Raw genomic sequence first — 57,671 nt, forward strand, 5'->3', positions numbered from 1 at the left:
AATGGGGACTGAAGGCTATTGGACTGGAAAATGCTCAGTATACGGGAAAAGGGATTGATATCTGTATCCTGGATACAGGACTTGAAACCTCCCACCCTGATTTTTCATCCGAAGAAATTGAAGGTAAATCTTTCATTGACGGAGAAGACTGGAACAGAGATCCTAACGGACATGGTACTCATTGTGCAGGTATTGCTGCAGGAAACATCAGAAGTGATACGGGAAAACGATATGGAATTGCGGGCGGCTGCAATCTGAAGATTGCAAAAGTGCTCTCGGATAACGGGAGAGGTACCACGGGCAGTGTTATTGATGCGATAGACTGGGCCATTACGAAACAATTCAGAATATTATCCCTTTCTCTGGCAGCTCCGGTGAAGCTTAATGATCAGCCTTCGGTTCTTTTTGAAACAATAGGAGAAAGAGCATTGGAAAACAACTGTCTCATTATAGCGGCAGCAGGAAATGACAGCAGCAGGCCGCAGATCCCACAGCCTGTCTCAATGCCAGCCAATTCAAAATCCATAATGGCTGTTGCTGCTGTTGACGGACAAATGAGAGTAGCAAAATTTTCGAATGCCGGTCTGAATCCTTCAACGGGAGGGAGTATCAATGTCTGTGCTCCCGGGGTGGACATTATAAGTGCCTATCCTAAAAACTCAAAGAACAAAAGTTACTTTTACTATGCCATGAGCGGCACCAGCATGGCGGCACCACATGTTTCAGGATTGGCAGCTTTGTATATGGAACAGTTTCCTGATCAATCGGCTAAAGAGATCTGGGAGCTCATTGAAAATAAAGCCAGGCCGATTGAAGGAATAAAATACAGAGACATAGGAAACGGATTAATACAAGTATATCTATGATTGTTTATCTGGCTGTTTTAAGGAAAGATATAAATTTAAAAAAGCTTGAAGTCCTTCTCAATAGTAAGCATATCAGATTGGCTGCTTATTATAAGACCATAGGTGTTGTAAAGCTTGAAAGTGAGGAACCGGTTTCAGAGACTGAATTTCATGACTATTTTATATCTATAGAAGAAGATAAAGATAATTTAACAATATAATGAAAGGCTGTTGAAGCCTCTCTGGCGGAGAATTCTTATGTTTGTTGTTTAAATGTAAATATACCGTTATGAATTTCAGATGGACAATCTTAGCCCTGATGTTTTTTACATTGGGGCTCTCACAGGATTTTACTGTAATGAGTTTCAACATCAGACTCAATGTAGAGTCGGATAAAGAAAACTCATGGCCGCAGAGGAAACAGGATGTTGCAGATTTATTAACCTATTACCATCCTGATTATTTCGGAGTGCAGGAAGCGCTTCCGGAACAGATGAAAGATCTTAAAAACGGACTGAAGAATTACGACTATATAGGCGTAGGAAGAGATGACGGGAAAGAAAAAGGTGAATTTTCCGCTATTTTTTACGATACCAACAGGCTTGAAGTCATAAGATCAGGGACGTTCTGGCTATCCGAAACACCAGAGAAACCTTCAAAAGGTTGGGACGCTGCTCTGAACAGGATCTGCAGCTATGCCTTTTTTAAAGATAAAAAATCAAAAAAAGAGTTTCTCGCAATGAATCTTCACTTTGATCACATAGGAAATATAGCAAGAGTAAAATCCTCAGAACTAATCCTGAAAAAGATCAAAGAGCTGAACCCAAAGAATCTTCCTGTAACGCTGAGCGGAGATTTTAACCTGACCGATGATACTGAACCGATTAAGATACTTTCCCAACATATGAAAGATACTTTTTACCATTCAGAAACCAAACACTATGGCCCTGTAGGAACTTTTACCGCCTTTAATGTGAACGAGGTCCCTAAAGACAGGATCGATTATATCTTCACAACAGGCTTTAAGATCAAATCTCACAGGCATATCAATGATAGAAGGGAAAATCTTCTTTATCCGTCAGATCACTTTCCGGTTATTGTGAATCTTTCTCTATAAAGAATTTCCGGTTGGAAAATCAACCTCAAATCCAATTCCTCTGAGGGATTGGATTTTTACTTCAGGATCATTGCTGAAATATTTCCGGAGCCTGCTGATAAATACATCAAGACTTCTGCCTGTGAAGTAATCATTGGTTTCCCAGATATGATCCAGGATGTTATCTCTGGTGATCATAGAGTGATTATGCTTCAAAAGATATAAAAGAAGTTCCTGCTCCCGGACGGTCAGCCGTACGGTTCCATCCGGATGAGAAAGCTGAAGCTTCTTTGTGTCCAAATGATATTTCCCGATTTGTATATAGGGTTCCGTGACGACCGGTAAAGTTCTTTTCAATATATTTTTAATCCTTAAAACCAGCTCTTCGGGATCACAGGGTTTGGGAATATAATCGTCAGCACCTATTTTCAGGCCGGTGAGCCTGTCAATTTTCTGATTTTTGGCTGTTAAAAACAATAATGGAAAACTGTTTCTTTCCTTTAAGATCATTTTAGCCAGGGAAAAGCCGTCAATATTGGGCATCATTACATCCAGGATACCAATATGAAAAGGAAAATCTGAAGTAATAAGCTTTACCACCTCTTCAGGATCCTGGAACCAGCTGACTTCAAAATCTTCCAGTTCCAGATATTGTTTCAGGATCATTCCGAAATCCGGGTCGTCCTCTGTCAGAAGGATTTTAGTTTTCATATGGGATTGCTATTTTAAAAGTACTTCCTGTACCAGGGTGGCTGGATACACTTATTTTACCGTTATAGGCTGTAATGATCTTTTTGACAAAATAAAGCCCGAGCCCAAGCCCTTTACTGTTATGGATATTATTGGCCTGTATTCTGTAGAACTTTTCAAAAATGTTCTTTAATTCATTGTTTTCCATACCCTGGCCATTATCAGAAACTTCAATTTCCAGATGTTGGGAGGCTGTTTCTATATGTATGCTGATCGCAGAAGCACCATATTTTACACTATTTTCACATAAGTTTTTGATGACCGTTTCCATGAGGTTTTTGTCAAAAGGAAAAGGATGTGAAACCTTGCTGTCATATTTAAACTCAGTCTGGGGATAGGTAAATGCCAGATCCTTGATGAAAAAATCCCAGTCTTCAGGCTGTATAGCAATGATCTCGTCAGGGATTTCATCCTTATGAAGCTGAAGCATCAGGCTTTCGAGCCTTGAAATTTGGCGGTCTATCAGTGGAAGAGTGTCCGGATTCCATCCTTTTTTTAAGGTTTTGGATGCTATTTTTAATGTAGCGATAGGGGTTTTAAACTCATGAGAGATATTATCAACCACAGTATGGAGTACTTCTACCTGCTTTTGCTGTTTGATCAGATTCTTAATGGTAAAAATATACAGCAGAAGAACACTTGCCAGCAATATGATACAGCAGATGATCAATAAGGTAAGCTCTTTGAAAACAATACTTTTGATGTTTTCAATTTCAAAATCAGTCTGACTTTTGATAAAGAAAGTGTCTCTTTCGTTTGTTGTTTCAATTCCTTTAGTTTCCCTGGTGGAAGAGGTTCGCCAGGTTCCTGTACTTGAGATTTTAGGTTTTTTTACTTTATCTTTTGTTTCATAAATCGTGATCGGCCGGTCAATAACCTTGGTGCTGTCCGGAAGATGTATGATGGAAGTATATTGAATCCTTGCCGCGATTTTGTATCCGTCTTTCCGGAGGCGGCTCTCTATATAACGGTTGAGTCTCTCACTGTTTGCTTTTCTGTCCTCAACAAAATGCTTAAAAAAATCCTTTTGGCTGATCTCTTTATTGTAATACCGGATGATGATTCTCTGCAGGGTATCGCTTTTCATTTCCTTGGCATCATGGATGTTTTCCAGCTTGTCAGAATAATTGGTAAGTTCGTCATTGACGGATCTGTAGATATCCCTTTCCTTCACCTGGTAGGTTTTATACATAAAGTAAACCTGGATTCCCAGCAGAAGAAGGAACAAAGTGGCAAAGAGGAAGAGGAGATTTTTGCTTTTGGACATCATTAAAACAAAGATAAAGCTTTAGCCATTTTCATGAAAAATTATTGAGGTATTAACCTTTTATTAACCATAGAATTTTATCAATAGATCATTGCGTCCGGACTGGCAGCGGAGAGTTCTTTTTTTCATGTTACAACGGGAAAGGACATTAACCCATCATTAACCTTCCATTAACTGGAAATGTCCCTCCCAATATGGAATTTTGTATCGCAGAACAAAGCAAACACTGCTTTATCTCTTTAAAAAACATATGTAATCATGAATAAAATTATTTTTTTCCTGTGCTTTCCGGTATTGATTCTCGCTCAGAATCAGAAACAAAAAATTGCAGGAACCGTTGAAAATGCGGAAAATGAAAAACTTTCGGCAGTGAAGATTGAGCTGTATGATGCACAGGGTACGTTGATCAAAGAACTGGAAACAGATAATAATGGAAACTTTACATGGGAAGGTGTTTCAGAGCAGGGTATAAAATTGACTGTTAAAGGTAAAGGATATTCATTGTATGAAAAGAAACTGGATCTGGAAAAGCCTGAAACATTGCAGATTATCCTTAAAAAAGAATCACAGGAAATAGAAGAAGTCGTTATGACCAAACGGAAACCATTGGTAAAGCGAAAAGTAGACCGCCTTGAATTCAATGTGGAAAACAGCAATATTTCTTCGCTTAATGCATGGGAGATTTTAAAAAATACCCCGGGTGTAACCGTCAACAATAATGTACTTGCCGTGAAGGGAGGCACAGGTATTCTGGTAACAATTAACGATAAAAAAGTAATGCTTACAGGAGATGAGCTCAAAAACCTTTTGGAAAATACCCAGGGGGATGAGATAAAGTCTGTAGAGGTGATTACCAATCCGCCAGCAAAATATGAAGCTTCAGGAAGCGCAGTACTGAATATTGTCATGAAAAAGAACAAAATTGAAGGCTACCGGGGAATTCTCTCATCCAAATATGTGCAGACACAATATGCGAAAGGTGTATTTGGCCTTTCCCAATATTATAAAAAAGATAAGCTTTCCGTTATGGGAAGCTATTACAGGGGCTTAGGAACGTACTACAGAGAAGGGACAGACTATGTCAATTATCCGGAGAGCCAGACCAGATGGGTCAGTACGATGAACAGGAAGGATAAAAACACTAACCAGAATACCCTGAACTTTAATGTAGAATATGAATTGGACAGTCTTACCAATCTAAGCCTTAATTATTCAGGGTATTTTTCTCCAAAATCCCATGGGATTTATAATGTTCCTACACTGATCTATAACAGCCAGAATACTGCAGAATCTGATTATACAACGATCAATGATCATTACTCACGTACGATCAATAATTCTTTAAGTTTCCAGGTAGACAGGAAGCTGAATAAAGAGAGCAGTCTGTCATGGATCAATTATTTCACTGGAAATAATGCCAGCAAGTACCAAAATGTGATTACCCATCTTAATTTTGCAGGCCAGCCTCCAAGGGAAGACAATTTTCTGACCCAAAATAAAGCAGATGTTCAGCTGTATTCTACCCAGTTGGATTATCAGTGGAAAGCAGATAAGCTGGAGCTGGAATCCGGGATAAAATACAGTTTTGTAAAGACCAATAGTAAGCTTGATTTTTCGGATAATGAAAGTGGAACACTGCAGTACCGGCCTGAAAAAAGCAGTATTTTTGATTATAAGGAACATAATTTTAGCCTGTATTCATCGCTTGCCTACAATATTGGAAAATGGAACTTCAAAGGGGGGCTCCGTGCAGAGATGACGGATCTTGAAGGAGTTGTTTCTGAACCCTATGAGCTTAATAAAAGCAATTACTGGAAGTTTTTTCCGACTTTTTATGTGCAATATACTACAGAAAGTAAGCATGAATTCGGGTTTTCTTACGGAAAACGGATCAGCAGGCCTTCTTATTCATGGCTGAATCCTGCAAAATCATATTATAACCTGTTTTCATATTATCAGGGAGATCCTAAACTGAAAGCAACGATCACTCATAATCTGAATCTTACCTATTCATGGAAAGACTGGAACCTGGATTTCTATTACCGTAAAGAGCTGTACCCGTCTATGGAGATCTCATTTCAGGAACCGGGTACGAACAGTCTGATTTATCATTTTACAAATATTGAAAAAGGAGAAGCATTTGGAGTAAGCTTATATAAAAATTTCCAGGTCAGGCCGTGGTGGAATATCATCCTGTCTGAAAACCTTGAACATAATGAGAATTACTTCACCGGAATTGACGGAATATTGTATAAAAATAAAGTCCTGAACTGGGTTTCCAATATCTCTACAAGCTTTACCCTGGATAAAAGCAGCGACTGGAAAATGGAGATGGGACACCGTTATTATTCTCCGGGGATACAAGGGACGTTCCGGATTTCTGCTACCTGGACTGCCTATTTCGCGATGAACAGAAAGTTTTGTAATAAAAAGCTTGAAGCAGCTTTGGTAGTCAGTGATATCTTCAGGACTACAGGGCAAAAGGTAAGTACCCAATATGCCAACCAGGATAATTATTTTCTGGATTATATGGATGTACAGGGTATTACCCTTTCATTAAAATTTAATTTTGGAAATCAGTCTGTGAAAAATGTAAGAACAATCAGGAAAACAGCAGAGCAGGATAGGCTGTAAAATAGTTTAAATGAAAAAGTAATCATCATAAAACATTATTGTAAAAGAAATTGCCATCTGGTGTCACATTTTCATTATTTTTGACACTTATCTTTAAAAAGATCATTATGAAGAAATTTTTTTCCGGAATGCTGGTGGTGGTTTCGTTAATGCAGTTGTCTGCGCAGGAGTTGTATATGCCAAGAAATATTAAAAAGGCTTATGAAAAAGGGACACGTGATATTTCTGGAGCTCCGGGTAAAAACTATTGGCAGAATAAAGGAATTTACAATGTAGAGGTGAAAGTGGATGCCAGTACCAAAATGGTTTCCGGAAAAGAAACGATCGTTTATACGAACAACAGTCCGGATCGGCTGAATGAGCTGGCTATAAGATTTGTGAATAATCTTCACAAGCCGCAGTCTCCGAGATCAGGATTTGTGTCTAAAGACTTTCTCTCTACAGGACTTAAGATTAAATCTTTCATCGTGAATGGTGAAAAATATGATATCAACAGTGATGATTGGGGGACAGTTGAAAAAGTACAATTAAAATCAGGTTTAAAATCAAAATCCAAAGCTGAGGTTAAGATAGAGTGGGAATACCCTCTTTCTGTACAGAGCGGAAGAGAAGGTCAGATAAATCCTGAAACATTCTATGTTGCCTATTCCTTCCCGAGAATTTCCGTATACGATGATTATAACGGATGGGATATGCTTCCGCATTCGGACAGACAGGAGTTTTATAATGACTTCAACGATTACAGTTTTGCGATTACAGCCCCGAAGAATTATGTAGTCTGGGCTACCGGAGATTTTCTTAACCCGGAAGCGGTGCTTCAGCCGGAATATCTGAAAAGGTACAGAGCGTCCCTGAAGAGCGATAAGGTAATGCACATCGCTACAGAACAGGAAATGAGGTCAGGCAAAGTAACCCGGCAGAACAAATGGAATGTCTGGAAATTCAGAGCTAATCATATTACAGACTTTTGTTTTGCAATGAGCAACCATTATGTCTGGGATGCGGCCAGTGTTCAGCTGAAAACAAAAAGAGCCAGTGTGCAGGCCGGATATAAGAACGGAGCAAAAGATTTTGAACAGTATGTAGGCTGGATGCGCTACAATCTGGATTGGTTCTCCAAAAACTGGCCGGGAATAGAATATCCTTATAATGTAATGACTGCCATACAGGGATATGCCGATATGGAGTACCCAATGATGATCAATGATACCAGTATTCCTGATGATCTGAAGGATGCAAGGCTTACGGCGGATCACGAGATCGCGCATACCTATTTCCCTTTTTATATGGGAATCAATGAAACGAGATATGCTTTTATGGACGAAGGCTGGGCGACCACTCTGGAATACCTGATCGGAATTGATGAAAATGGAGAAGCAGCAGCCAAAGAGTTTTATAAAAACTTCCGGGTTAAAAGATGGATCAATGATCCGTCTGCAGAGCAGGATCAGCCGGTGATTACCATGAGTACTCAGGTAAGCGGTTCGGGATATGGAAACAATTCTTATGTGAAAGCGTCTCTTTCTTATCTGGCTCTGAAAGATTATTTAGGAGATGAGCTGTTCAAAAAAGCATTGCATCACTATATGGATAACTGGAATGGGAAGCACCCGGTTCCGTGGGATTATTTCAATTCGATGAATACCGGTTCCGGGAAAAATCTGAACTGGTTCTTTCACAACTGGTTTTATACCAATAATTATATTGACCTGAGGGTGGGAAGAGCATCCCAGATGAATGATCTGCTTACTGTAAACGTTTCCAATGTTGGCGGATTTGCGATTCCGTTCGATGCTGTCCTTACCTACGAAGATGGAACAACGGAAAAACTGCATTTCTCACCATCGATCTGGGAAAAAGATCAGAAATTTACTGATCTGGCGATTCCTATTAAGAAAAAAGTAAAATCTGTAAAACTGGACGGGGATCTGTTCATGGATTATACACCGGAAGATAACAGTGTAACTCTATAAAGACAAAGCCATTTCATTTTGAGATGGCTTTTTGTTATATAAAAAGAGAATGAAATAGCTGCTCTTATTTAAAAATAAGCGGTTAATCTTAAACCTAACGAGAAATAATTGATCTTTTCCTTGGCAATCAGATGATTAAATTCGCTGTTCAGATCTTCATTTTCTTCTATGGCATCACTAAAATCGTAGTGGATGGATGATTTGATCTGATTATAGTCCGCATATAAGGTGAGTCCCAATCCCGGATTAAATTTATAGGTCACAGCAGTTCCTGCATTCCAGCGGAAAGCTGGTTTGGGCTTGTACCGGGCTATCTGAAGCTCATGGTTCGGAAGATCTATGCTGTCACTTTTTATAAATACCTTTCCACTTGCTGTTGCTGAATATCCTGCAGTGGCTTTTAGAGTAAGCTGCCATTTATCTGAAAATTCATGAGAAAAATAAGGTCCTGCACCAGCACCCAGGAATCCCAGAGACTGTGTGATAATATCGTAATCCCCAAAATTATCTCCGTCCTCCAATGGAAGTCTTAAAGGTTTGATAGGGAAGCTGCTGAAGCTGATATCCCCTCCGATGCCCCATTTTTTTGAGAAGAAGTAAGCTCCTTCCAGTCCTCCTTCAAAGCCGATTTGTTTTTTATCATCAAGATCAGATTCTTTCAGGAAATTGGTGGTTCCTAATGCTGTTCCCAATTTTAGAGCAAGAAAAGAAGGGTTCTCATTCCCCTCTACCCTGGATAAAATACTTAAGTTGTCTCCTTTATTCTTATAGATCTTATCAATAAAAAAATACCCTAATTCTGTTGAGAGAATTCCGATGCCTGCACCGGCGAGAACATCAGGAATCCAGTGCCTGTTGTTTAAATTTCTTCCTAATCCGGTAAGAGCTGCGGCACCAAAACCGCCAATGCTATATCCGGGATTTACCATCCCGTATTCTTTGTGTAGGAAACTGGCATTTGTAAAAGCCATTGCAGTATGGCCGGAAGGGAATGAGTTATTGTTAGAGCCGTCAGGGCGTTCAACCTTCGCTGTATATTTAATAGAGTTGACCAAAATTCCCATGATGGCTAAGCTTGTTCCGTAAGAAAGTGTTGCTCTTCCAAGATTATTTCTTCCTTTTACGCCGGAAAGTTTTAGTCCATACACCGTAGCGGCAGGAGCATATTGAAGGTAATCATCATATTTTGCCTTGAAGGTGGGAAGATACCGGTTCCGTACTTCACGGATATTTTCTTTTTCTCCCCAGGTAGCAGCGGCAGCCGTAAAAAGTAAGGCAGGAGCCATAGATTTTTTTACCCATTCTTTTTTTAAGAAAGATGCTTTTTCCTGACTTATGTGATTAAAACGGAGTGATGCAAGGTCCTCCTGTAGATTTCTGGATTGAATGGTGTCCTGAGCTTTATAGCAATCCAGGTGTAATAGTATTCCTGATACTAAGGCTAATTTTTTCATCGTTGCGATCCTGAAATTTAAGTGGCGTAAAAATATTAAAAAAAATCTATCCCATAAATTGGGATAGATCTTAATATTTAAAAAGAATTTAATCTTAATACACTCTTAATCCGGATCTTGCTCCGGAAGAAGCTACTACAGATTGCATTCTTGCTTTTTGGCCTGCTGAGAACATAAACATTGCAGCATCATCTACATAATCCATATAGTTCATAAACATTACAGATCTGCTTACGCCACCACAGGTATTATAAAGAGGATAGGTCGGTTTTCCGGCATTATCTCTTGTTTGTGTAGGAGTATCAGCTACAAGATCGTTTCCACATAATGCATCTCCCCAAATATGTCTTAGGTTCAGATAATGTCCTACTTCATGGGTAGCAGTTCTTCCTAGGTTGAATGGTGCGCTTGCTCCGGTTTTCCCGAAGAAAGGAGCCGCAATTACTACACCGTCATTCCATAAACCTGCAGATTCAGGGAAAGTAGCATATCCTAAAGTCTGTCCCTGGCTTGTTGGCATTTTACTTACAACCCAGATATTTAAGTAATTGGTTGGATTGGTAGCGTTAATCCCTCCTGTTGAAGCTTTTTTCATGGCATCATTGGAACTCCATTGGGTATTGGTAGTCGTTTTTCTTACTGTATTGACCAGTCTGAAGCGAACTTTTACATCGCCGGCTTTTACAGATTGAAATTCTGAAGGTATTTTGGATACATCTGTGTTGGTTCCTCCATAATCAGCGTTCAATACAGCGATCTGTTCTGCAATTCTCGCATCTGAAACGTTTTCTGCAGCTGTTCTATACAATACATTGACAACAACCGGGATTTCAACGGTTCCGTCTGAAAGGACTTTGCCTAATTTAATATCTTTGGCAAATTTTTCTGTATTGGCTTCCAGTTCTGCATATCTTTGCCTTAATTCCAGACTGTTTTCCAATGCCTGTTTTCTGATTTCCTCTGAAGCACATGATCTGCTTAGAAACGCATCTGTAGATGGAGTGGCGGGATCTGCAGGTGTTTCGTTCTGATTGTTAAGATTGTCGCTGTTACATGCCGACATTAAGCCCAGGACAAGGGCTCCAAATAAGAATTTTTTCATATCGCTATCTTTTAATTTGAGGATGTGAAATTATATTATTTAAAATTTATATACAAATTATTTTGCATTTTATTTAAATTATTCTTATTTAATCGGTGTTTTAGTTGTGTATATGTTAAGTTATATTGGGTTATATTGAATTTTAATCAATTTTGTTTTTGTGTAATATATTTCACAGTTAAGTGTATTTTTAAATGTAAATAATTATGTTTTTTTAATAAATTATAGAATATTTTTATCTTTAGAATTAATTAGCGAAACCATTTTTAATGGCAAAGACAGCGAGTCCCACACGGGTCTTTAAATCCAGCTTGTCACAAAGCTGATCCCGGTAGGTCTCTACTGTTCTTGGGCTGCAGCACATTCTGTCTGCAATTTCCTTATAACTGAGCTCAGTTACAGTATATCTCAGAAATTCTTTTTCACGTTCTGAGATTTTTACGGCAACTTCTGGTTCCTGATCCTTATTGAGATTGGAGAATATGATTTTTGAAGCCCAGTCAGGATAGAAGAAGCCATCGGTATTTAATCTGGAAAGTGCTGTTTCCAGGTCTTTCGGGTGGGTGTTCTTTAGGAGATAGCCTTTTGCACCGTTTTTGATCATTTTAATCACACTGTTATCATCCCCCTGCATGCTAAGGGCCATAATCCTGATATCAGGATGGTTTTTCGTAAGCCATAGAGCTGTTTCAAACCCGTCCATAATCGGCATGCTGATATCTAAAAGAATAATATCAGGGATTCTGTTACCCTCTTTAAATTGATCGATCAGGTCTTTCCCGTTTTCACAGACATAGATGACCTCAAACTCACTGAAATTACTGATAATTCCTTCCAGGGCTTTGGCGATAAGTATATGATCGTCAACGATTACAATTGATTTTTTCATGACTGTTTTTTTAAGATAATAGTAAGTGTGGTCCCTGCATTTTCCATGCTTTCAAGACTGAATTGGGCACCAATGATTTCAGCCCTGTTCTTCATATTGGTAAGACCGATACCGTTGGAAGTTATTTTGCTCGTATCAAATCCCTTTCCGTCATCCCGGATTTGAAGTTCCCAAAGTATATCCTCAGAAGTGTTCAGGCTGATAAAGATATTCTTGCATTGAGCATGCTTTATACTGTTCTGGATAAACTCCTGGGTGATTCTGAGGAGTACATTTTTATGAACAAATCCCAGATCCAGCTGGTTAAAGTTATGCTCAAAACTTATAGTACATTTTTTAAAGGAATTGGTATTGTCAACCTCTTCCTGGATCAAAGTTACGATTTCCTTTTTGTTGATGTTATCATCAGTAAGGGTTTTTGAAAGACTCCGGAGATCCTGGAGGGATTGATTGATGATTTGTGAAACCTGATCAATTCTTTCACTGGCTTCCGGAACCTTATTCTCGTACAGCATCTGTTGTACGTACAAACTCACAAGAGTCAGCTTCTGACCAATATTATCATGAAGTTCCCGCCCGATCTGCTGCATGGTTGCCTGCTGAATTTCCAGCTGGGTAGACAAAAGCTCCCGCTGATGAATTTCGTTTTTCATCTCAATTTCATTCAGGTATTCTTTCTTGCGTTGCCTGTAGTTTCTGATGTATACCATCACTGCAACGACAAACAGTATAAAGAATATGTTGAATAAAATAATAGTAATTAAGAGCTCTGCTTTCCCCATATGAATGAACTTGCAAATAAAATATACATTATAGCTCCGGAAACCTGGAAATAAGCAAAATATAGATCCCAGATATCTCGATATTGCCAAAGGAGAGACATGAATGTCATAAACGGTAGGGTACCGATATAAAAAAGAGTAACTCCCAGATTGATATAAAACATCTTGTTGGTACTGAATTTTAAAATTTCAGTTGAGTTTACCTGCTTATAATACTCCATAATAACAAGAACCATTAAAAATAAGCAACCCAAAGTATAATTGAAAGAATAAACAATTTTATTATCCGGAAAGAATAAGATGCTGGGCACATATGAAAGAAGGTATATGGCAGAAAAAGCATAAAACATACTTGTTTTTTTTAATGATTTTTTTGCATACAGCCAGTAAAAGAAGACGAACTGTAATGGCATTACAAAATAATTGTAAAATATAACTCTATCAATATTGAGTGGTTTCTCTCCCCATTTTACAGCTGATTCACTTAGGAAGATGGTAATCAGATATAATGCCAGATACTTCCAATATTGTTTTTTTACACGGTTGAAATAAATGAGGGATGTTAAGGCTGCAATTCCTTCTCCAGTATACATGATTTGTAAAAAAAACTTTTGGAATTCAGTCATTGTTTATTAATGATATATATACTTTTAAATTGTGATTAATAATTTTCCGAAATAGGATTTCCAGGAGGAATCAATGTTCCAAGGTTTTCTCCTGCTGTTCCACCATCATCATCAGAAGGCCCGCTTTTTCTGGCAGAACTTAATCCTAAAGATATTTTCTCGCCATCATTCGACTGTAGAGGATTGAAATCATAATGCAGAGATTCTCCTTCTTCATTTGTTCTTTTTAAGGTAGGAATCAAAACCAATGTATGTTTTTCAGCATATTCTTCGGGAACAGGATGTGATTCCATAATGTCCCAGTTTTCAGCTTTTGGATAGGAAGCATAATAAAATCTGATTCCCAGATCTTCCTCGGTTGTGTCTGGATTTACTTTCTTCGCTTCTTCTTCCACCATTGCGATGAATCTTTTCAATTTAGGAAGATCAAACCAGATAGAATGGGCATCCTCTATTCCTAAACTGTCTTTGATGGCACTCAGGTGATTCTGACGATAATTGTCTACTAAAGCTTTGATTAAATTGTTAGACATGGTTCCGGATCGTAAAGAGTTACGGTCATTATTAGGTTCTGTTTTCATAGCTGTTGTTTATAAGGGATATCTACGTTAATATGCAAATTTCGTAAAAATTATGCTAGAAAACCTATTTATAAATTGGGAATTATACTGTTAATTTTACCGGGATTTTACGGATTGTGTATGAAAAAAATAATTGAGTGATACAAAAAAACGGAGGAATGATCTCCGTTTTACAAGTATAGCTTTTTACAATTTTTTATGTTAGCTATAAGCTCGCGAAAGCTTTATTTTAAAATCTTAGAGTCTGTTTAAATTGAATTGCTAATATTTTGTCTAATTAATTTAACGCTTTAATTTTTTTATTTTCCCGCTGATTTTGCCGATTCAGCAGATCATTATTCGTAAATCAAATCAGCGAGATTTGCAAAATCAGCGAGAAATAATATTTAATACAAATTTAAACAAGCTCTTAGATACAAGGGTATCTTCTCCAGTCTCTGCAGATATATCCTGTTGTACAGCAAAGATTAGGCGGGCAATTCATGTTTTCATCACACATGATGATCGGTGCAGCAATTCCGCCTCCGATTTTCTTTAATTCATTTCTTTTTAACTTTTTCATACTGATTTTGTTTTAGTTAGTAATTTGTTTGTATGATAAAGATAATGATATTTCACTTAATTTGGATAAAAATAATACGGAATCATCAATTGTGATTTCCAGAATGAAAAGAATAATCAGTTTGGTATGCATAATAAAAAATAAGTGCCGCAGATTCCTCTACAGCACTTATCCACAAAAATTAATGTATATGAAAAAAAACTATTTTATTGTTCAGTAGGTCTGAAAACAAGACCTGTTTCTGCAAAATAATCCAAAGTGATTCTGTCTCCGTCATTTACATTACCTGCAAGGATCTCCTTAGATAATTTATTCAATACTTCCTGCTGGATCACTCTTTTTAAAGGCCTTGCCCCGAATACCGGATCATATCCTTTTTCCATCAGGTAATCCACTGCATCCTGAGTGAAGGTCATAATGATGTTTCGTTTAGATAACATATCATTGAATCCTCTCAACTGATACTGAACGATTTTTCCGATCTCTTTTTTTCTTAAAGGCTGGAACAATACGATCTCATCAATTCTGTTCAGGAATTCAGGACGTAGAGTCTGTTTCAATAAATCGAAAACATCTTCTTTCGTTTTCTCCACAATCTCATCCTGATTTTCCTCTGTGATATTTTCAAAATTCTCCTGGATCAGATGTGAACCTAAGTTGGAGGTCATAATGATAATCGAGTTTTTGAAATTCACCACACGACCCTTATTGTCGGTCAGACGGCCATCATCCAGAACCTGAAGCAAGGTATTGAAAACATCTGGATGCGCTTTTTCAATCTCATCTAAAAGCACAACAGAGTATGGTCTCCTTCTTACAGCCTCCGTTAATTGTCCTCCTTCATCATATCCTACATATCCCGGAGGAGCTCCCACTAATCTGGAAACGCTGTGACGTTCCTGATATTCACTCATATCAATTCTGGTCATATTGTTTTCATCATCAAACAGGAATTCAGCCAATGCTTTTGCAAGCTCTGTTTTACCTACCCCTGTTGTTCCCAGGAACAAGAATGATCCTATGGGCTTTTTATCATCGCTCAATCCGGCTCTGTTTCTTCTGATCGCATCAGCCACTGCCTGGATCGCTTCATCCTGTCCTACAACTCTGTGGTGTAGTTCAGATTCAAGATTCAGCAGCTTATCTCTTTCAGACTGTAGCAATTTGGTTACAGGAATACCCGTCCATTTAGCAATCACTTCAGAGATGTTTTCTGAAGTAACTTCTTCTTTGATCAGCTCATTCTGATGGTTCTGCATTTCAAGCTCAACTTTGGCGAGCTCTTCCTCTTTCTCACGGAGCTTTCCATACTGGATTTCCGCTACTTTTGCATAATCTCCTGCTCTGGATGCTCTTTCTGCTTCCAGTTTCAGAGATTCAATATCTTTTTTGATCTGGGTAAGATCTTCACTTTTTTGTTTTTCTTTCAGCCATTTTGCATTGATCTCATTCCTTTGTTCAGAAATTTTAGCAATATCTTCCTTCAGATGATCGATCTTGGTCTGGTTACCTTCTCTTGAGATAGCCGCCAATTCAATTTCCAGCTGCATCAGCCTTCTGTCTAAGACATCCAGCTCTTCCGGCTTCGAGTTGATCTCCATTCTCAGCTTTGCAGAAGCTTCGTCAATAAGGTCGATCGCCTTATCCGGTAAAAAACGGTCTGAAATATATCTTTGAGACATTTCCACTGCGGCAATGATCGCTTCATCTTTGATCCTTACCTTGTGGTGCGCCTCATACTTGTCTTTGATTCCACGAAGAATGGAAATAGCGGATTCAGTATCCGGTTCTTCCACCATTACTTTCTGGAAACGTCTTTCCAATGCCTTATCCTTTTCAAAGTATTTTTGATACTCATTCAAGGTAGTAGCACCAATCGCTCTTAATTCTCCTCTGGCTAAAGCGGGCTTTAAAATGTTTGCAGCATCCATTGCTCCTTCGCCACCACCGGCACCTACCAGGGTATGGATCTCATCGATGAAGAGAATGATCTGTCCGTCGGATTTGATCACCTCATTCACCACAGACTTCAGTCGCTCTTCAAATTCTCCTTTGTATTTTGCACCGGCGATCAAAGCACCCATATCCAATGAGTATAAGGTTTTGTCCATCAGGTTTTCCGGAACGTCACCGCTGATAATCCTGTGGGCAATTCCCTCTGCAATTGCGGTTTTACCTACGCCGGGTTCTCCGATAAGGATCGGGTTATTTTTGGTTCTTCTCGAAAGGATCTGCAGAACCCTTCTGATTTCTTCATCACGTCCGATCACGGGATCCAGCTTTCCTTCCGCTGCTAATTCATTGAAGTTTTTAGCGTATTTGTTCAAGGATTGATAAGTTTCTTCTGAGCTGGCAGAAGTTGCTTTGCTTCCTTTTCTTAATTCTTTAATTCCTCCTTCCAGCAAGCTTTTGGTAACTCCCATATCTTTCAGCATTTTGGAAACTTCAGAGTTCGTTTCAAGAAGCGATAACCATAAATGTTCAATCGTTACATATTCGTCACCCATCTTTTTGGCGATATTGGGTGCATCCAGCAAAACTTTGTTGGCGGATTGTGAAAGGTAAATATTACCCCCCTGTACTTTGGGAAGCTTTTCTAAATTTTCACGGTTGCGCTCTCTTACTAAATTGGCATCTGCTTCAGATTTCTTTAATAGGAAAGGCGATATATTTTCATCTACCTGAAAGATTCCTTCAAGTATATGTTGCGGTTCAATACTTTGATTGCCAAATTCCATAGCAACCTGCTGTGCTGCCTGGATGGCTTCCTGTGATTTTACAGTATATTGGTTTAAGTTCATATTTTATATATTTTTGGTAATGATTCGTTCAAAGTTTAGTTTTAAAAAAACATCAAGAAACTAAATTTTAAGGCTCAGTTTCTTAATGCCATCAATTATTTAATCATTTATTCGATGACTGTATCACAAAAACTGTTCAATTATTAAATTTACAAAAAAATAGGACGAAATTTCCGGATTTTGTATTTTTAACGCAAAATTAACTTGACAAAATTTCCGATTTCGTAATAATCTCTTGAGATTAATGAACAATACGTCATATTGGACCCAAAATCCCCAAAGGATAAATCGCAAATTGGGTTTGCCGGGAATTCTTAAACGGTGCTTTTCAAAGTCATTCTTTTTAGAATCAAAAGACTAGCAGTTTAAATCAGAATAGTTACTTTTGCATTTTTACAGATGGAACTTAAAGAAAAACAACGAAAAATATTAGACGTAGCGGTAGAACTTTTCAAAGAGAAGGGCTATATGGGAAGTTCGGTAAGAGATCTTGCTACGAAGCTTAATATAAAGGCAGCGTCCCTGTATGCACACATTCGCTCAAAGGAAGAGATTCTGGAGTGGATCTGTTTTGGTATTGCCCAGGAATTTTTCGATGAGCTTCAGGAAGTAAAAAGTACAGATATAGCACCCAAGGAAAAACTGAATTTGTTTCTGGATAAGCATTTGTCGGTTGTTCTTAAAAACCGTGACGTCACCCATATTTATTCCAATGAATGGAAGCATCTTGAAGAGAGGCTTCCTGAATTTGTAGAGCTGAGGAAAAATTACCAGCAGGAGGTAGAAGGGTTGATCTCCGGGATTTTCCAGGCTGAAAACTGGGAACTTAAATCCCCATCATTTACAACAAGATTTATTCTTCATACTTTAAATAACTCTTATTTCTGGTTTAAGAGAAACAGCGATTCTACGGATGAAATTATTGATGAGATCAGGGATAAAATCCTTTATGGTTTGCTGGGAAATGAAAAGCAGTAGCTGTGCTTTAAAAGCATATACCCCATATATCCTATAAACTTCACTGAAATTAAATGCTTAAGACTTTTGTCAGTTTGGGGCTAAAAATTAACCGGTGGTTATTTAGAATCATTCAAAATATGACAAAAATCATAAAAATTTTGCCACCTTCCAAAATCTTTTTAAATTTACACCTAACAAATGTTAGTTAGTTTTATGGATTTTTCAGTTGAATATCTGGAGCTGGATCAGCTGAGACAGCTTCAATCCGACCGGTTGATCAGTTTGATCGGCTATTTGGGAGAGAAGTCGGAATTTTATAAAAAGAAATTTGATGAATTGCAAATCTCTCCACAGCATATAAGGTCGATTGAAGATATCACGAAACTTCCGATTACTTACAAGCAGAATTTAAGAGATAACTATCCTTTCGGGTTATTTGCCGTTCCCAAAAGTGAGCTTCAGAGAATTCACTGTTCAAGCGGAACGACAGGGAAACCGACCGTGGTGGGATATACTAAAGAAGATGTGGATCTTTTCAGTGAAGTGGTGGCCAGATCACTGAATGCCGCGGGGGCCAAACCGGGAATGCAGCTGCATAATGCTTATGGTTACGGAATCTTTACCGGTGGACTGGGGCTTCACTACGGAGCTGAAAAGTTGGGAATGAGCGTTCTTCCTATTTCAGGAGGAATGACGGCAAGACAGGTCGATCTTATTCTGGATTTTAAACCTGAAGTGATTTGCTGTTCGCCGTCATATGCTTTGACGATCGCAGATGAGTTTGCCAGAAGAGGAATTGATGCAGGTGAGATCAGCCTTAAGTACGCTGTACTTGGATCAGAACCGTGGACAGAGATCATAAGAGGACATATTGAAGAAAGATTAGGAGTTCATGCAACGAATATTTATGGGTTGAGTGAAATTATCGGGCCGGGAGTTTCAATGGAGGATTTCGAAGAAAAAGGAGGCTCTTACATCTGGGAAGATCACTTTTATCCTGAAATTCTTGATCCGGTTACCAAACAGCCGGTGCCTTTCGGAGAAGAAGGCGTATTGGTCATTACTACATTAACCAAGAAAGCCATGCCGCTTTTGCGTTACTGGACGAATGATATCACAAGTCTTTACTACGATGAAAACTCAAAAAGGACCATGGTAAAAATGAAACCGATCGTTGGGAGGGCAGATGATATGCTGATCGTAAGAGGAGTCAATGTTTACCCGAGCCAGATCGAAGATGCTTTTTCCCATGTAAAAGGAGTGGTTCCCAATTATTACTTAACGCCGATTGAAAAAGAACATATGTGTGTAGCCCTGGATATTGATGTTGAAATTGATGACGAATGGGTAAAGGCTCAAAAAGTAGAAGCGGATACCGATGATTATTTTAATTTTGTCGGAAACTTTGGAAAAAATATAGAAAACGAAATAAAAAAACGGGTAGGGATCACCACGAAAGTGAAGGTTCATGCTCAGGATAGCTTGCCGAAATGTGAAGGTGGGAAAATTAACAGGATTCTGAAAAAATAAAAATGCAGGATAGCCGGAAAGTGATCCTGTAAAAATATTGACCATTATGAAAAATAAAATTATAGAAATTTTACAGTATACTTTAAAACAAGGTACAGGAGAAGAATTTCATCAGATTATGAAGGAGATTAGTGTCCCTTTGCATATTCATAATGGGATTGATGTAGTCTCTTATGGAAATTCTCTTCATGATTCAGATTGTTATTATCTGATTCGTTCTTTTGATGATGAGGAAGAAATGGCGACCGCTTTAGAGAATTTCTACTCCGGCAGTGATTGGAAAAACGGACCGAGGGAAGATATTATCAGCAGAATTGGGGAGAGTATGAAGTCGGTATTGGCAGTTCCACAGGATGCAATAGAGAAACTAAGAAAAGGAATCTAAAAATAGATATATCGGCTATTTCAATGAAAATAGCCCAATTTGAAAAAAGAATACTTAAAAAAATAATGAATTCATTTTATAAACTTAAAACGGTTAGGGTTCAGAAAGATACTCCGGATGCAGTAAATGTGGCGGTGGAAATTCCTGAAGAACTGAAAGATAAGTTCAGGTTTAAACAGGGGCAGTACCTTAATTTCCGAATGATGATCAACGGAAATGAAGAAAGACGTTCTTACTCCATCTGCAATGCTCCGAGTGAAAAAAGCAATACCCTGGAAGTATTGGTAAAGCTGCTGGAAGGCGGAAAGGTATCAGGATATTTCAATGAACATCTTCATATGGATGAAATGCTGGAAGTAATGCCCCCAATGGGCGGGTTTAATACTTCTTATCACCCGACAAACGTAAAAACGTATGTAGGTCTGGCAGCAGGAAGCGGAATTACTCCTGTTCTATCCAATATTAAAGAGAGTCTTTATCAGGAACCTAACAGTAATGCTTATCTGTTCTACAGCAACAGAAGTATGAATCATGTTTTAAGAAAGGCTGAAATCGATAAATTGGTTGAGCAGTTCAGAGGAAGGCTTAAGGTGGTATACCTGGTAAGCCGTGAAAAGCATGAAGATCCGGTTTTTGAGGGAAGGATCTCTGCTGAAAAGCTTGAACAGCTGTTTGAAAGATACACGGATATTGATGTAAAAGAATCTACCTATTTTATCTGCGGGCCGTCAGAAATGATCAAAGGAATTGCTGACTATCTGAAAAAAGATAAAAAGGTACCGGCTATTCAGGTATTGTTTGAATACTTTACAGCTCCGGATGAAGAAAATACGGAGGAAATGAGTGAGGAATTCAAGGCGATTGCCAATATTGAAAGTATGGTAACGGTCATTATCGATGACGATGAATATTCGTTCCACCTGAATTCTAAAAAAGAGAGTATCTTAGATAAAGCATTGAAAGACCAGCTTCCCGTTCCTTTCGCATGTAAGGGAGGAGTTTGCTGTACGTGTAAAGCACAGGTTCTGGAAGGAGAAGTTTTCATGGAGAAAAACTTTGCGCTTACCGAAGATGAAGTAGCCAAAGGCTATGTACTGACGTGTCAATGTCACCCGACAACGAATGTGGTGATGCTTAATTATGACGTTTAAAAATTAATGTAACAATGTAACAATTTACCAGTGTAATAATCATTGGTACATTGTTAGACTGATACATTGCTAAATTAAAAATTATGGACTTAGAAAAATTCGTTCAATACGTTCACGAAGAAAATAAAGTAGAGCCCAAAGATATTATGCCTGATGATTACAGGAAGCTTTTGGTTCGTCAGATTTCACAGCATGCTCACTCTGAAATCGTAGGAATGCTGCCTGAAGCGAACTGGATTTCCAGAGCGCCTTCACTGAGAAGAAAAATGGCTCTTTTGGCGAAAGTTCAGGATGAGGCAGGGCATGGCTTGTACCTGTACGCTGCTACCGAAACTTTAGGCAACGGAACGATCAGAGCAGACAGAGATGCTACCTATGATGATATGCTGTCAGGAAAAGCAAAATACTCCAGTATCTTCAATTATCCGACCCTTAGCTGGGCAGATATAGGAGCTATCGGCTGGCTGGTAGACGGGGCGGCGATCATGAACCAGGTAATGCTGATGGGGAATTCTTACGGTCCCTATTCAAGAGCGATGGTAAGGATCTGTAAAGAAGAATCCTTCCACCAAAGACAGGGCTATGAAATCCTGATGGCACTTTGCCGTGGTACCAAGCAGCAGAAAGAGATGGCTCAGGCGGCTTTAAACCGTTTCTGGTGGCCGGCTCTGATGATGTTCGGACCGAATGATGACAGCTCACCCAACTCTAAAATCTCTATGAACTACAGAGTAAAGCGTGAAAGTAATGACAGTCTCCGTCAGAGATTTATAGACGTAACGGTTGCTCAGGCTGAATATTTAGGCTTAACGATCCCGGACAAAGACCTGAAGTGGAACGAGGAAAGACAGCACTACGATTTCGGAGAGCTCCCGTGGGATGAATTCATGGAAATCTTAAAAGGAAACGGACCCTGCAACAAGAAAAGGCTAAAAACCAAAGTAAAAGCTCAGGAAGAGAATCTCTGGGTGAAAGAAGCTGCGGCAGCTTTTGCTAAAAAACAGGAAAAAGAAGTAATATAATGAGGCAATTTGAAAATGTGCTAATTTGAAAATTAATTAACGCATTCTCAAATTTTCAAATTTTCAAATTTATAATTGACTATGGCAAATTTAGATATGTGGGAAGTGTTTATTCAGACTAAACCGGGATTATCCCACAAACACGCCGGAACAGTTCAGGCACCAACAGCAGAAATGGCATTACAGAATGCGAGAGATGTGTATACCAGAAGAAAAGAAGGAACCTGCGTTTGGGTAGTTCCAAGCAAATATATTGTGAGTTCAGAAGGAATGGAACAGGATGCGTTCTTCGATCCTGCCGATGACAAGCTATACCGTCATCCCACATTCTATGAGATTCCAAACGACGTGAAAAATATGTAATAAAATAAGACTTGAAGATGATAGACGAATAGATAAAAGACTTTAAGATTTACTTGTCTATTTTCTATCCATCTATTATCTATCTGTCTTTAAATTAAAAAACAATGAGCCCATTATATAATTATTTATTAAAACTCGCCGATGACAGCTTCATCATGGGGCAAAGACTATCCGAGTGGTGTGGAAAAGGTCCGTACCTGGAGGAAGATATTGCGCTGACCAATATTGCTTTGGATGAACTTGGCCAGGCAAACAACTTTTATCAGTATGCTTCAAGAGTAGCTGATAATGGTAAGAATGAAGATGATATAGCATTCTTAAGATACGAGCATGAATACATAAATGCACACTGGACAGAACTTCCCAATGAAGATTATGCGCAAACCATTCTGAAGGTATATGTTTTCTCCGTATATCAGAAACTGATGTATGAAGCCTTGTCGAATTCTGCAGATGAGGAGCTTTCAGCGATTGCCCAAAAATCTTTAAAAGAAGTAAAATATCATTACACACATACTTCTTCATGGATGAAGATCTTTGCTCAGGGGACAGAAGAAAGCCGTGAACGTTTGATAAATGCCATCGAAAATATCTGGGAATATACAAAAGGTCTGTTTGCCAAATCAGAAGGTGAAGATGATCTTCTTGCTCTGAATATTGTTCCCAATGTCGATGAACTGTACAAAGAGTTTGTTGCCATTACGGAAAAAGATTTCCAGAGTTTCGGATTAGAATATCCGGCGAATCCGTTCATGCAGCCAAAATCAAGAACAGGATATCATACGGAATACTTCGGATATATTCTTTGCGAGCTTCAGTATATGCAGAGAGCGTATCCGGGATGTACCTGGTAGAAAGCAATGAGACAATTTGAAAATAGGTTGATTGGGAAGTGAACTGATGTAGAACATTCATTTTCAAATGACCTAAGTTAATAATGAACAATTTATTACAATTATTAAAAACGATCCCTGATCCGGAAATCCCGGTCATCGATATCGTGGAATTGGGAATCGTAAGAGATGCGCAAATCACGGGTGAAAATACTTGTGAAGTGACGATTACGCCTACTTATTCCGCTTGTCCTGCTATGTTTACCATTGAAGAGGATATTATCAAAATGATGAAGGAAAACGGTTGGGAAGCGAAAGTAGTCACCAAGATGTTTCCGATATGGACAACAGACTGGCTGACAGATGAAGCGAGGGAAAAACTTCGTGCTTACGGAATCACTCCTCCTGAAAAAGGGGCAGATGAGCATCACATCGGGAAACCGAAGAAATGCCCGCGCTGCGGTTCTGAGCATACCAAACAGATCAGCAGGTTCGGGTCTACATTGTGTAAGGCTTCTTATCAATGTCTGGACTGTCTGGAGCCGTTTGATTATTTTAAATGCCATTAATTATTTTAATATAACAACGTATCAATGTACCAGTTTACCAATAAAATCTAAGGACTATGCCAAACATAATAATGGTATTGCCAGATTGTTAAATTGTTAAGCTGTTACATTAATTTATATTATTAAATTAGTGCATTGTTAAATAAACTAAATTAAAGAACTATGTATACACAACTCGATATTGAAACGCACTTTGACGGGAAGCTCAAAATCGCATATCTTAATCAACCGGAAACAATGAATGCCCTTACCAAGCCGGGTTTGGCAGATCTGAGAGATTTTGTAAAAGAATGCAGTGAGGATGAAACCGTAAGATGTGTTGCGATTTCCGGAAGAGGAAGAGCTTTTTGCTCAGGACAGAATCTGGAAGAGGCTTTCGTGGTGGGAAAAGAGCACCATGATCAGGATATCATCAGAAAAATTGTGGTAGATTACTACAATCCTTTAGTGATGGAAGTTACCCGTTGTAAAAAACCGGTGATTGCTTTGGTAAATGGTCCTGCAGTAGGAGCGGGCGCAATGTTGGCGCTGATCTGTGATTTCGTATTGGCGAATAACAAAGCTTATTTTGCTCAGGCATTTTCAAATATCGGTTTGATTCCTGATACGGGAGGAACCTATTTCCTACCGAAGCTTTTAGGAAGACAGCTGGCCAGCTATCTGGCTTTTACAGGTAAAAAATTATCTGCTGAAGAATCTAAATCTTATGGTCTTGTCGCAGAAGTTTTCAGTGAAGAAGAATTTGCACCGAAATCGATGGAGATCCTTGAAAAAATGGCAAACATGCCGACAGCAGCCCTTAAACTGACGAAAAAAGCTTTCGCCCAATCTTATACGAATACACTGAAAGAGCAGCTTGAGCTGGAAGGAGACTTACAACAGGAAGCGGCAGAAACAGAAGACTTCTTAGAAGGAGTAAATGCCTTTTTACAGAAAAGAAAACCTGATTATAAAGGAAAATAAATCAATTTGAAAATGAGTTAATTTGAAAATTTGAAAATGAGAAATGACAAAGAAAATATTATTGTAAACAAGACATTTGATTTTGCATTGAACATTATAGAATTTTCAGAAGAGCTGTATAAGATTAATAAATTTACACTTGCAAATCAGATATTTAAATCAGGGACTTCAATTGGAGCCAACGTAAGAGAAGCTCAAAATGCTGAAAGCAAAGCAGACTTTATTCATAAAATAAAAATTGCTGCTAAAGAGGCAGATGAAACTGAATACTGGCTTCTACTATGTTTAAAGTCTTCTCATTTGAATTCTCCTGATAAGAAATTACTTTCAGATTTAAAAGAAATTTTATTGATTCTTTCTAAAATTATTTCAACGTCAAAATTTAAATAATTTTCAAATTATCTCATTTTCAAATTTTCAAATTAAAACTATGAATATTGGAATTATTGGTGCAGGAACCATGGGCGTAGGAATTGCTCAGGTCGCTGCAACAGCAGGATGCAAGGTCGTTTTATTCGATGCTAATGCTCCACAAATTGATAAGGCGCTTTCAGGTTTAGAGAAGACCCTTCAGAAACTGGCTGAAAAAGGTAAAATTTCCCAGGAAAAAGCTGCCGAAGTCAGAAACAATATCGTGAAAGGTGAAGCATTACAGGATTTAAAAGATTCTGAACTGGTTATCGAGGCGATCATTGAGAACAAAGAGATTAAAACCAAAGTTTTTACAGAGCTTGAGTCCTATGTTTCTGAAAATTGTATTATTGGTTCCAATACATCATCCATTTCCATCACCTCCCTGGGTGCAGAGCTAAAGAAACCGGAGCGTTTCATCGGAATTCATTTCTTCAATCCGGCTCCGTTGATGCCTTTAGTGGAAGTTATTCCCTCCTTACTGACAGAAAAAACTTTAGCAGAGAAAATATATAACCTCATGAAAGAATGGGGGAAAACACCTGTGATTGCCAAAGATATTCCGGGATTCATTGTCAACAGAATTGCAAGACCTTATTATGGAGAGGCGCTGAGAATTGTTGAAGAGAACATTGCGGCTCCTGAACAGGTGGATGAAGCGATGAAAACACTCGGAAACTTCAAAATGGGACCTTTCGAATTGATGGATCTTATTGGGATTGATGTAAACTTTGCTGTAACAACAACGGTTTACAAAGATTATTTCTACGATCCGAAATACAAGCCATCTTTATTGCAGCAAAGAATGTCTGAAGCGAAACTTCACGGAAGAAAAACAGGAAAAGGATTCTATGATTACAGTGAAGGAGCAGAAAGAGCGATTGCTAAGAAAGATGATGCATTGTATCAGCAGGTCTTTTTAAGAATTATTTCAATGTTGATCAATGAAGCTGTAGAAGCAAAAAGATTAGGCGTTGCTAATGATGAAGACATTGAGCTGGCAATGCAGAAAGGAGTAAACTATCCGAAAGGACTATTAAGTTGGGGGAAAGAGATCGGGTATGCGAAAATCTCCGAAACCTTGCGGAACCTTTACGAAGATTATCAGGAAGAAAGGTACAGACAGAGCCCTTTATTAAGAAAATTATAAAATGTATCAATCTACCGGTTTACCAATATTTATGCATTGATTGTTATATTGTTAAACTGGTAAACTGTTACATTATTACATTAAAATAATGAATATAGATGAATTCAGGGCTGAACTGGAAGTAAGGCTTTCAATTGAGAAACAATATTTGACTCAGGAGGCTTCTTCCATGGAAGATAGTCAGGAAAGGCTTGAGTTGTTGGGGATGTTTAATGAGAAATACAGAACATTGATCAAAAGATTGGCCAATGAAAGCGGTATTGATTTAAATGCTCCCTATGAAAATAATACTGAAAGCTCAGATGCATCTCTTTCATATGAACAGGTAATCCTTGGTAAAACAATGAGTGTTTACGATAGATTAGTTGATGAACTATATGAAGAAATAACAAACGTATAACAGAAATGAATCCAAGACAGGTTGCAGACTATATGTTCAATCAGGATTATTTTTCCCAGTGGATGAATATCAGAATGATTGAAGTGAAAGAAAATTATTGTTTAATAGAAATGCCCATCAAGAAAGATATGCTGAACGGGCTTAAAACAGTTCACGGAGGTGTTACGTTTGCCTTTGCAGATTCTGCGCTGGCATTTTCTTCCAATAACTCAGGAAATGCGGCAGTAGCATTGAACTGTATCATCAATTTTACCAAAGCCGGAAAAGAAGGAGATATCTTCAGGGCTGAAAGTATCCTGGTCAATGATACCAGAAAAACAGCGGTTTACGACATTAAAATAACCAATCAGAATAATGAGCTGATCGCAAAATTTGTCGGAACTGTTTATAAAATAGGAAAAAAAGTAACTGAACTATAAAGAAAGAATTTGAGAATTTGAAAATGAGTAATTAAATAAAGCTTTAAAAATAATTTTTACCTCATTTTCAAATTCTCAAAATTAAACACATTTTCAAATTAACATTATGAACAACGTATACATCATAGACTATGTCAGAACTCCTATATCAAAATTACAGGGAGGATTATCCGAAGTAAGGGCAGATGACTTAGCTGCGATTGTGATTAAAGAAATCGTAGCCAGAAATCCTGACATGCCTGTTGAGGAAATTGAAGATGTTATTTTCGGATGTGCCAATCAGGCTGGAGAAGATAACAGAAACGTTGCAAGAATGGGACTTTTGCTGGCAGGTCTTCCTTATAAGATCGGAGGAGAAACGGTAAACAGACTTTGTGCTTCAGGAATGTCAGCGGTTGCCAATGCGTTCCGTTCCATTGCAGCAGGAGAAGGGGAAATCTATATTGCTGGCGGAGTAGAACATATGACACGCTCTCCTTATGTCATGTCAAAACCAAGTGCTGCTTTCGGAAGAGACAGTCAGATGTTTGATACCACTTTCGGCTGGCGTTTTGTCAACCCGAAAATGAAAGAAATGTATGGCGTTGACGGAATGGGAGAAACCGCCGAAAACCTCGCAGATATTCACCAGATCAACAGGGAAGATCAGGATAAGTTTGCTCTTTGGTCCCAGCAGAAAGCTGCAAAAGCACAGCAGAGCGGAAGACTGGCAGAAGAAATTGTAAAAGTTGAAATTCCACAGAGAAAAGGCGATCCGGTCGTTTTTGAAAAAGATGAATTTATCAAACCTGCCTCTTCTATGGAAGGTCTGGCAAAACTTCGTCCTGCTTTCAGAAAAGAAGGAACAGTAACGGCTGGAAACGCTTCAGGGATGAATGATGGTGCTGCTGCTTTGATTTTAGCAAGCGAAGAAGCGGTAAAAAAATACGGCTTAAAGCCAAAAGCTAGGATTTTAGGATCATCAGTAGCAGGCGTAGAGCCAAGGATCATGGGAATCGGACCTGTAGAAGCAACCCAAAAACTTCTTAAAAGGCTGAACCTTTCTTTGGAAGATATGGATATCATTGAACTGAACGAAGCATTCGCTGCACAGGCTTTAGCGGTTACAAGAAGCTTGGGCTTACAAGATGATGATGCCAGAATCAACCCGAATGGAGGGGCGATTGCGATCGGTCACCCACTAGGAGTTTCCGGGGCAAGAATTATCGGCTCAGCAGCAATGGAGCTTCAGAAACAGGATAAAAAATATGCATTGTGTACCCTTTGTATCGGTGTCGGACAGGGATATGCGATGGTCATTGAAAAAGTATAATCAATTTGAAAATGCGGTAATTTGAGAATTTGAAAATGTTTTACCAGAACAGAAGCCATCTCTGGAATGTGTTAACAGTTCCATAGCTTTAATCAATAAAATACCGAAGGAATAAACATTACACTATTCATTTTCAAATTATCCCATTTTCAAATTTTCAAATTAAAAAAATATGAACATCTATTCATACCACGGAATCCGTCCCATTATAAAACCTTCAGCCTATATCCATCCACAGGCGGTTATTATCGGGAATGTGGAGATCGGTGAAGAAGTATATATTGGGCCTAATGCGGTTATTCGTGGGGACTGGGGAAAAATAATCATTAAAGACGGAGCCAACGTTCAGGAGAACTGTACTCTTCATGTTTTCCCGAATATAGAGACCATCCTTGAAGAATCCGCCCATATTGGACATGGTGCTATTATCCATTCCGGACACATCGGGAAAAACTGTCTGGTGGGGATGAATTCTGTCGTGATGGACAAGGCTGTGATCGGTGATGAATGTATTATCGGAGCATTAGCATTTGTTCCTGCCAATTTTACATGTGAGCCAAGAAAGCTGATTGTCGGAAGCCCGGCGAAAATCATCCGTGATGTTTCTGATGAAATGATCCACTGGAAAACAGAAGGAACTAAATTATACCAGGAGCTGGCAAGAGAAGGAAAAGAAGCCATTTTACCATGTGAGCCATTTACCGAATATGTTCAGCAGATTCCTACGAAGATTGTTGATTACAGTATCTGGGATGATGTGAAATAAATGTAATAATACCAACCTAAACCTAACAGGTTTTCAAAACCTGTTAGGTTTAATATTAAGCATCAGGTAAAAAATGATTAATACAGAGAATTTTGAATTTGAAGGAGTTTATCACATTTTTTCTCATGTAAATGGGAAAGAAATCATTTTTCGTGAACCTTCAAATTATCAATATTTTCTGGAAAAACTTGAAAAATATATTCTTCCTGTTGCGGATATTTATGCCTACTGTCTGATGCCTAATCACTTTCATCTGCTTGTAAGATTTAAAAGCGTTAAGGATATAAAAACAGAAAGTGAGCATCAATATTTAATGAAACACTTTAGTAATTTTCTTAATGCCTATGCAAAAGCATTTAATAAAGTGTATAACAGAAAAGGAGCTCTTTTTCTAAATGCTATAAAAAGGAAAAAAGTTCAGGATGAAAAATATCTGATAAAAGTGTTGCATTATATTCACAACAATCCCATCAATCATGGTTTTGTTAACCAGATTGGGGAATGGAAACATAGTTCGTATAACTCATATATGAATCTTGAAAAGCCAAGTAAGCTTTACAGAAGAGAGATTATGGGTTATTTTGATACATTAGAAACTTTCGTAGATTATCACCGGTCTAATGTTGAATATGATTTTTTAAATTTAGAATAATATTTTAATATACTAAACCTAACAGGTTTTCAAAACCTGTTAGGTTTCCTGAAATAATAAAAAGAAAAAAATGGAAAAACTGAAAAACTATATCTATGGCCAATGGGTAGAAGGTTCCGGAAACGGAATTCCTTTATACAATGCTGTTACAGGAGAGCAGGTCGCTGTTTCCGATACGGAGGGACTGAACTTTGAACAGGCTCTTGACTATGGAAGAACAGTCGGTTATAAGAACCTTTCTTCAATGACTTTCTACGACCGTGGGGAGATGTTGAAGAAGGTAGCGCTTTACCTGTTGGAGAGAAAGAAAAAATATTACGAATTATCATATAAAACAGGAGCTACGCATGTTGATTCATGGGTAGATATCGAAGGAGGCTTCGGAACTTTCTTCACCTACTCAGGATTGGCGAAGAGAATGCTTCCGAATACACCATTTTGGGTAGATGGGGATACCCAGAAGATCTCAGCGAACGGAACGCACCTTGGAACCCATATTTTAACACCAAGCGAAGGGGTTTCTGTACAGATCAACGCTTACAACTTTCCGGTTTGGGGTATGCTGGAAAAGTTATCCACATCATTATTAGCAGGGGTTCCGTCTATCGTAAAGCCGTCTCCTTTCGGATCTTATCTTACGAATTCAGTATTCCAGGATATGATTGAAAGTGGAGTATTGCCTGAAGGAGCTGTTCAGCTGGTATGCGGAGAACCTGGGAATATCCTGGATTATGTTCAGGATGGAGACTCTGTATTGTTTACAGGTTCTGCCCAGACAGGACGAAAATTAAAATCACTTCCATCCATTGCCGGAAATGCTGTTCGTTTCAATATGGAGGCAGACTCTCTGAACTGTTCAATTCTTGGGTTGGAAGCAAAGCCGGGAACCCCTGAATTTGATCTTTTCATCAAGGAAGTCCGTAACGAAATGACTACGAAGGCAGGACAGAAATGTACGGCTATCAGAAGAATCATCGTTCCTGAGCACTTGATCGGCGATGTTCAGAATGCTTTGGCTAAAGCTTTAGATCAGACGAAGATCGGAAACCCGTTGAGCAGAGAAACCAGAATGGGGTCTTTGGTGGGAAGACAGCAATATGATGAAGTTGTAAGAAAAGTAAATATATTAAAACAAGAGACAGAGCTTGTTTATGAAGGAAAGCACGAGCTGGTAGATGCAGACTATGAAAACGGAGCATTTATGAGTCCGAAATTATTCCTGAATGATAAGCCTTTCGAAAAGAATATCTCTCATGATGTAGAAGCTTTCGGGCCGGTATCTACATTGATGCCGTATAAAGACGCTGAAGAAGCGGCTGCTTTGGCAAAAAGGGGTAAAGGAAGCTTAGTGGGATCAATCGTTTCTCATGACGAAAACTTTATTGCAGAAACGTCATGGAAAATGGCCTCCCAGCATGGAAGGATCTTTGTATTGAACAGGGACAATGCGAAGGAAAGCACAGGTCACGGTTCACCACTTCCTACCTTAATGCATGGAGGACCTGGTAGAGCAGGTGGTGGAGAAGAAATGGGCGGATTAAGCGGTCTTCATTTCTTTTTACAGAAAACAGCCATTCAGGGATCCCCGGATGTATTGAAGGCCATCACTAAAATTTATCAGCAAGGGGCAGAGAAGAAATTCTCAGATAAGCATCCTTTCCAGAAATACTTTGAAGAAGTCGAGGTGGGAGATTCTCTGGAAACAGCAGGAAGAACCGTTACGGATGCAGATATCGTAAACTTCTCGAATGTTTCATGGGATCATTTCTATGCCCACACTGACGCGACAAGCTTAACGGGGACTATTTTTGATAAAACGGTTGCCCACGGATATTTCATCCTTTCAGCGGCGGCGGGATTATTTGTTTCCGGTAAAAAAGGACCTGTAATAGCCAATTACGGATTAGAAGAATGCAGTTTCTTCAAACCTGTATATGCAGGTGATACGATTACCGTTTATTTAACTGCAAAAGAGAAGATCAACAGAGGAGTAAAAGGAAGAAACATTCCGTCCGGTGTTGTAAAATGGTTGGTTGAGGTCGTAAATCAAAGAGATGAGGTCGTTTGTGTCGCTACAATTCTAACATTGGTGGCCAAGCAATCTCCTTTCATTGACCTGAATGTAAAAAATGTTCAGAAAATATTGAACGGACTGACAGAAAGTACTCCTGCATTATGGGGTAAAATGTCTCCGCAGCAAATGATCGAGCATCTGGAGCAGGCTGTGCTGGTGAGCATAGGAGAGCCGGAAGCGGACAAATGTTTCACTCCGGAAGAGCATTTGGAAAAATGGCAGGATTCTCTTTACAACCACAGAAAAATGCCTAAAGATTTTACCGCTCCTTTCTTACCGCAGGATGGAACGCTTCCGGAACCCACTCACAAAAATCTGGAAGCAGCAAAGCAGTCATTCATTGATAACCTGAAGCGTTTCGCGATCTATTACAAAGAAAATCCGCAGGCAGAACATATGAATTTTGTATTCGGAAAGCTGAACAAAGAAATGTGGGAACTGATGCACAAAAAGCATTTTACCCATCACTTCGAACAGTTTGGATTGATTTAATTCAAAATAAATAATAATTTTAAGGGAGCTTAATAACGGCTCCCTTTTTTAATTAAAATACTATGGAATTAAAATTTTTCAAAGATTTTGACTTTACAGGCTTTTGGAATGAAAGCTCTTATTCACAGAGAGATTATATTGAAGAATTTCCTGATGATGAAATGGTCGCCTCAATAGAAGAAGAACTGGGCTATAAGCTTCCGGCGTCTTATATTGAACTGATGCGGATTCAAAATGGAGGGCTGGTGGAAAAAGACAGTTTTCCTACTACAGAAAGCACTTCATGGGCTGACGATCATATTGCTGTTACCGGCATTATGGGAATAGGGAGGGAGAAGACCTATTCCGTGTGCGGAGAATTGGGAAGCCGGTTTATGATCGATGAATGGGGATATCCCGATAACGGAATTTACATCTGCGATTGTCCTTCAGCGGGTCATGATACGATATTGCTGGATTATTCCAGGTGTGGCAGAGATGGAGAACCTGAAGTTGTACATGTTGATCAGGAAGCTGATTACAGGAAAACATTTCTGGCCAAAGACTTTGAAGCTTTTATTAAAGGCTTAAAAAAAGAAGAGGAATTTGATAATGATTGAAAGAAAGGCGAAATAAAAAAACATTATCTTTAAACTTCAATCATAAAATGAACAATAATGAATGAAAGCTGGGTGCAAAAATGGGAAGAAGTAAAAGATAAGCTTGTATCTCCCGTAGATATTGAGGCTTATTTTACTTCGGATGAAATTATGGATCAGAAAATGGAAGTGATGGAGATTGGAAATGTTTCCCTGCCTTCAGGGAAAGTAATGGTGAGGGATCCGCTGGTTTATCTGAATGGAGATGAGAATCCGTATTTTGTTGACGCTCCGAAAGGAAACTTTCCCGTAACGATAGCTGTTGCCAAACTGGAGGAATGGGGCGACCGCTATGCAGCCGTAAAAGTAGAATTCACAAAAGAAAAACCTGCTACCTACAGAGAAGCATTAATTGGAATTGAAGATCTGGAAGATATCAATGAAGGAGATTTCTTCGGGTTTGCAGTAGATGCAGGATTAGGATGTATTACCGATCAGGAAGTGGTTCCTTATGTGGAAAAGTTTATTTCAGAATTGAAGGTGGATAATATTTACGATGACTATTTTGCAGAACTGTTTGCCAAAAGTTATAAAGATAATCCGGAAAATCAGAGAGAGCTGGGAGATTGGATCAATTGGACCGTTCCTGGTACAGACTATCAGATTCCGATGTTTGCGAGTGGACTGGGAGACGGATTATATCCTGTTTACTTTGCCTATGATGCTCAGGGGAAAGTCTGTGGACTTTATATTCATTTTATCGATATTGAACTGGAGTTTTCCGGAGAATATGAGGAAGATGAAGATGATGAACCGGAACAACCGGATAATTTTGTGGTTTTAAGATAAAGAACAGGCTTCATGAATACAAGTTTTGCAGACAGTGTCATAGAATTTAATAGAAACCTGACCTATTCGGGAGATCTTCCGGAAGATTTTAATGTTTTGAACCCTTATCTGGATAATCCTGAGACGATGGAAGTCATGCAAAAGTTTTATCACAAATATTATGATGACTCCAACAAAAGGAAATTTATCATAGGGATCAATCCCAGCCGTCATGGAGCAGGCGTTACAGGAGTTCCGTTTACCGATACCAAACGGTTGGATGCGGTATGTGGAATAGAAATGAAATCTGCCTATACCCATGAAGTTTCTTCAGTTTTTATATACGATATGATTGCAGAATATGGCGGAGCAGATCTGTTTTACAATGATGTTTATATCAATTCACCATTTCCACTGGCTATTGTAAGAAAAACAAAGAACGGATGGCTCAATGCCAATTATTATGACGATAAAAAACTGTTTGAGGATGTCAGAGATTTTATGATTGACTCTCTGAAGAAGCATCTCAGTCTGAACCTGGATACTTCAGAGGTTTTTGTCCTCGGTAAGAAAAATGCTGATTTTATTGCCAGGTTAAATAAAGAAGCAAAGCTGTTCGATACCATGACCGTTCTGGAGCATCCGCGATATATCCAGCAATATAAATCAAAAGAAAAACAGCTGTATATCGATAAATACATTCTGGCTCTGAAGAAATAAAATAAGTGTATATCTTTTACTTTCCCTGATTTTGATGACTGATTTTTTTATTAAATTGGGAAGATGAATGTTTTCCCTAAAGACATAACTTTCAAATACAGCTGGCGGGCCTATCAGAAAAAATTACTGGACCATCTGGACGAATACCTTATTGATGATCATTTACACGTTTCGGCACCTCCGGGTTCCGGAAAAACAGTACTTGGACTGGAAATAATGCTGAGGCTTGGCAAGCCGGCACTGATCGTCACTCCTACATTAGCAATCAAAAATCAATGGATTCAGAGGTTCTGCGAACTTTTCCTGAATACTGAGACCGTTCCGGAATGGATATCTTCAGATATTAAAAAACCGGGAATCATCACGGTGACGACTTATCAGGGAATACATTCCGCTTCCGAAGTGAATGATGATGAAAAAACTGTAGCGGGTAAATCTTCGAGAGTTTCAATGGCTGAAATTATAAAAAGGCTTAAGAAACAAAAAGTAGAAACCCTTATCCTCGATGAAGCTCATCATTTGAAAAATGCCTGGTGGAAAACTCTGATGGAGCTGAAAAGCAATATCGAACCAACCGTTGTAGCCCTTACGGCAACTCCTCCTTTTGATGTTTCAGGCGCGGAATGGCAAAAATATATTCAGCTCAACGGCCCCATTGATGTAGAAATATCTGTGCCCGAGCTGATGATCGAAGGAGACCTTTGTCCGCATCAGGATTTGGTTCACTTTACATTACCGTCGCAGGAAGAGCAGAAAAAGATCGAATATTACCACGATCATGCGTTTTCTTTTTTCGAAGAAATCAAAAATGATAAGGTGCTGCTCAGTGCCATTGAGCAGCATCCGGTTTATCACCTCCCGATGGAGCATCTGGAATGGATCTATGAAAATATATCTTCTTATACTTCCGGACTGGTTTATCTTAATTTCAGGGGACAGGAGGTTCCGGATGTTCATTTCGAGATCATTGGTGACCAGCAAAAATATATCCCTGAATTTGATTTCTTCTGGATGGAAGAGCTTCTCGACTTTTATCTGCTGGTAGATGATGTCAATTTCAAAGGCTATGAGGAACACCGTACAGACCTTGGGAACCGGCTAAAAAGAATAGGTTTTCTTGAGCAGAGAACGATCAGCTTTTTTAATAATAAACATCTGAATCAGATTCTTAATTCAAGTATCGGAAAGCTTCAGGGAATAAAAGAAATTGCGGATTTTGAGTTTTCAGTTCTTAAGGAAGACCTCAGAATGGTGATCCTTACCGATTTTATTAAGAAAGAATTCCTTACTAATGGAGCAAAGAACGATCTGAATCTTGACAAAATAGGTGCAGTTCCGGTTTTTGAAAAGCTGAGAAGGGAGAATTCTCAAAATAAAAAGCTAGGAGTTCTCACAGGCAGCCTGGTCATTATTCCTTCCAGTGCAAAAGGAATGTTTGATGAATTCTGTGCCATTAAAAATTTATCAGGTATTTCGTTTTCTTCTCTGCCCTATGATCATAACTACCTGCTGATTGGTCTTACAGAACAGATCAGACATGCCATTGTGCATATTATCACTGAAGTTTTTCAGGCTGGAGGAATTCATGTGCTGGTCGGGACAAAATCGCTGCTTGGAGAAGGGTGGGATGCTCCTAAAATGAATACCCTGATTCTGGCAAGTTTTGTAAGCTCTTTCGTTCTTTCTAACCAGATGAGAGGAAGAGTGATAAGAACGGACAAAGATAACCTTAATAAAACAGGAAATATTTGGCATTTGGTATGCTTTGACGCGGCAGATGAAAATGGAGGGCAGGATCTGAATATCATGAAGAGAAGATTCAAAACCTTTGTCGGAATCTCTCATAAAAATAATCCAACCATTGAGAACAATTTTGAAAGACTTAATATAGGGATTATAGAAAATAAGGATGAGATCTCTGGGATCAATCAGACGGCTTTTTCTGTGGCAAAAGACAGGACGGGCCTTGTCCGGCGTTGGAAAACTGCCCTGGATAAAGGAAATATTTTAGTGGAAGAAATAGAGATTCCTACGGAAAATATGACAGCCATGAATGAGATGAGAATGGATTATCTGGGTAAAATGACCGGAAATTCTGCTAAAATGATCGCCTCTTCTGTGCTCTTGTTCTGGCAGGATCTTTTATGGGGATTACTGGAAAATATTGATTCTATTGATTCAGTGAAGAGTTTTTCCATATTGGCCTCATTATTCGGTGCTGCAGGATTTTTGGTGTATGGAGGAAAACTATACCGTTCCATAAAACAATACCGGAGATGTAAAGACCTTGCAAGGCAGATAGAATCTCTTGCAGAAGTGGTTTTGTATAATCTGATCCATGAAAAAATAATCCGGACATCCATTGAAAAATTGAGAATTGTAAGCTCATCCCACAAGGAGAAAAATGCATTTTGCTATTTGGAAGGCGGGAGTCAGTATGAAAATGCCCAGTTTATCCAGACGCTTCAGGAATTGGTTTCCCAGATCGATAACCCAAGATATTTGCTGAAGCAGCAACAAAGTTTTGCATTTCTAAAGAAAGGCCTGTACTATCCGGTCCCGGAAATTTTTGCAAAAAATAAAAAAAGTGCAGAATTTTTTAGAAAGACCTGGGATAAAATGATCGGAAAATCCGAACTGGTCTTTACAAGAACTATTGACGGACGCAAAATTCTATTGAAGCTGAGATTTCAGGCTTTACTAAAAAGAAACGGAAGAATAGAACATCTCCATAAATGGACGAGATAAATAACAAAAATCCCTTAAGTTACTAAGGGATTGGGGCATTCATAAATTAGAATCTTTATGAGAACAAATATGAATGTGAACTTTTTTAATATTAGTTTTTTATGATCTTGCTTGATTCATTTCCTGTCCGGATAAAATAAACCCCTTTGGGAAGTTCTGAAATATCAGTTTCGTTAGTGCCTTTTTGGGTTTGTATCCTTTTAAGCAGCTTACCTTCCTGGCTATAAATGCTGACTTCTGTCCCTTTTTCCGTTTGAATGGTAAGAGGTCCCTTAGTCGGATTAGGATAGACGCTTATTTCTTTCTGAGAAACTTTAGCTTCTGATGTGCCCAATACGAGATTGCTGTCTTTTACCCAGGTGAAGGCATCAAAACCGACATATCTGAATCCACCGCTTGCAGTGATAAGAAGCTCATCAATAACAATGTTTGAGTAGTTTTGTCCATTTAAATTGGTGAGGTCAATCAGAGTGTAGCCATTGGTGCTGCCTAAACTTGTTGCAAACCCGGTAGTTTTTGTTTGCGTAAACTTTGTTACTCCGCTGAGCTTTCCGGTTACTGTAAGAGTTCCTGCCACATTGAGATCCAGATTCAGTGCTGAAAGATACATCCAGAACCTGTTTACCTTAAACAAATTAGAGGTGGTCTTAATGCTAAAGGATGGCGGAAAATCTGAATTATTGGAATTATCAATATATCTGTTGTCTATTGAGGTTCCGTTCCAGCCTGTTCCGGGATAATTGGCCTGAATATCAAAAACACTTACGTGGGAAATGATATTGAAAATAACGCCGTTATCGGTAAAGGTTGTACTTCCGTGTGATTCAGTCTCAAAATGCTCTGAACTGGTCTGCCCGAATGAAAAAATTGAAATGAGCAGGCTACAGATGGTAAAAAAAGTAGTGCTTTTCATGATTTTTGTTTTAAATGTTAGGTGATGTATGAATCGTTTAACTACGTGGCGGATAAATACCTTCAACGCAGATAATATAATTTAATCCGAGATAAGGAGGCATATTGTTTACGGGTAAATTCTGCCCCACAAAAGAAATGCTCTGGCCATTAATGACCGTATCAGGATTTGCATTATTAACAAAACTTGGCACAGCATTAAAATCTCTTCCTACCTGATTACCTGTGATAGCAATAGAGGCTGCTGCTGTAGGAGTAGAAGTATTTGCATTCGTGTTAGCCACCTTAAGTTGAAAACCACCCCCTACACTTGGAAGATTTGAAGCCAGCAAAGTATTTTGAGTTGTCCCGGAAACGACTCCCAGGGGATAAGATTCGCTGGAGTTCACATTCCCTGCTCCAATGGCCATGCGGCCTTTCAGATTGGGCAGTGCAAAAGTGTTGATGCCATCTCCTCCGTAGGTGGTTCCTAAAATTGAGAACAGAGCCGAATTCGTTGAAATTCTTAATAAGCTTCCGTCACAAAACATCCAGCCTCTAGGGGCGAAATTTCCTGCAAATAATTTTACGATTCCAATGTATTCGTCCATGATTATAAGTTTTTTAGTTTGGGTTTCCTACTCTGTTTTCCGGCTTTTCGGATACCGCCGTTACTGTTTTTATTTTGTTATGTCAAAGGAACGATTAATAGAAAGGCTATGCTAGCGTAGAAAATACCAAATTAAATATTCCGTATTTCTACCTATTTTTAAGAGAAAAGAAGCTGTATAAGGTGTAATTTGTCTTCTTTAAGCTTTTCCGGAAGCACTGTATTTAGTATTTTTGTAAGAATCCAATAAAAATAAAAATGAGCGAATTCGTAGCATCAGAAATTAAAAATAATATTGCAGAAATTACATTCGGTACTCCCAAAAGTAACGCTCTTCCGGGAGCAATTTTAGAAAAGCTGGCTCAGACCATTCTGGAAGAAGGAGCAAAAGATGAGGTGAAAGCCATCCTGGTAAAAAGTGAAGGCGAAAAGGCTTTTTGTGCCGGAGCAAGCTTTGATGAGCTTTTAGCCATTGAAGAATTGTCAGCTTCCACACAGTTCTTTGGAGGCTTTGCCAAAGTTCTGAATGCGATGAGAAACTGTGGAAAGATCGTAGTGGTAAGAGTTCAGGGTAAAACGACCGGTGGAGGAGTAGGGATCGCTTGTGGAGCCGATTATTGTTTTGCGACAAAAGACTCAGCTTTAGCCCTTACCGAGATTAATCTGGGAATCGGCCCTTTTGTGATCGGCCCTTATGTGGAAAGAAAGATTGGAAAATCACAGTTCTCTGCAATGGCTATTGATGCGGATTTCAGATCAGCACAATGGGCGGAACAGCATAATGTTTACCATTCTGTTTCAGACAGCATTCAGGAGATGGATGAGAAGCTTGAGAAGTTTTTACAGACCTTGGCATCAAGAAGCAGTGATGCTTTGGCATTGATCAAGAAGGTATCATGGGAAGGAACAGATCATTTCAATGAACTGATGCCGGCGAGAATTCATATGAGCGCAAGCCTTATCCTTGAAGATTCTGCGAAGAAAAATATTGAGTCCATTAAAGAAAAGCTGAGAGCGAAATAGCCTTCGGAAATTTTAAAATATCCGGCCGTTGATGAGTTCAGCGGCTTTTTTATTTTATAGCTAACGGATAAGCCCTTCAATTTTTTTCAAAAAATATTTTGCCGGTTCATAAAAATATTTAACTTTGTAATTCAAAGTTCTTTTTATGGAATCAAAAAACTATCACGAAGACTTGTCACACATCCGTTCTATGATGGAGCGCTCTTCAAGGTTTATTTCACTGAGCGGTTTATCCGGTGTTGTTGCAGGGTTAGCAGCAATTATTGGTGCTGCCTATGTGTATTTTGTTTTACAGAGAGAAGGGGTCAGCTACTTTGATGGGGACAGAAATATTTTTGGACCTGCTTTAGTCAAAGAACTTGTATGCATTGGAGCCACTATTTTGGTGACAGCAATCCTTAGCGGATATATTTTTACTGCAAATAAAAGTAAAAAGAAAGGTTTGAAGATCTGGGATGCGACTACAAAGCGACTTTTGATTACCTTTGCAGTGCCTTTGGTAGCAGGAGGATTCTTTTGCCTGGCTCTTCTTTATCATCACCTTTTTGTATTCATTGCTCCGGCTACATTGATCTTTTACGGTCTTGCTCTGGTAAGTGCCGAGCGGTATACATTAACGGATGTAAAATATCTGGGATATTTTGAAATCATTTTAGGATTGGTGTCCCTTTTCTTTCTGGGTTGGGGATTGCTTTTCTGGGCGATTGGTTTTGGAGTTTTGCATATCGTGTACGGATTGATCATGCATAAGAAATATAAATAATGGGAATAGGTTTTGTAATACTGATGCACCTTATTGCAATATTTATTTTAAGCCTTGTCTGTGCTGTAATAGGTTCTGCTTTGACATATTTTATCAGTAAAGGAGGAGGTAAAAGGCGGAAAATAATATTGGCATTTACTGCTCCATTTGTGGGTTTTTATACTTTTTATATATGCTGGATCATCGGATCATCAGTAATCGCAGCAAATAAAAAAGTAGATATAGGGATTGGGGATGCATGGTACGTTCCCTTGGAAAATAGCAGGCAGCTGCTCTTTATTGATATACCGGAGCAAGCTTCAATTGGAAAAGAAAACGGGCCGGACTTTGTTTCGTTGGTATCTAAAATTGAGGAAGACGGCAGTCTGATCTTAGGGAAAACATTTGATAATAAGTATTTTTCTTATGATACGGGGACAGATGAAGTAAAAGAATTCAGTACAGAAGGAGAACTGATGGATTCCAATAGGGGTAAAAAGCTCTATCTGATGGATGTTACTGATTTTTATTCAGATAAAAAAAGTGAAATAATGGGTTCCTGGCCGGTATGGATCGGACTCTTGTCCTTCAGTACCGCTATCGGAGCCATATATATATTGAAGCAGTTTATACGGGTGACTTTTGGATAAGTAAGATTAAAAAAACAAATCAATTTCAGAATACATAAGATAATAACAAAATGATCAGGATCAACCAACTTAATAAAGAATTCGAAAGCCGTGTAAGACTGGGAATTATGTCCGTTCTTATGGTCAACGACTGGGTTGATTTTTCTGAAATGAAAGGCCTGCTGGAAATTACGGATGGTAACCTGGCCAGTCATAGCAATGCATTGGAAAAAGCCGGGTATATTGAAGTGAAAAAAGAATTTGTAGGTAAAAAACCTAAAACATCGTATAGAGTGACACAGAGTGGAAGACAGGCTTTTACTGAACATCTGAACGCCCTTGAAAAATTATTGGGACGCTAGTCCTATATTTTTTTGAAATTTTACTTTGTATTTCAAAGTTCTTTGTTTGAAAATTTATGAAATGATGAATCGAAAAACATTTTTAAAGAAAATATTGCAGGTTTCTGTCCTGGGTGCTTTTCCTGCCCTGTATTCATGGCAGGTGGAGCCGTTCTGGGTTGATTTTGTTCAAAGAAAACTCCCTGTAAAAAATCTGCCTCAGATGCTGGAAGGAAAAATACTGATGCAGATCTCTGATTTACATGTCGGGGATCGTTTCGATTGGAATTTCCTGATCGACTCTTTCCGCGAAGCTCAGAAATATTGTCCTGATTTTGTGGTCTACACGGGAGATTTCGTTAATCGTGGAACCGCTGAAGAAAAACAGGATCTTAAAAAAATAATGGAACATGCTGTTTTAGGAAAGCTGGAAACCTTCGGAATTCTGGGGAATCATGATTATGGGATCAACTGGAAAGAGCTTGAAGTGGCTGAAAGTATCTGCACAATATTAGAAAGTTTTGGGATCACCATGCTGAATAATGATCAAAAAGAAAGTCATGGATTAAACTTTATCGGTTTCGAAGACCTGTGGTCGCCGAATTTCGCCCCTGAAAAAGTGATGGGAAGTTATGACTCGTCAAAAGCAAACATTATTCTTTGCCACAATCCTGATGCCTGTGATCTGGATATATGGAACGGCTATCACGGCTGGATACTGAGCGGGCATACACATGGCGGACAATGCAGGATACCGGGGATTATCACACCGGTTCTCCCTGTGAAGAACAAAAAATATATATCGGGAGCGTTTGATCTGGAAGACGGAAGGATGCTTTATATCAACCGGGCTATAGGACATTCCTTTCAGATAAGATTTATGGTACGTCCGGAAATTACTGTTTTTACTTTAACACAAGCATAAATAAATGAAAGATCAACACATTTTGAATTTAAGTAAATCCATATTCGGATTGTGCTTTTTAGCAGGTAATATTTGTCTTTTCGGATATATGATGACAAAGAATGATTGTTTTGCTGTTTCAGGCTACATGCTGATTATTTTCGGGGTGATATCAAACCTGGCTGTTATACTGGGGCTTCTGGTATATAGCTTTATGAACAGGTCTCAATTCGATACCTGCCTTAAAGCGATCGGTATCCTGCTGATCGATATACCCATCGCTGTTCTTTATGCCATAATAGGAATTAATCTTCTTTAAATAAATACACTATGAAAAAAATACGGGTTAAATTTCTGCTTTTTGTGTATGATAAGACTCAAAAACTTTACAGAAAATACTTTAAAAAGAAAAAAAGGCAATGGCAGTTTAACGAAAAACAACTGCTGGAATTTCAGGAAGACTCTTTGGGAAGAAAGCTTGGAGAATTCTATAGGAAACATGGATTTTCAATGATTCCCAAAATGGAAAACCACGATGTACATCATCTGATCACCGGCTGCGGAACCAATTTTGAAGACGAAATCGCCATGCAGTATCTTCTCCTGGGAAATGGTAAGCTCAATGCTCACCTTTTGGCTGCTATTGTATTGGGAACGCTGATCCTGCCTGAATATGTGAAAATTTATATCAAAGCCTATAGGAAAGGGCAAAATATGAGGGCTTTTCATCATTGGGATTTTGAAGAGCTCTTATGGCAGAATTTTGAACATGTGAAAGACTTCATCCAGCAGAAAGATACTGTTGTACTTCATTAAAAACTTTATCTGATGAGAAAAATAAGACTCAGTCCGCCGGGAAAAAGATCATTCCTACTGACTATTTTCCGGATCGTTTGATCAGATATCAATATTCCTGTTATTTTAATCTGCCTCTCAATAGTCTTTAATTTCTGCTAACCTCCCAATTCCCTAATCTCTCAATCTCTCAATCTCTTAATCTCTTAATCTTTAAATCTTTAAATCTCATGAAAACACATCACTATATATTCCTCACAGCCATCATATTCGTCATCGTATTTTATGATCAGGACATCGGACTGAACCTCGGAATTCTGGGAATCATCTATGCCGTACTAACGTTGCTGAAAACTCCCGAAAGAAATAAGACCAGAACACTGTACATTCTTTTTGCCACAAGTATATTCTCAGGTATAGCATTTGCGTGGTATGGAGATTTTGCATCTTTCCTGGCTGTAGTAAGCTCACTGCTTTTGCTCGGTTATAAATCTAAGAACAGGAAGCTTAAGATTCTTTTTCTGATTCCGGTGTTTATGGTCAACAGTGTTACCTCATTATGCCGGTTTTTCAACTTTGATGGATGGCTGCCTAAAAGAAATGTTTCCGGGCTGTGGCAAAAGACGCTGGCTTTTCTCCTGATACCGTTGGTATTGGTATCCGTTTTTTTCGGGATCTATTCTGCGGGAAGTGATCATTTTGCTGCTCTTTTTACAGATTATGAGCTGGATATCAACCTGTGGCAGGTATTCTGTCTTTCCGTTTTGGGGTTCTTTATTGCCTTTAATTATTGGAATTATGCGGTAGAAAGGCTGATTTATAAGAATCATCATGTTTTGGATAATGACTTTCAGAAAGATTCCAGGATTCCAAAGGCTACCTATTCTTTCCTCGATCTCGATGTGGAAAGAATAAGTGGAGTAATCTCTTTCCTTTGCCTTAATATTCTGCTCGTATTTTTTATTATTACTTACAATTATGAACAGTTTTATGAAGTTTCAAAAACGCCGGTTCAGCTTTCCGAAGAAACCCATGAGAGGGTGAATGCTGTGATCATATCTATTATCATGGCTATTCTGGTGATTATGTTTTATTTCAAAGCCGGTTTTAATTTCGATCCTAAAGCCGGTCTGCTGAAAGTGCTGGCCAAGGTCTGGCTGATTTTGAATGCCGTTCTTGTACTGTCTGCTGCGGTGAAAAATTATGAATACATTCTGAATTATGGATTCACCTATAAAAGGCTCGGTGTTTTTGCCTTTCTGATTTTATCTCTGATCGGGCTTGTTTTGACATTCATTAAAATTCAAAAGAAAAAAAGAAATGTATTTCTGTTCAATACAATGGTATGGTATCTTTATGGAATCATCCTGATCTGCAGCTATATCAACTGGGGAGGGTTTGTTACCTCTCAGAATATGAAACGTAAAGATTTTATAGCAGATTATCACTTCACTTCGATCAATTTCAATGAAAAATATCTGTTGAAATATGCCAGTGAAAAGAATGACCTGAAGCTTAAAAAAAGCATACAGGATAAAATAAAGGATGAAAGATCCAAGACCTTCCTTTCAAAGATCCTTTATTATCAAACCGTTCAATAATATAATCAAAAATTGGTTACGGAGCTGTATCAAAAAGCGGAGTACAGCCTGAAATACAGGTAGCGGAATAGAGTTGGAACAATTTTAGCATTTATTAGACCCAACATCTAACAGAATGTAACTTTGGTATATTCTTAAATTTAATTATTATGAAAAAAAGCTTATTGTTAATTCCATTGATTATTATTTCCTGCAAAAAAGAAGCGAGTGTACCTGAAGGTTCCGGTAAGGATTCTACAGTCGTAACAGAAATGCCCGATTCCGTTTATAAGACAGATTCTGCTGCATTGAGAAAAAAAGATTCAATCATTAACAATGCTCCTGCCACTAAAGAAGTGCTACGGAAGGGCGTGATGAGAAACGAAAAGGAAGGTCAGATTATAAGAACAGCTGATGCCTCTCAGCTTCCTTTTACATTAGGAGAAGAGTTTACGAAGGATGATCAGGAACTGGTTTTGAAGCTGACCCATTACGACCAGCCGAATATCAAAGCGAAAATTTCAACCAAAGAAAAAGACTTTAATATCCGTTTCAATCAGATAAAGCTTCCCAACGGAGACTATGATGGTCCTTTCGGAAGAGATATTACTTATGAAACTCCGGGGAAAGGTGAAGTATGGCTGATCATCGGGAAAAGTAATATGGCTTCGGGTAATACCCAAGGAAGCTTTACAGTAAGTGTCGAATAAGATCGGTACAATTTGGTACAGTTTCTGCAAACTATATCCTGAAGTTTAAAATTTAACATTATGAAAAATATAGTTCTAACAGCAATGGCCGCTTCAGCTGTACTTGTAAGTTGCGGAACCGTACAGTCGCTCGTTCAGAATACCTTTCCATACACTACGAATGTTTTGGTGTCTACAGGAGTGCCTGCAGATAAAGAAGTTTCTTCTACGGCAACCGCTACCAATGTGCAGACCTGGTTCGGAGGAAATAATAATGCAAAGATCAAAGATGTAAGAATCTCCGATGCTAAAATTTCTGTAGCATCTCCGTCGGGAGGAGATTTAAGTGCATTCAAAACCGTTAAAATATATGTTTCGTCCAATGGAACACGAGAGAGACTGGTGGCATCACGTTCCAATATATCTACAAATTCTTCCAGCCTGAATCTTGACCTTAATGATACCGGTTTTCTGGATGAAATCGTAAAAAGCTCAGGCCTGACTGTAAGAACAGTTTATGAACTGAAAAATCAGACGTCTTCTGACATGAACATTAAAGTTGCTCTTAACTTCAACAGTGTTCCTGCGAATTAATTTTTATAAAACTTATAAAGAAAAGCTCCTTTCAGAAACAGTTCTGAGAGGAGCTTTAATGATACTGCTGTTTTAGACCATTAAAGAGCTGAAATTACATTATCAGAATGGTAATTATTTTATTATCGTTTGGTGAATTTTTCCACAACTCTTCTTGCTCCTTCATTAATGTTGATGATGTACTGACCTGTCGGCAGTTGTGAAATATCTATTTTTTCATCAGATACAACAGAACTTTTGATAACGGTTCTTCCCTGAAGATTAATGATTTCAACATCAAGTTTTTTATTTTCATTACTTTGGATCGCTATATAGCTGCTGGAAGGATTAGGGTAAATCTTGGCTTCCAAAGAAGGAAGGCTTTTCGTTGTACCGGAAAATCCACTTTCCAGCTGTAATATGGCATTTTTTACATTAGGCAGGGGCCCGATCTTTTGTCCAGTAACGGTGCCACCCTGAGGAATTCCTGTAGAAACTAAAAGGTTTTTCATCGCAGCCGGAGTTAAATACTGCCCGGTATTCTGATAATAGAAAGACTGGATCAGTACTGCGGCAGAAGCCACTATAGGAGTTGCTGAGCTTGTTCCGCTGAAATAGTTGTAAGTTCTGTTATTATCGTTATCATACTTAGCGTAAGATCCATATCCTGCAGCCATTACACTGCTTCCCCAGCCCTGTACATCCACTCTGTTTCCATAGGTGCTGAAGCTCAGCTTCGAGTGGGTAGTGTTGGGAGAACCTGCTCCCACAATAATAGCCCCGCTGTTTCCCCTTGCCCTGTAGGCTGTATAGAAAGGATCATCAAGGTTCTGGTCTCCATTACCGGCAGCGGCAATGATAATAATTCCGGAGTCAGTAGCAGCTTTAGTCAGATCCCAGATTACACTGTCATATTCAGCAGGGCAATACTGACCGTCTTTCCCGCCTGTCTGCATTTCATACAGAATAATATCGCCGGCATGAGACGCGTTGATCGAACGGCTTACGGCAGAAGCCCTGTTGTAGCCTACAGTGGTCCATTCCATATATCCTTTTATGTCAGAGGCGTTATAGACTGCCCCTGAAAGGCCGATATTGTCTTTTACCGAACCTAATATACTGACAACAGCTGTTCCGTGGTCACGGTAATTATTGCCTGAAAGTCCGGCATTGGGAGTATATCCTGGTTCCAGTTGTATAGAATTTTGGTTGGCCAGCATTTCATGAGTTTTGTAAAAGCCGTATTCTACATCACGAATCCTTATATTTTGTCCTGTGATTCCTCTTGACCAGGCATATTTTGCATTGATTCCAGGATTATCGTTCAGATAGGTCTGCAGGCTTTCCAGGTCGGGAGTGGCGACAAACATATTTACCAATGGAGGTTCTATCGGAACATTGCTCATTACAGATACATATTCTACCTCAGGGAATCTCTCGAGGGTCCGGACAAGCTTCTGAGTGGCTTCTTCGTTTTGTAACGGAAGGTTGGCCTTGAAAATCCGTTTCAGCTTTTCCACAGATTCGGTGGAGTTGCCATTGGCTTTGCTGTTTCTTGCCATTTCGTCCAGCTTACTGTCTGTAAAGCCCAGATCATACGTAAATGAGATCTTATTTTCCCTTGTAAATCTTTCCAGATCAGAATTTCTGCTGAATGCTGCTTTTTCGGAGTTGATGCCTTTTGAAAAACATACATATACTATAGCATTCTGATCATTGTCCTGCTTAGACTTGCCAGATTGATTTTGCCCGAATGAAAGGGATGCACAGAAGATAAGTAATGCTAAAAGATTGATTTTTGTTTTCATATTATTTTTGTTAAATGGTTGTGAATCAGTTTAAGTTTTATCAAAAATAATAATAAAATGAAAACAAATCACATTTTTGTGAGTTTATTTTAAAAATAATAACTATAATTTTCTGTAAGTACTATTATATAAATAAACCTCACAGTTTTTTTAATCTGCGAGGTTTTGGAAAGATATATTTTATAATATTCAAAAGTGAGATAACTCTTTTCGCCTGGCTATGAAGCTATAGTTTTATGAATTTTTCAATGACTCTTCGTGAACCTTCGGTAGCATTGAAAATGTAGGTGCCTTTCACCAAATGGGAAATATCCAGTTTTTTGTCAGGAGAAATAGAGCCTTTTGAAACGACTTGCCCGGTCATATTAATAATCTCAAAATTAATGTCCTTTTTTTCATTACTTTTTATGGATATATAATGAGAAGCCGGGTTAGGATAAATTTCAAGTTGTAATGGGCTCAAAGAGGTATTTTTTACTGAAAGCGTTGCGGCTTCCAATTGGAGTATAGCTGCTTTAACGTTGGGTAATGGCCCTATTTTAGTGCTCAGGTTTCCTCCTTGAGGAATTCCGGTATTCACCAGAAGGCTTTTCATCGCTGATGGAGTCATATACCCGCCGGTAATCTGGAAATAATAAGACTGAAGTAATATGGCTGCAGAAGCTACAATCGGGGTTGCTGAACTTGTACCACTGAACATGGTATAGGTTCTGTTACTATCATTGTCATATTTAGCCCATCCTCCATAGCCGGCAGACAAAACACCCATTCCCCAACCTTGTACATCAACTCTTGAACCATAGGTACTAAATGATAATTTTGAATGTTGAGTCGTGTTACTTCCGGCTCCTACAACAATTGCTCCACTGTTTCCCCTGGCATTATATGGAGCATATGAAGGAGCATCAAGGTTCTGATTGCCGTTTCCTGCTGCTGCAATGATAATGATCCCTGAATCTGTAGCAGCTTTTGTGAGATCCCAGATGAGGTTTTCATATTCTGCAAGTACGTAATTAGGATTTGTTTCGGTAGAATTTATACCGCCGGTCTGCATTTCATAAAGGATGATATCTCCTGCCTGAGAAGCATCAATCGATCTGGTAACGGCGGCCACTCTGTCATAAGAATTTGCTGTCCATTCCAGAAAACCTTTCATTTCCGTAGCATTATAGGCTGCTCCGGATATGCCCATATTATCTTTGGCAGAACCCATGATGCTCATCACTGCAGTACCATGATCCCTGAAATTATAATAAGAGCTGGTAGGGATTGTTAATGAATCCGGTAAAGGTAGGTTTTCCATTTGAATCATGTCTCTGTCAACAAGCATTTCATGAGTTTTATGAAAACCATATTCCACATCTCTCACTCTTACATTTTGCCCCGTTATTCCCTTTGACCATGCATAACTGGCATTGATTCCAGGATCGTCTGTCAAATAAGATTGGAGGGCTTCAAGATCAGGGGTTATAATAAAAGCGCTGGTAAACGGAGGCTTTATAGGTGTATTGCTTATAATAGAAGCATATTCTACTTCTTTGAATTTTTCAAAACCCTCAGCCAATTTTAGAATGCTTTCATTGTCGTTTCTTTGGATTTGAGCTTTATAGATGCGTCTGAGTTTTTGAATAGACTCACCTGAATTTTTGTTTCTTTTGCTGTTTTCAAGCATCTCATCCAGTTTTCGGTCATTCAGCTCAAGACCATGGACAAAAGAAACTCCATTCTCTTTTATAAATTTGGCAAATTCCGGGTTTTGAAGTGAAATCTGCTTTACTATATCTTGACTATTAAATTCTTTGGAGAAACATACATACAGGGTATGGGAATCTGAATCTTTTTGTAATTGAAACTGATTTTTTCTGTTTTGGCCAAATGTTGCAATGCTGCAAAATAGAATTAATAAAATAATTTTTTTCATAAATGTTTTGGTTTTTTGTTATGAATTTCCAAAACGAATATAAATAAATAGTATTAATTATTTTAAATATGTTGTATTTTTTGCTGATTTGTTTGTTTTGTATGTGATTGATATTAAATTTTCCCTTTTCTTTTTAAATATATTCTATTAATTATCCTTTGCATAGTTTTTCTTTTTATGGTTTTATATTCAATTTCTATCAGAAAAGGCTATATAACCGTGAATTTAAGTCTTGATCAGGAGAATTAATGGCATAGACAGTAATATCATGTCTATCTATGTAAGATCACATTTTTGTAATGGAATCCATGACAATGGTGACAGGGCCATCGTTAATCAGGGACACTTTCATATCCGCACCAAAGATTCCGCTTTCGGTTTTGAGTCCGGATTTTGCTATTTCATCTTTAAAATAATCAAACAATGGAACGGCTTTATCCGGTTTAGCCGCTTTGATAAAGGAGGGACGGTTTCCTTTCTTGTAGTCTGCAATTAATGTGAATTGGCTGATGCAAAGAATTTCCCCTGAAATATCCTTTACAGAAAGATTAAGTTTGTCATCTTTATCCCCAAAGATCCTTAGATTTAATACCTTTTGTACAAGCCAGTCCGCATCTGCTTTTTCATCATTTTCATCAATACCTATCAGCAGCATTAATCCTTTCCCTATTTCACCTACAGTTTTGCCGTCTACCTTTACACTGGTTTTAGAGACTCTTTGTATAACGATCTTCATTTTTATTTCTAATAATAAATATTTAAAGTTTTGCTTGCCGGATCATAATTGTAAGGATAGGTTTTGGGAGGGAGAGATGTTTTTCCGCCAGCTTCCGGCTGGCCGGTCCTTAAGATCCATCTTGTGTTATCCTTTGGGCATATGATCGCAATATTGTCTTTTACCTCAAGAGTAGTGTCGTTGTCCGGACATAGATGAGGGGCATTACGGTCATATACTTTAAATGAATTTCCAACACGTACAACGATCAGCCCTCTTGTTCCTGATTGTTCCTGATCTACATATACCCAGCCATTGTCATAATTCAATGCATTATAGGACGGCATGGTATTTAGATTGATCGTTACATTGATAGGACTATTGGGAAAGCAGTTCACGGTATCTTCTCTGCTTCCGCACGAGTTTATGGTTAAATTGCTGAAAATCAATAAGGTGAAAATAGATAAGATTGAAAAAGTTTTTTTCATTTCAATTTAAATTTTTATATATTTGTAAAAATTAAACGATTACAACACGAAAACATTGTCCGGCAAATGTCGGATTATTTTTTTATACTAAAACTAAATTTTGAAAATTATGGCAAGCTATGTAACTAAGGAGGGCCTAGAGAAAATGAAAGCTGAGCTGGAACAGTTAGAAACTGTGGAGAGACCAAAAATTACTCAGCAGATCGCAGAAGCAAGAGACAAAGGAGATTTGTCTGAAAATGCAGAATATGATGCGGCTAAAGAGGCTCAGGGAATGCTTGAAATGAGAATTTCCAAGCTGAAAGATGTTATTTCTACTTCTAAAATTATAGATGAAAGCCAATTAGATACGTCAAAGGTTTCTATTTTAACAACAGTGAAACTTAAAAACAATGCGACTAAGCAGGAGCAGGTATTTACATTGGTACCGGATAACGAAAGTGACCTTAAAACAGGAAGAATTTCTGTAAATACACCGATCGCCAAGGGACTTTTAGGTAAAGCAATAGGTGAAACGGCAGAAATTACGTTACCTAACGGAAACAAACTGTCATTCGAAGTATTAGACATCTCACTATAGTCTGGTACTCCCTTTCTATTTCTAACTTCTAATATCTAACCTCTAACTTCTGATAAAATGAGCACTATATTCACAAAAATCATCAACGGCGAAATTCCCTCTTATAAAATTGCAGAAAATGAAAACTTTATAGCATTCCTGGATGCAATGCCTTTGGTGAAAGGACATACTCTGGTTGTTCCGAAAAAAGAAGTGGATTTGATTTTTGATCTTGAAAGTGAAGAATATAAAAACCTTTGGGGATTTGCCCAGGAGGTAGCCAAGAAGATCAAAACTGCGATTCCATGTGTAAGAGTAGGAGTAGCGGTAGTAGGGCTGGAGGTCCCTCATGCCCACATCCATCTGATCCCTTTGAACAAGATGGAAGACATGAACTTTAGAAATGAAAGATTAAAATTAACGAACGAAGAATATACAGAGATTCAAAACTCAATTATTAATTCTTAAAAACCAGAAAATCGTAAAAAAGTAATTTTTTACGATTTTCTTTAACGTACTACATTATTATATAATATGAATTCCAACCAATGTTCTTTCTGCGGCAGAAAAAGAAATGAAGTGCAGATGCTGATTTCCGGGCAGAATGGTTTTATTTGTGAAAATTGTATAGAGCAGGCACATGCTATTGTGAAAGACAGCGCTTCCAAAACAGGATATTCTCCTGCGGACAGTATGGATGAGCTTAAAAAACCGAAAGAGATCAAGGAATTTCTTGATCAGTATGTGATCGGGCAGGATCAGGCTAAAAAGCAGCTTTCGATAGCCGTGTACAATCATTATAAAAGATTGCTTCACGCTCAGGATGAAAACAGAGAAGTAGAGCTTGAAAAATCAAATATCATTATGATAGGTGAGACGGGGACAGGAAAGACCCTGCTGGCTAAAACTATTGCCAGAGAGCTTAACGTTCCTTTCTGTATCGTGGATGCTACTATTCTGACAGAAGCCGGATATGTAGGGGAAGATGTTGAAAGTATCCTTTCAAGGCTATTGATGGTAGCAGATTATGATGTGGAAAAGGCAGAAAAAGGAATTGTTTTCATTGATGAAATCGATAAGATCGCAAGAAAATCAGATAACCCAAGTATTACCAGAGATGTTTCCGGAGAAGGGGTGCAGCAGGGGTTGCTGAAGCTGCTGGAAGGAAGTATTGTAAACGTACCACCACAGGGAGGAAGGAAACATCCGGATCAGAAATATATCCAGGTCAATACACAGAATATCCTGTTTATCGCCGGAGGAGCTTTCGACGGTATCAAGGAGATTATTGAAAGAAGAATGAACAAACAGGCTATTGGTTTCAGCTCTGAAAAAATCAATAAGACAGATGAAGACGAATATATATTAACAAATATTAATGCGATTGATCTTCGTTCTTTCGGATTAATTCCCGAACTTTTGGGAAGATTTCCAATCATCACTTACCTCGATAAACTCACAAAAGAGACGCTGGTAAGAATTATGAAAGAGCCTAAAAATTCAATTGTGAACCAATTTGTGGAACTTTTCAAAATGGATGGCACGAATTTGGTAATTACCGACGGGGCAATTGAAAGAATTGTTGAAGAAACTATTGAAAAAGGATTGGGCGCCAGAGGGCTTAGAGGTACCACGGAAAAAGTTTTGGAAGACTATATGTTTTCAATCGGAGAGGAAAAGGAAATTATATTAACAGAAGATAATATTTTGATTAATAGATAAAATGTTTTTTTTTTTAAGAAAAAAATAATACCTTTGCGGGTGAAGATTGTATTAACACACAAATAATTTATACAATGAGAAAAAGTTTATTTGCTATAGGTCTTTTAGCCGTTAGCTATTCTGTTCAGGCGCAGAATGTTTTATGTCACGTAGACACTAACGCTAATATGTATGTGAGCGAAGGCACCCTAGTTTATAGCGGTGGTGGTGTGCAGACAAGAGGTAATGGTCTTTTGGATTTGCACGGAAACATGATGGTTGTAGGTACAACCGCAGATGCTTTTAAAACAATTGATGCCGGAGGTGCAGATAAAACTGATGGTGGGAATATTGTTTTGAGGCTAAATACTCCGGCGAGTTTTGCTACTTCTACTTACGGCCAATTGTACATTGACGGATTATCCCAATCCAACATTACTGGTATTGTAACTAAAGAGTACAGAACTACAAGCCAGGGGAATGGTAATTATTTCCAACACATTGCCTTACCTTTCCATGGTAAAGCATTAAGTTCTTTATCTACTGAACTTGGTAAAACTTTCAATACTGGACGATACAGTAATCCAATTTTGAAATGGCACAATACTAATGCAGTATCCGATCACTTTACAAATTTAGCAACTACTACCATCGATGGTTCTGGTGACTACATGCTGAAAGTTACAAATAATGATTGGAATCCAAGTGCACCTGCTTCAGGAGATGTTTTTGCGGTTAACGGAGCACCTTATGCACAATTTGCTAGTGCTACAAACCTACAGAATGCAGGAAATGTAAATTTTGGAGTTAATGGTAATAATAATAATGCCTATAACGAAAAATATAATACATATCTTGACGACTTATTTGAATTTACAGCAAGCCCATGGACCGGAACATTTGGTAAAAACTGGTACCAGTTCGGAAATCCATTCCTTACTAATATTGATTTATCTAAAATCGGATATGACGAAGGAGGAATATCGGATGGAAATGCAGTAACAAATATTTGGGGAGTTCAGTATGATCCAGGTACTATTCACACTTTGCCAACAGGGTCTACATATGCAACCGATTCTAAAGTTGTAACATATCAGCCTACAGGTAACGGTGTAGCTCCGGTGGGAGACGTAGATTTGGTCGTTATTAAACCTATGCAGACTTTCAAAATAAAGTTGAGAGATAATACGCTCCAAACTTTAAACTTTAATACTTTAAGAAGGTTTAAGGAAACTGCCAGAGCTGAAGGTACTGATTATAATGTAACAGCAGCTAGGACTACTCAAAAGACTGGTAAAGGTACCATCAAACAGCTTGGTGTTATTGGTCTTGATGCTAATGGAAAAGAAATTTCAAGAACATACTACGTAGTGTCTCCTGAATCAACAACGGGACATCAGACATCTGTCGCAACAACTGTTCAGGCTTCTGCAGGTAAAAATATGATTGGTACTTTTGAAGAATCACTGAACGGAGGGTATGATAATAATTATACAAACTATTGGTTGTATATTAATGAAGCGAATGAAAGTAATTTCCAGGGTAAGAATGTTATGTTGGTAAATTACCATGTAGATAAAGTTAAAAAATATAAATTCGAGATCAGAGAAAATGCAGTGTTAATCCCTGCAGGTGCTCATCAGCTTTCTTCTGGAATTGGATTCTACTACAAAGCGGCTAACGGAAATCTGATAGAAGCTAAACAGGGAGAGGTAGTCACTGTTACAGGAGATGAAGCTAATTTATATTATGGAGCACCTAATGATGCTACCTTAGCGAAAAAAGAAGAAAAAGTAGTAACGCCTTCAAGAACATTGGTGGTATACGATCCATCAATTACAAATTATATTGTAAGATTTGATCCAAAATGGAAGAAGGCAGATATTGAAGTTTATGATATGAGCGGTAAACTGGTAATCTCTAAAAAAGCGGTTGATGCATCCAGGGATTTTGTAATCGAGCTTGATGGCTCTGTTAAAAATTCATATGTTGTAAAAATCGTTTCTGATAAGGGTGAAACTGTTAATACTAAAATCTTAAAATAAACAAATATGAAAACTATTAATAAATTAACATACGTTCTTTTTCTTTTTGCTGCAATACTATATGTTCAGGCAGCTCCACCAATCCCTGGAGGAGGAGGTGGTGGTGGTGACGGTACAGGAGCACCATCTTCGCCAATTGACATGTATGTTTATGCACTTTCAGTGATCGCAATTATGTTTATCGTATTCTTTACTAAAAAGTATAAAAGTCAAAAAGCATAAAATTTTATTAAAATAATAGCAAACTCTCTGATTAGTCAGAGAGTTTTTTTATTTTTACTTTATGAAAAAGATTTATACATTGTCTGCAGTTTTAGCTGCATTTGCTTTGCAGGCTCAATTTACAGTCACAGTTCAGACTCCGGCAGAATTTAAAGATCAGGATGCCATTCTATATACATTAAACGGTTCAAAAGATATTATTGTTACAAAAGAACAAAGTAAAAATAATACATGGACTTTTAAATATCCGACTAACTATATGGGAATGATGAAAGTCTATTTCCCGGGATCCAATAATACAGTAAGCTTCATTTCTGAGAATAAAAATGTAAACTTTAAACTGGACATCCAGAATAATAAAGTTAAAGATGTCATCTATCTGGATGAAGCGAATGAATTGATGAGCAAACAGCAGGAGGGCTCACAAAAGAAAGAGCTTATCCTCCCGGCGCTGGCTCAGATCAAAGAATATTACAAAGACAATACTGATTTCGGAAAAGCGCTGAAAACAGAGATCGACAGGCTTTCCGGTACCTCTACTTCTATTGATGCGGCAAAGCATCCGTTCATAGCCTATTATAATACCAATTACAGCAAGTTTTTAGGAAATCAGTCTGATCAATCCAAAAAAATAAATCAGGACGAAATAGTCAACTTTCTGGACAAATCCGGTGATATGCTGGAAAGCTCTTCATTATTGAGACCGGTATTGGTTGCTTATCTTAACTCAGGAGGGAATACCAATGTTACCGGTTCTGTAGATAAACTTTTAGACCGTTTGAAAGTTGAAACTCCAAGAGGGCAGACTGTTCTGTCAGAACTGATCGATATTTTTGATGTTTATCAGATGGACGAATTCAAAAGCAAATACCTGACACTTGCCAAGAACCTTAAATGTACGATCAACGACAGGCTTGCTTCTACATTGAAATCTAATGCTAACGTTGAAATAGGTGCTGTTTTTCCTAATAATAAGTTCCAGTCAGCCACTAACACTACAGCGAAATCTTTACATGATATAAAAGCAGATAAAAAGGTGATTGTTTTCTGGTCATCTACCTGCTCTCATTGCGAAAGTGAACTTCCGAAGCTTTTGGAAAAATATAATGATCTTAAAACAAAAAATATTCAGGTTATTGCCTTATCTCTGGATGTGGATAAAAATTCTTATACGAGCAAGATCGCAGCATTTCCTTGGGTCAATGATTCAGAATTGAGAGGATGGAACAGTTCTTACATAGATACGTACAATGTTCATGCAACTCCTACCTATTTTATTGTAGATTCTAACAATAAGATAATCAGCAAACCAGACCATGTGGGGGATGTTTTGGAATATTTTAAGCTAAAATAATTTTGGTGGTTAAAATATATTTTCTATATTTGCACCACCAAAACGGCGAGGTAGCTCAGTTGGTTAGAGCGCAGGATTCATAACCCTGAGGTCACGGGTTCAATTCCCGTCTTCGCTACAATAAAAAAATCCGTACTATGTTTACTAAAAAACATTTTACGGATTTTTGCTTTTAAATAATGCCGATTAAAATATCAGATGCATGGGATCAGATGCAAAAATTGGGGATTTACTTTTTATAAAAAAAGGTAATGTGGTCAAAAATAGTTGGTGTTTTTTAGAAAAATAATTCGTAATATTTTGCAGTTGATAGGAAGAGGAAATGAGCAATGCTGAGGAGCAACTCATCAGCAATACAATCAATGCTGTAAACAATAGTTTAAAAGGATGGTT

At 38.3% G+C, this 57,671-nt stretch carries 58 protein-coding genes and 1 tRNA gene (1 of these 59 only partly in view); 43 read left to right on the plus strand and 16 right to left on the minus strand.

What is annotated here, in order from left to right; translation table 11 throughout:
• The 3 genes from AC4IF5_RS14540 to AC4IF5_RS14550 form a co-directional block, all read left to right on the plus strand.
• Positions 1–866 carry the 3' portion of a S8 family peptidase gene (locus tag AC4IF5_RS14540; RefSeq protein WP_490735704.1) on the plus strand. 397 nt of this gene lie to the left of the window's left edge, so 866 of the gene's 1,263 nt are visible here — the last part of the coding sequence; the start codon falls outside the window, past its left edge; its stop codon occupies positions 864–866.
• Positions 863–1,066, plus strand: coding sequence for a hypothetical protein (locus tag AC4IF5_RS14545; RefSeq protein WP_490735705.1), 204 nt, complete (start codon positions 863–865; stop codon positions 1,064–1,066). Before AC4IF5_RS14540 ends, AC4IF5_RS14545 begins: the two co-directional genes overlap by 4 nt.
• Positions 1,067–1,134: 68 nt before the next feature.
• On the plus strand, positions 1,135–1,962 hold the full coding sequence (locus AC4IF5_RS14550) for an endonuclease/exonuclease/phosphatase family protein (RefSeq protein WP_490735707.1): 828 nt from the start codon (positions 1,135–1,137) through the stop codon (positions 1,960–1,962).
• Here AC4IF5_RS14550 and AC4IF5_RS14555 read toward each other — a convergent pair.
• Positions 1,957–2,652, minus strand: a complete 696-nt coding sequence (locus AC4IF5_RS14555; RefSeq protein ID WP_490735709.1) for a response regulator transcription factor — start codon at positions 2,650–2,652, stop codon at positions 1,957–1,959. The two genes, AC4IF5_RS14550 and AC4IF5_RS14555, sit on opposite strands and share 6 nt — an antisense overlap.
• Positions 2,642–3,961, minus strand: coding sequence for a sensor histidine kinase (locus AC4IF5_RS14560; RefSeq protein ID WP_490735711.1), 1,320 nt, complete (start codon positions 3,959–3,961; stop codon positions 2,642–2,644). Before AC4IF5_RS14560 ends, AC4IF5_RS14555 begins: the two co-directional genes overlap by 11 nt.
• 255 nt (positions 3,962–4,216) lie before the next feature.
• Between AC4IF5_RS14560 and AC4IF5_RS14565 the strand changes: the two genes are divergently transcribed.
• Positions 4,217–6,592 (plus strand): outer membrane beta-barrel protein, encoded by a 2,376-nt coding sequence (locus tag AC4IF5_RS14565; protein ID WP_490735713.1) that lies wholly within the window; start codon positions 4,217–4,219, stop codon positions 6,590–6,592.
• A 107-nt stretch (positions 6,593–6,699) separates the two neighbouring features.
• Complete coding sequence (locus AC4IF5_RS14570; protein ID WP_490735715.1) at positions 6,700–8,565, plus strand: M1 family metallopeptidase; 1,866 nt, start codon at positions 6,700–6,702, stop codon at positions 8,563–8,565.
• Positions 8,566–8,633: 68 nt separating this feature from the next.
• Here AC4IF5_RS14570 and AC4IF5_RS14575 read toward each other — a convergent pair whose 3' ends face one another.
• From AC4IF5_RS14575 to clpB, 8 genes are all read right to left on the minus strand, one after another.
• Positions 8,634–10,019 (minus strand): phosphatase PAP2 family protein, encoded by a 1,386-nt coding sequence (locus tag AC4IF5_RS14575; protein WP_490735717.1) that lies wholly within the window; start codon positions 10,017–10,019, stop codon positions 8,634–8,636.
• Positions 10,020–10,113: 94 nt separating this feature from the next.
• Positions 10,114–11,121, minus strand: coding sequence for a zinc metalloprotease (locus tag AC4IF5_RS14580; protein ID WP_490735719.1), 1,008 nt, complete (start codon positions 11,119–11,121; stop codon positions 10,114–10,116).
• 247 nt (positions 11,122–11,368) lie between these two features.
• Positions 11,369–12,010, minus strand: coding sequence for a response regulator (locus AC4IF5_RS14585; protein WP_490735721.1), 642 nt, complete (start codon positions 12,008–12,010; stop codon positions 11,369–11,371).
• Positions 12,007–12,792, minus strand: a complete 786-nt coding sequence (locus AC4IF5_RS14590; RefSeq protein WP_490735722.1) for a sensor histidine kinase — start codon at positions 12,790–12,792, stop codon at positions 12,007–12,009. Before AC4IF5_RS14590 ends, AC4IF5_RS14585 begins: the two co-directional genes overlap by 4 nt.
• Positions 12,771–13,385 (minus strand): hypothetical protein, encoded by a 615-nt coding sequence (locus AC4IF5_RS14595; protein ID WP_490735724.1) that lies wholly within the window; start codon positions 13,383–13,385, stop codon positions 12,771–12,773. The genes AC4IF5_RS14590 and AC4IF5_RS14595 overlap by 22 nt, the downstream gene beginning before the upstream one ends.
• A 68-nt stretch (positions 13,386–13,453) precedes the next feature.
• The gene (locus AC4IF5_RS14600; protein WP_490735725.1) at positions 13,454–13,999 is read right to left on the minus strand and encodes a hypothetical protein; all 546 of its coding nucleotides are present in this window, start codon (positions 13,997–13,999) and stop codon (positions 13,454–13,456) included.
• Between the two features lie 409 nt (positions 14,000–14,408).
• On the minus strand, positions 14,409–14,561 hold the full coding sequence (locus AC4IF5_RS14605) for a hypothetical protein (protein WP_490735726.1): 153 nt from the start codon (positions 14,559–14,561) through the stop codon (positions 14,409–14,411).
• Between the two features lie 206 nt (positions 14,562–14,767).
• Complete coding sequence (gene clpB / locus AC4IF5_RS14610; RefSeq protein ID WP_490735728.1) at positions 14,768–17,362, minus strand: ATP-dependent chaperone ClpB; 2,595 nt, start codon at positions 17,360–17,362, stop codon at positions 14,768–14,770.
• 399 nt (positions 17,363–17,761) lie between these two features.
• Here clpB and AC4IF5_RS14615 point away from each other — a divergent pair, with 399 nt between their 5' ends.
• The 21 genes from AC4IF5_RS14615 to AC4IF5_RS14715 all read left to right on the plus strand — a co-directional run bounded on the left by AC4IF5_RS14615 (position 17,762) and on the right by AC4IF5_RS14715 (position 37,688).
• Positions 17,762–18,340, plus strand: coding sequence for a TetR/AcrR family transcriptional regulator (locus AC4IF5_RS14615; protein ID WP_490735730.1), 579 nt, complete (start codon positions 17,762–17,764; stop codon positions 18,338–18,340).
• Between the two features lie 195 nt (positions 18,341–18,535).
• Positions 18,536–19,852: a phenylacetate--CoA ligase family protein gene (locus tag AC4IF5_RS14620; RefSeq protein WP_490735732.1), complete on the plus strand. Its 1,317-nt coding sequence runs from the start codon at positions 18,536–18,538 to the stop codon at positions 19,850–19,852.
• Between the two features lie 46 nt (positions 19,853–19,898).
• Positions 19,899–20,237 (plus strand): hypothetical protein, encoded by a 339-nt coding sequence (locus AC4IF5_RS14625; protein ID WP_490735733.1) that lies wholly within the window; start codon positions 19,899–19,901, stop codon positions 20,235–20,237.
• 65 nt (positions 20,238–20,302) lie between these two features.
• Positions 20,303–21,388, plus strand: coding sequence for a 2Fe-2S iron-sulfur cluster-binding protein (locus tag AC4IF5_RS14630; RefSeq protein WP_490735735.1), 1,086 nt, complete (start codon positions 20,303–20,305; stop codon positions 21,386–21,388).
• 83 nt (positions 21,389–21,471) lie between these two features.
• A complete protein-coding gene (gene paaA / locus AC4IF5_RS14635; RefSeq protein WP_490735737.1) occupies positions 21,472–22,410 on the plus strand; it encodes a 1,2-phenylacetyl-CoA epoxidase subunit PaaA in 939 nt (312 codons plus the stop codon).
• 81 nt (positions 22,411–22,491) lie between these two features.
• A complete protein-coding gene (gene paaB / locus AC4IF5_RS14640; RefSeq protein WP_121462113.1) occupies positions 22,492–22,773 on the plus strand; it encodes a 1,2-phenylacetyl-CoA epoxidase subunit PaaB in 282 nt (93 codons plus the stop codon).
• 104 nt (positions 22,774–22,877) lie between these two features.
• The gene (gene paaC / locus AC4IF5_RS14645) at positions 22,878–23,627 is read left to right on the plus strand and encodes a 1,2-phenylacetyl-CoA epoxidase subunit PaaC (protein ID WP_490735739.1); all 750 of its coding nucleotides are present in this window, start codon (positions 22,878–22,880) and stop codon (positions 23,625–23,627) included.
• A gap of 83 nt (positions 23,628–23,710) precedes the next feature.
• Positions 23,711–24,175 carry a 1,2-phenylacetyl-CoA epoxidase subunit PaaD gene (gene paaD, locus AC4IF5_RS14650; protein WP_490735741.1) on the plus strand — a complete coding sequence of 155 codons (465 nt, stop codon included), beginning with the start codon at positions 23,711–23,713 and terminating at the stop codon, positions 24,173–24,175.
• Between the two features lie 162 nt (positions 24,176–24,337).
• On the plus strand, positions 24,338–25,138 hold the full coding sequence (locus tag AC4IF5_RS14655) for an enoyl-CoA hydratase-related protein (protein ID WP_490735743.1): 801 nt from the start codon (positions 24,338–24,340) through the stop codon (positions 25,136–25,138).
• Between the two features lie 36 nt (positions 25,139–25,174).
• A complete protein-coding gene (locus AC4IF5_RS14660; RefSeq protein ID WP_490735745.1) occupies positions 25,175–25,528 on the plus strand; it encodes a four helix bundle protein in 354 nt (117 codons plus the stop codon).
• 40 nt (positions 25,529–25,568) lie between these two features.
• On the plus strand, positions 25,569–26,699 hold the full coding sequence (locus tag AC4IF5_RS14665) for a 3-hydroxyacyl-CoA dehydrogenase NAD-binding domain-containing protein (protein ID WP_490735746.1): 1,131 nt from the start codon (positions 25,569–25,571) through the stop codon (positions 26,697–26,699).
• An 88-nt stretch (positions 26,700–26,787) separates the two neighbouring features.
• A complete protein-coding gene (locus AC4IF5_RS14670) occupies positions 26,788–27,099 on the plus strand; it encodes a hypothetical protein (RefSeq protein WP_490735748.1) in 312 nt (103 codons plus the stop codon).
• A gap of 5 nt (positions 27,100–27,104) precedes the next feature.
• Positions 27,105–27,518 carry a PaaI family thioesterase gene (locus AC4IF5_RS14675; protein WP_490735750.1) on the plus strand — a complete coding sequence of 138 codons (414 nt, stop codon included), beginning with the start codon at positions 27,105–27,107 and terminating at the stop codon, positions 27,516–27,518.
• Between the two features lie 106 nt (positions 27,519–27,624).
• Positions 27,625–28,830: a 3-oxoadipyl-CoA thiolase gene (gene pcaF / locus AC4IF5_RS14680; protein ID WP_490735752.1), complete on the plus strand. Its 1,206-nt coding sequence runs from the start codon at positions 27,625–27,627 to the stop codon at positions 28,828–28,830.
• A gap of 172 nt (positions 28,831–29,002) precedes the next feature.
• Positions 29,003–29,596, plus strand: coding sequence for an acyltransferase (locus tag AC4IF5_RS14685; RefSeq protein ID WP_490735754.1), 594 nt, complete (start codon positions 29,003–29,005; stop codon positions 29,594–29,596).
• 73 nt (positions 29,597–29,669) lie between these two features.
• Entirely contained in the window at positions 29,670–30,248 is a 579-nt protein-coding gene (locus tag AC4IF5_RS14690) for a transposase (RefSeq protein ID WP_490735756.1), read from the plus strand.
• Between the two features lie 70 nt (positions 30,249–30,318).
• The gene (paaZ, locus tag AC4IF5_RS14695) at positions 30,319–32,814 is read left to right on the plus strand and encodes a phenylacetic acid degradation bifunctional protein PaaZ (protein WP_490735758.1); all 2,496 of its coding nucleotides are present in this window, start codon (positions 30,319–30,321) and stop codon (positions 32,812–32,814) included.
• A gap of 62 nt (positions 32,815–32,876) precedes the next feature.
• Positions 32,877–33,413 carry an SMI1/KNR4 family protein gene (locus AC4IF5_RS14700; protein WP_490735760.1) on the plus strand — a complete coding sequence of 179 codons (537 nt, stop codon included), beginning with the start codon at positions 32,877–32,879 and terminating at the stop codon, positions 33,411–33,413.
• Positions 33,414–33,470: 57 nt separating this feature from the next.
• Positions 33,471–34,241 (plus strand): DUF4241 domain-containing protein, encoded by a 771-nt coding sequence (locus AC4IF5_RS14705; protein WP_490735761.1) that lies wholly within the window; start codon positions 33,471–33,473, stop codon positions 34,239–34,241.
• A 12-nt stretch (positions 34,242–34,253) separates the two neighbouring features.
• Positions 34,254–34,940, plus strand: a complete 687-nt coding sequence (locus tag AC4IF5_RS14710) for an SMUG2 DNA glycosylase family protein (protein WP_490735763.1) — start codon at positions 34,254–34,256, stop codon at positions 34,938–34,940.
• Between the two features lie 63 nt (positions 34,941–35,003).
• Positions 35,004–37,688, plus strand: coding sequence for a DEAD/DEAH box helicase family protein (locus AC4IF5_RS14715; protein ID WP_490735765.1), 2,685 nt, complete (start codon positions 35,004–35,006; stop codon positions 37,686–37,688).
• Between the two features lie 91 nt (positions 37,689–37,779).
• On the opposite strand, the gene AC4IF5_RS14720 is transcribed toward AC4IF5_RS14715, so the two are convergent.
• Together AC4IF5_RS14720 and AC4IF5_RS14725 are read right to left on the minus strand one after the other, a co-directional pair.
• A complete protein-coding gene (locus tag AC4IF5_RS14720; RefSeq protein WP_490735767.1) occupies positions 37,780–38,601 on the minus strand; it encodes a T9SS type A sorting domain-containing protein in 822 nt (273 codons plus the stop codon).
• Positions 38,602–38,638: 37 nt separating this feature from the next.
• Positions 38,639–39,190 (minus strand): phage tail protein, encoded by a 552-nt coding sequence (locus AC4IF5_RS14725; protein ID WP_490735769.1) that lies wholly within the window; start codon positions 39,188–39,190, stop codon positions 38,639–38,641.
• Positions 39,191–39,447: 257 nt separating this feature from the next.
• Between AC4IF5_RS14725 and AC4IF5_RS14730 the strand changes: the two genes are divergently transcribed.
• The 10 genes from AC4IF5_RS14730 (at position 39,448) to AC4IF5_RS14775 (ending at position 46,486) form a co-directional block, all read left to right on the plus strand.
• The gene (locus AC4IF5_RS14730) at positions 39,448–40,212 is read left to right on the plus strand and encodes an enoyl-CoA hydratase/isomerase family protein (RefSeq protein ID WP_490735770.1); all 765 of its coding nucleotides are present in this window, start codon (positions 39,448–39,450) and stop codon (positions 40,210–40,212) included.
• A 145-nt stretch (positions 40,213–40,357) separates the two neighbouring features.
• Positions 40,358–40,975 carry a hypothetical protein gene (locus tag AC4IF5_RS14735; protein WP_490735772.1) on the plus strand — a complete coding sequence of 206 codons (618 nt, stop codon included), beginning with the start codon at positions 40,358–40,360 and terminating at the stop codon, positions 40,973–40,975.
• Positions 40,975–41,604: a hypothetical protein gene (locus AC4IF5_RS14740; protein ID WP_490735774.1), complete on the plus strand. Its 630-nt coding sequence runs from the start codon at positions 40,975–40,977 to the stop codon at positions 41,602–41,604. The genes AC4IF5_RS14735 and AC4IF5_RS14740 overlap by 1 nt, the downstream gene beginning before the upstream one ends.
• A 50-nt stretch (positions 41,605–41,654) precedes the next feature.
• A complete protein-coding gene (locus tag AC4IF5_RS14745; RefSeq protein ID WP_490735775.1) occupies positions 41,655–41,945 on the plus strand; it encodes a winged helix-turn-helix domain-containing protein in 291 nt (96 codons plus the stop codon).
• Between the two features lie 64 nt (positions 41,946–42,009).
• Positions 42,010–42,849, plus strand: a complete 840-nt coding sequence (locus tag AC4IF5_RS14750; RefSeq protein ID WP_490735833.1) for a metallophosphoesterase — start codon at positions 42,010–42,012, stop codon at positions 42,847–42,849.
• A gap of 4 nt (positions 42,850–42,853) precedes the next feature.
• Complete coding sequence (locus tag AC4IF5_RS14755; RefSeq protein WP_490735776.1) at positions 42,854–43,147, plus strand: hypothetical protein; 294 nt, start codon at positions 42,854–42,856, stop codon at positions 43,145–43,147.
• A gap of 11 nt (positions 43,148–43,158) precedes the next feature.
• Complete coding sequence (locus AC4IF5_RS14760) at positions 43,159–43,644, plus strand: Coq4 family protein (protein WP_490735778.1); 486 nt, start codon at positions 43,159–43,161, stop codon at positions 43,642–43,644.
• A gap of 209 nt (positions 43,645–43,853) precedes the next feature.
• Positions 43,854–45,224 carry a DUF4153 domain-containing protein gene (locus AC4IF5_RS14765; RefSeq protein WP_490735779.1) on the plus strand — a complete coding sequence of 457 codons (1,371 nt, stop codon included), beginning with the start codon at positions 43,854–43,856 and terminating at the stop codon, positions 45,222–45,224.
• A gap of 149 nt (positions 45,225–45,373) precedes the next feature.
• Positions 45,374–45,913, plus strand: a complete 540-nt coding sequence (locus tag AC4IF5_RS14770) for a hypothetical protein (RefSeq protein ID WP_490735781.1) — start codon at positions 45,374–45,376, stop codon at positions 45,911–45,913.
• Positions 45,914–45,973: 60 nt separating this feature from the next.
• The gene (locus AC4IF5_RS14775; RefSeq protein WP_490735783.1) at positions 45,974–46,486 is read left to right on the plus strand and encodes a hypothetical protein; all 513 of its coding nucleotides are present in this window, start codon (positions 45,974–45,976) and stop codon (positions 46,484–46,486) included.
• 122 nt (positions 46,487–46,608) lie between these two features.
• On the opposite strand, the gene AC4IF5_RS14780 is transcribed toward AC4IF5_RS14775, so the two are convergent.
• From AC4IF5_RS14780 to AC4IF5_RS14795, 4 genes are all read right to left on the minus strand, one after another.
• On the minus strand, positions 46,609–48,273 hold the full coding sequence (locus AC4IF5_RS14780; RefSeq protein WP_490735785.1) for a S8/S53 family peptidase: 1,665 nt from the start codon (positions 48,271–48,273) through the stop codon (positions 46,609–46,611).
• Positions 48,274–48,499: 226 nt separating this feature from the next.
• Positions 48,500–50,194: a S8 family peptidase gene (locus AC4IF5_RS14785; protein WP_490735787.1), complete on the minus strand. Its 1,695-nt coding sequence runs from the start codon at positions 50,192–50,194 to the stop codon at positions 48,500–48,502.
• A 286-nt stretch (positions 50,195–50,480) separates the two neighbouring features.
• A complete protein-coding gene (gene dtd / locus AC4IF5_RS14790) occupies positions 50,481–50,930 on the minus strand; it encodes a D-aminoacyl-tRNA deacylase (protein WP_490735789.1) in 450 nt (149 codons plus the stop codon).
• Between the two features lie 8 nt (positions 50,931–50,938).
• On the minus strand, positions 50,939–51,397 hold the full coding sequence (locus AC4IF5_RS14795) for a hypothetical protein (RefSeq protein ID WP_490735791.1): 459 nt from the start codon (positions 51,395–51,397) through the stop codon (positions 50,939–50,941).
• 109 nt (positions 51,398–51,506) lie between these two features.
• Here AC4IF5_RS14795 and greA point away from each other — a divergent pair, with 109 nt between their 5' ends.
• From greA to AC4IF5_RS14830, 7 genes are all read left to right on the plus strand, one after another.
• Complete coding sequence (greA, locus tag AC4IF5_RS14800; protein ID WP_047373880.1) at positions 51,507–51,977, plus strand: transcription elongation factor GreA; 471 nt, start codon at positions 51,507–51,509, stop codon at positions 51,975–51,977.
• A gap of 57 nt (positions 51,978–52,034) precedes the next feature.
• Positions 52,035–52,424 carry an HIT family protein gene (locus tag AC4IF5_RS14805; RefSeq protein ID WP_002981730.1) on the plus strand — a complete coding sequence of 130 codons (390 nt, stop codon included), beginning with the start codon at positions 52,035–52,037 and terminating at the stop codon, positions 52,422–52,424.
• A gap of 66 nt (positions 52,425–52,490) precedes the next feature.
• Positions 52,491–53,678, plus strand: a complete 1,188-nt coding sequence (gene clpX / locus AC4IF5_RS14810; RefSeq protein WP_490735793.1) for an ATP-dependent Clp protease ATP-binding subunit ClpX — start codon at positions 52,491–52,493, stop codon at positions 53,676–53,678.
• A 74-nt stretch (positions 53,679–53,752) separates the two neighbouring features.
• A complete protein-coding gene (locus tag AC4IF5_RS14815; protein ID WP_490735795.1) occupies positions 53,753–55,702 on the plus strand; it encodes a T9SS type A sorting domain-containing protein in 1,950 nt (649 codons plus the stop codon).
• A gap of 6 nt (positions 55,703–55,708) precedes the next feature.
• Positions 55,709–55,924: a signal peptidase gene (locus AC4IF5_RS14820; RefSeq protein ID WP_490735797.1), complete on the plus strand. Its 216-nt coding sequence runs from the start codon at positions 55,709–55,711 to the stop codon at positions 55,922–55,924.
• Between the two features lie 61 nt (positions 55,925–55,985).
• Positions 55,986–57,278, plus strand: coding sequence for a peroxiredoxin family protein (locus AC4IF5_RS14825; protein ID WP_490735799.1), 1,293 nt, complete (start codon positions 55,986–55,988; stop codon positions 57,276–57,278).
• Between the two features lie 44 nt (positions 57,279–57,322).
• A tRNA-Met gene (locus tag AC4IF5_RS14830) sits at positions 57,323–57,396 on the plus strand.
• The last annotated feature ends 275 nt before the right edge of the window (positions 57,397–57,671 follow it).

Source organism: Chryseobacterium sp. UF-290, from assembly GCF_058245615.1.

Bases quoted from the DNA above. Each gene is read 5' to 3' on its own strand.
- AC4IF5_RS14545 (WP_490735705.1), top strand. From the start codon at position 863: ATGATTGTTTATCTGGCTGTTTTAAGGAAAGATATAAATTTAAAAAAG.
- AC4IF5_RS14550 (WP_490735707.1), top strand. From the start codon at position 1,135: ATGAATTTCAGATGGACAATCTTAGCCCTGATGTTTTTTACATTGGGG.
- AC4IF5_RS14555 (WP_490735709.1), bottom strand. From the start codon at position 2,652: ATGAAAACTAAAATCCTTCTGACAGAGGACGACCCGGATTTCGGAATG.
- AC4IF5_RS14560 (WP_490735711.1), bottom strand. From the start codon at position 3,961: ATGATGTCCAAAAGCAAAAATCTCCTCTTCCTCTTTGCCACTTTGTTC.
- AC4IF5_RS14565 (WP_490735713.1), top strand. From the start codon at position 4,217: ATGAATAAAATTATTTTTTTCCTGTGCTTTCCGGTATTGATTCTCGCT.
- AC4IF5_RS14570 (WP_490735715.1), top strand. From the start codon at position 6,700: ATGAAGAAATTTTTTTCCGGAATGCTGGTGGTGGTTTCGTTAATGCAG.
- AC4IF5_RS14575 (WP_490735717.1), bottom strand. From the start codon at position 10,019: ATGAAAAAATTAGCCTTAGTATCAGGAATACTATTACACCTGGATTGC.
- AC4IF5_RS14580 (WP_490735719.1), bottom strand. From the start codon at position 11,121: ATGAAAAAATTCTTATTTGGAGCCCTTGTCCTGGGCTTAATGTCGGCA.
- AC4IF5_RS14585 (WP_490735721.1), bottom strand. From the start codon at position 12,010: ATGAAAAAATCAATTGTAATCGTTGACGATCATATACTTATCGCCAAA.
- AC4IF5_RS14590 (WP_490735722.1), bottom strand. From the start codon at position 12,792: ATGGGGAAAGCAGAGCTCTTAATTACTATTATTTTATTCAACATATTC.
- AC4IF5_RS14595 (WP_490735724.1), bottom strand. From the start codon at position 13,385: ATGTATACTGGAGAAGGAATTGCAGCCTTAACATCCCTCATTTATTTC.
- AC4IF5_RS14600 (WP_490735725.1), bottom strand. From the start codon at position 13,999: ATGAAAACAGAACCTAATAATGACCGTAACTCTTTACGATCCGGAACC.
- AC4IF5_RS14605 (WP_490735726.1), bottom strand. From the start codon at position 14,561: ATGAAAAAGTTAAAAAGAAATGAATTAAAGAAAATCGGAGGCGGAATT.
- clpB (WP_490735728.1), bottom strand. From the start codon at position 17,362: ATGAACTTAAACCAATATACTGTAAAATCACAGGAAGCCATCCAGGCA.
- AC4IF5_RS14615 (WP_490735730.1), top strand. From the start codon at position 17,762: ATGGAACTTAAAGAAAAACAACGAAAAATATTAGACGTAGCGGTAGAA.
- AC4IF5_RS14620 (WP_490735732.1), top strand. From the start codon at position 18,536: ATGGATTTTTCAGTTGAATATCTGGAGCTGGATCAGCTGAGACAGCTT.
- AC4IF5_RS14625 (WP_490735733.1), top strand. From the start codon at position 19,899: ATGAAAAATAAAATTATAGAAATTTTACAGTATACTTTAAAACAAGGT.
- AC4IF5_RS14630 (WP_490735735.1), top strand. From the start codon at position 20,303: ATGAATTCATTTTATAAACTTAAAACGGTTAGGGTTCAGAAAGATACT.
- paaA (WP_490735737.1), top strand. From the start codon at position 21,472: ATGGACTTAGAAAAATTCGTTCAATACGTTCACGAAGAAAATAAAGTA.
- paaB (WP_121462113.1), top strand. From the start codon at position 22,492: ATGGCAAATTTAGATATGTGGGAAGTGTTTATTCAGACTAAACCGGGA.
- paaC (WP_490735739.1), top strand. From the start codon at position 22,878: ATGAGCCCATTATATAATTATTTATTAAAACTCGCCGATGACAGCTTC.
- paaD (WP_490735741.1), top strand. From the start codon at position 23,711: ATGAACAATTTATTACAATTATTAAAAACGATCCCTGATCCGGAAATC.
- AC4IF5_RS14655 (WP_490735743.1), top strand. From the start codon at position 24,338: ATGTATACACAACTCGATATTGAAACGCACTTTGACGGGAAGCTCAAA.
- AC4IF5_RS14660 (WP_490735745.1), top strand. From the start codon at position 25,175: ATGAGAAATGACAAAGAAAATATTATTGTAAACAAGACATTTGATTTT.
- AC4IF5_RS14665 (WP_490735746.1), top strand. From the start codon at position 25,569: ATGAATATTGGAATTATTGGTGCAGGAACCATGGGCGTAGGAATTGCT.
- AC4IF5_RS14670 (WP_490735748.1), top strand. From the start codon at position 26,788: ATGAATATAGATGAATTCAGGGCTGAACTGGAAGTAAGGCTTTCAATT.
- AC4IF5_RS14675 (WP_490735750.1), top strand. From the start codon at position 27,105: ATGAATCCAAGACAGGTTGCAGACTATATGTTCAATCAGGATTATTTT.
- pcaF (WP_490735752.1), top strand. From the start codon at position 27,625: ATGAACAACGTATACATCATAGACTATGTCAGAACTCCTATATCAAAA.
- AC4IF5_RS14685 (WP_490735754.1), top strand. From the start codon at position 29,003: ATGAACATCTATTCATACCACGGAATCCGTCCCATTATAAAACCTTCA.
- AC4IF5_RS14690 (WP_490735756.1), top strand. From the start codon at position 29,670: ATGATTAATACAGAGAATTTTGAATTTGAAGGAGTTTATCACATTTTT.
- paaZ (WP_490735758.1), top strand. From the start codon at position 30,319: ATGGAAAAACTGAAAAACTATATCTATGGCCAATGGGTAGAAGGTTCC.
- AC4IF5_RS14700 (WP_490735760.1), top strand. From the start codon at position 32,877: ATGGAATTAAAATTTTTCAAAGATTTTGACTTTACAGGCTTTTGGAAT.
- AC4IF5_RS14705 (WP_490735761.1), top strand. From the start codon at position 33,471: ATGAATGAAAGCTGGGTGCAAAAATGGGAAGAAGTAAAAGATAAGCTT.
- AC4IF5_RS14710 (WP_490735763.1), top strand. From the start codon at position 34,254: ATGAATACAAGTTTTGCAGACAGTGTCATAGAATTTAATAGAAACCTG.
- AC4IF5_RS14715 (WP_490735765.1), top strand. From the start codon at position 35,004: ATGAATGTTTTCCCTAAAGACATAACTTTCAAATACAGCTGGCGGGCC.
- AC4IF5_RS14720 (WP_490735767.1), bottom strand. From the start codon at position 38,601: ATGAAAAGCACTACTTTTTTTACCATCTGTAGCCTGCTCATTTCAATT.
- AC4IF5_RS14725 (WP_490735769.1), bottom strand. From the start codon at position 39,190: ATGGACGAATACATTGGAATCGTAAAATTATTTGCAGGAAATTTCGCC.
- AC4IF5_RS14730 (WP_490735770.1), top strand. From the start codon at position 39,448: ATGAGCGAATTCGTAGCATCAGAAATTAAAAATAATATTGCAGAAATT.
- AC4IF5_RS14735 (WP_490735772.1), top strand. From the start codon at position 40,358: ATGGAATCAAAAAACTATCACGAAGACTTGTCACACATCCGTTCTATG.
- AC4IF5_RS14740 (WP_490735774.1), top strand. From the start codon at position 40,975: ATGGGAATAGGTTTTGTAATACTGATGCACCTTATTGCAATATTTATT.
- AC4IF5_RS14745 (WP_490735775.1), top strand. From the start codon at position 41,655: ATGATCAGGATCAACCAACTTAATAAAGAATTCGAAAGCCGTGTAAGA.
- AC4IF5_RS14750 (WP_490735833.1), top strand. From the start codon at position 42,010: ATGAATCGAAAAACATTTTTAAAGAAAATATTGCAGGTTTCTGTCCTG.
- AC4IF5_RS14755 (WP_490735776.1), top strand. From the start codon at position 42,854: ATGAAAGATCAACACATTTTGAATTTAAGTAAATCCATATTCGGATTG.
- AC4IF5_RS14760 (WP_490735778.1), top strand. From the start codon at position 43,159: ATGAAAAAAATACGGGTTAAATTTCTGCTTTTTGTGTATGATAAGACT.
- AC4IF5_RS14765 (WP_490735779.1), top strand. From the start codon at position 43,854: ATGAAAACACATCACTATATATTCCTCACAGCCATCATATTCGTCATC.
- AC4IF5_RS14770 (WP_490735781.1), top strand. From the start codon at position 45,374: ATGAAAAAAAGCTTATTGTTAATTCCATTGATTATTATTTCCTGCAAA.
- AC4IF5_RS14775 (WP_490735783.1), top strand. From the start codon at position 45,974: ATGAAAAATATAGTTCTAACAGCAATGGCCGCTTCAGCTGTACTTGTA.
- AC4IF5_RS14780 (WP_490735785.1), bottom strand. From the start codon at position 48,273: ATGAAAACAAAAATCAATCTTTTAGCATTACTTATCTTCTGTGCATCC.
- AC4IF5_RS14785 (WP_490735787.1), bottom strand. From the start codon at position 50,194: ATGAAAAAAATTATTTTATTAATTCTATTTTGCAGCATTGCAACATTT.
- dtd (WP_490735789.1), bottom strand. From the start codon at position 50,930: ATGAAGATCGTTATACAAAGAGTCTCTAAAACCAGTGTAAAGGTAGAC.
- AC4IF5_RS14795 (WP_490735791.1), bottom strand. From the start codon at position 51,397: ATGAAAAAAACTTTTTCAATCTTATCTATTTTCACCTTATTGATTTTC.
- greA (WP_047373880.1), top strand. From the start codon at position 51,507: ATGGCAAGCTATGTAACTAAGGAGGGCCTAGAGAAAATGAAAGCTGAG.
- AC4IF5_RS14805 (WP_002981730.1), top strand. From the start codon at position 52,035: ATGAGCACTATATTCACAAAAATCATCAACGGCGAAATTCCCTCTTAT.
- clpX (WP_490735793.1), top strand. From the start codon at position 52,491: ATGAATTCCAACCAATGTTCTTTCTGCGGCAGAAAAAGAAATGAAGTG.
- AC4IF5_RS14815 (WP_490735795.1), top strand. From the start codon at position 53,753: ATGAGAAAAAGTTTATTTGCTATAGGTCTTTTAGCCGTTAGCTATTCT.
- AC4IF5_RS14820 (WP_490735797.1), top strand. From the start codon at position 55,709: ATGAAAACTATTAATAAATTAACATACGTTCTTTTTCTTTTTGCTGCA.
- AC4IF5_RS14825 (WP_490735799.1), top strand. From the start codon at position 55,986: ATGAAAAAGATTTATACATTGTCTGCAGTTTTAGCTGCATTTGCTTTG.